At 54.8% G+C, this 57,671-nt stretch carries 53 protein-coding genes, 2 pseudogenes and 3 riboswitches (1 of these 58 running past the window's edge); of the genes and pseudogenes, 49 read left to right on the forward strand and 6 right to left on the reverse strand.

The window, feature by feature from the left end; genetic code table 11:
• Nucleotides 1–32 precede the first annotated feature (32 nt).
• Nucleotides 33–154, forward strand: a riboswitch (glycine riboswitch).
• A gap of 162 nt (nt 155–316) precedes the next feature.
• The 26 genes and pseudogenes from gcvT (at nt 317) to TAMC210_RS03405 (ending at nt 27,248) form a co-directional block, all read left to right on the forward strand.
• Entirely contained in the window at nt 317–1,438 is a 1,122-nt protein-coding gene (gcvT, locus tag TAMC210_RS03285; RefSeq protein WP_254388482.1) for a glycine cleavage system aminomethyltransferase GcvT, read from the forward strand.
• Nucleotides 1,439–1,685: 247 nt separating this feature from the next.
• Entirely contained in the window at nt 1,686–2,069 is a 384-nt protein-coding gene (gene gcvH / locus TAMC210_RS03290; RefSeq protein WP_173297354.1) for a glycine cleavage system protein GcvH, read from the forward strand.
• Nucleotides 2,070–2,073: 4 nt separating this feature from the next.
• Nucleotides 2,074–3,405 carry an aminomethyl-transferring glycine dehydrogenase subunit GcvPA gene (gene gcvPA, locus TAMC210_RS03295; RefSeq protein ID WP_173297355.1) on the forward strand — a complete coding sequence of 444 codons (1,332 nt, stop codon included), beginning with the start codon at nt 2,074–2,076 and terminating at the stop codon, nt 3,403–3,405.
• A 3-nt stretch (nt 3,406–3,408) separates the two neighbouring features.
• Nucleotides 3,409–4,869 (forward strand): aminomethyl-transferring glycine dehydrogenase subunit GcvPB, encoded by a 1,461-nt coding sequence (gene gcvPB / locus TAMC210_RS03300; RefSeq protein WP_173297356.1) that lies wholly within the window; start codon nt 3,409–3,411, stop codon nt 4,867–4,869.
• 73 nt (nt 4,870–4,942) lie between these two features.
• Entirely contained in the window at nt 4,943–5,758 is an 816-nt protein-coding gene (locus tag TAMC210_RS03305; protein WP_173297357.1) for a lipoate--protein ligase family protein, read from the forward strand.
• Nucleotides 5,759–5,866: 108 nt separating this feature from the next.
• Nucleotides 5,867–6,253 carry a carbohydrate-binding protein gene (locus TAMC210_RS03310; protein ID WP_173297358.1) on the forward strand — a complete coding sequence of 129 codons (387 nt, stop codon included), beginning with the start codon at nt 5,867–5,869 and terminating at the stop codon, nt 6,251–6,253.
• A 1,081-nt stretch (nt 6,254–7,334) separates the two neighbouring features.
• Nucleotides 7,335–9,002: a PucR family transcriptional regulator gene (locus TAMC210_RS03315; RefSeq protein WP_173297359.1), complete on the forward strand. Its 1,668-nt coding sequence runs from the start codon at nt 7,335–7,337 to the stop codon at nt 9,000–9,002.
• Nucleotides 9,003–9,130: 128 nt separating this feature from the next.
• Nucleotides 9,131–9,280, forward strand: a pseudogene (locus TAMC210_RS13865) (4Fe-4S dicluster-binding protein); the annotation flags it as partial.
• A 114-nt stretch (nt 9,281–9,394) separates the two neighbouring features.
• On the forward strand, nt 9,395–9,871 hold the full coding sequence (locus TAMC210_RS13455; RefSeq protein WP_254388483.1) for a hypothetical protein: 477 nt from the start codon (nt 9,395–9,397) through the stop codon (nt 9,869–9,871).
• Nucleotides 9,868–10,497 carry a hypothetical protein gene (locus TAMC210_RS03325; RefSeq protein WP_173297361.1) on the forward strand — a complete coding sequence of 210 codons (630 nt, stop codon included), beginning with the start codon at nt 9,868–9,870 and terminating at the stop codon, nt 10,495–10,497. Before TAMC210_RS13455 ends, TAMC210_RS03325 begins: the two co-directional genes overlap by 4 nt.
• A 6-nt stretch (nt 10,498–10,503) precedes the next feature.
• Complete coding sequence (locus tag TAMC210_RS03330) at nt 10,504–11,580, forward strand: zinc-dependent alcohol dehydrogenase (RefSeq protein ID WP_173297362.1); 1,077 nt, start codon at nt 10,504–10,506, stop codon at nt 11,578–11,580.
• Nucleotides 11,581–11,673: 93 nt separating this feature from the next.
• The gene (locus TAMC210_RS03335) at nt 11,674–12,393 is read left to right on the forward strand and encodes a hypothetical protein (RefSeq protein ID WP_173297363.1); all 720 of its coding nucleotides are present in this window, start codon (nt 11,674–11,676) and stop codon (nt 12,391–12,393) included.
• Between the two features lie 47 nt (nt 12,394–12,440).
• Nucleotides 12,441–13,310 (forward strand): energy-coupling factor ABC transporter ATP-binding protein, encoded by an 870-nt coding sequence (locus TAMC210_RS03340; RefSeq protein ID WP_173297364.1) that lies wholly within the window; start codon nt 12,441–12,443, stop codon nt 13,308–13,310.
• A gap of 4 nt (nt 13,311–13,314) precedes the next feature.
• Nucleotides 13,315–14,148: an energy-coupling factor ABC transporter ATP-binding protein gene (locus TAMC210_RS03345; protein WP_173297365.1), complete on the forward strand. Its 834-nt coding sequence runs from the start codon at nt 13,315–13,317 to the stop codon at nt 14,146–14,148.
• Between the two features lie 19 nt (nt 14,149–14,167).
• A complete protein-coding gene (locus TAMC210_RS03350) occupies nt 14,168–14,971 on the forward strand; it encodes an energy-coupling factor transporter transmembrane component T family protein (RefSeq protein WP_173297366.1) in 804 nt (267 codons plus the stop codon).
• A 54-nt stretch (nt 14,972–15,025) separates the two neighbouring features.
• Nucleotides 15,026–15,997 carry a carbohydrate kinase family protein gene (locus TAMC210_RS03355; RefSeq protein WP_173297367.1) on the forward strand — a complete coding sequence of 324 codons (972 nt, stop codon included), beginning with the start codon at nt 15,026–15,028 and terminating at the stop codon, nt 15,995–15,997.
• A gap of 29 nt (nt 15,998–16,026) precedes the next feature.
• Nucleotides 16,027–17,154 (forward strand): SIS domain-containing protein, encoded by a 1,128-nt coding sequence (locus TAMC210_RS03360; RefSeq protein WP_173297368.1) that lies wholly within the window; start codon nt 16,027–16,029, stop codon nt 17,152–17,154.
• 25 nt (nt 17,155–17,179) lie between these two features.
• Nucleotides 17,180–17,983, forward strand: coding sequence for a BtpA/SgcQ family protein (locus tag TAMC210_RS03365; protein WP_173297369.1), 804 nt, complete (start codon nt 17,180–17,182; stop codon nt 17,981–17,983).
• 32 nt (nt 17,984–18,015) lie between these two features.
• Nucleotides 18,016–18,675 (forward strand): deoxyribose-phosphate aldolase, encoded by a 660-nt coding sequence (gene deoC / locus TAMC210_RS03370; protein ID WP_173297541.1) that lies wholly within the window; start codon nt 18,016–18,018, stop codon nt 18,673–18,675.
• A 13-nt stretch (nt 18,676–18,688) separates the two neighbouring features.
• Nucleotides 18,689–19,453 carry an SDR family NAD(P)-dependent oxidoreductase gene (locus TAMC210_RS03375; protein ID WP_173297370.1) on the forward strand — a complete coding sequence of 255 codons (765 nt, stop codon included), beginning with the start codon at nt 18,689–18,691 and terminating at the stop codon, nt 19,451–19,453.
• 13 nt (nt 19,454–19,466) lie between these two features.
• On the forward strand, nt 19,467–21,023 hold the full coding sequence (fdrA, locus tag TAMC210_RS03380) for an acyl-CoA synthetase FdrA (protein ID WP_173297371.1): 1,557 nt from the start codon (nt 19,467–19,469) through the stop codon (nt 21,021–21,023).
• Between the two features lie 128 nt (nt 21,024–21,151).
• Complete coding sequence (locus tag TAMC210_RS03385) at nt 21,152–22,465, forward strand: DUF1116 domain-containing protein (protein ID WP_254388484.1); 1,314 nt, start codon at nt 21,152–21,154, stop codon at nt 22,463–22,465.
• Between the two features lie 15 nt (nt 22,466–22,480).
• Entirely contained in the window at nt 22,481–23,560 is a 1,080-nt protein-coding gene (locus TAMC210_RS03390; RefSeq protein WP_173297373.1) for a M42 family metallopeptidase, read from the forward strand.
• Between the two features lie 514 nt (nt 23,561–24,074).
• Entirely contained in the window at nt 24,075–24,488 is a 414-nt protein-coding gene (locus tag TAMC210_RS03395; protein WP_173297374.1) for a DUF2877 domain-containing protein, read from the forward strand.
• Between the two features lie 28 nt (nt 24,489–24,516).
• The gene (locus tag TAMC210_RS03400; protein ID WP_173297375.1) at nt 24,517–25,908 is read left to right on the forward strand and encodes a dihydroorotase; all 1,392 of its coding nucleotides are present in this window, start codon (nt 24,517–24,519) and stop codon (nt 25,906–25,908) included.
• A gap of 629 nt (nt 25,909–26,537) precedes the next feature.
• Complete coding sequence (locus TAMC210_RS03405; protein ID WP_173297376.1) at nt 26,538–27,248, forward strand: DUF1638 domain-containing protein; 711 nt, start codon at nt 26,538–26,540, stop codon at nt 27,246–27,248.
• 31 nt (nt 27,249–27,279) lie between these two features.
• Here TAMC210_RS03405 and glgA read toward each other — a convergent pair whose 3' ends face one another.
• Together glgA and galT are read right to left on the reverse strand one after the other, a co-directional pair.
• On the reverse strand, nt 27,280–28,743 hold the full coding sequence (gene glgA, locus TAMC210_RS03410; protein WP_173297377.1) for a glycogen synthase GlgA: 1,464 nt from the start codon (nt 28,741–28,743) through the stop codon (nt 27,280–27,282).
• Complete coding sequence (gene galT / locus TAMC210_RS03415) at nt 28,727–29,767, reverse strand: galactose-1-phosphate uridylyltransferase (protein WP_173297378.1); 1,041 nt, start codon at nt 29,765–29,767, stop codon at nt 28,727–28,729. The genes glgA and galT overlap by 17 nt, the downstream gene beginning before the upstream one ends.
• Before the next feature lie 308 nt (nt 29,768–30,075).
• Between galT and TAMC210_RS03420 the strand changes: the two genes are divergently transcribed.
• The 22 genes from TAMC210_RS03420 (at nt 30,076) to grdD (ending at nt 52,473) form a co-directional block, all read left to right on the forward strand.
• Complete coding sequence (locus TAMC210_RS03420; RefSeq protein ID WP_173297379.1) at nt 30,076–30,804, forward strand: GntR family transcriptional regulator; 729 nt, start codon at nt 30,076–30,078, stop codon at nt 30,802–30,804.
• 31 nt (nt 30,805–30,835) lie between these two features.
• Nucleotides 30,836–31,501, forward strand: a complete 666-nt coding sequence (locus tag TAMC210_RS03425; protein ID WP_173297380.1) for a cobalamin B12-binding domain-containing protein — start codon at nt 30,836–30,838, stop codon at nt 31,499–31,501.
• A gap of 104 nt (nt 31,502–31,605) precedes the next feature.
• Nucleotides 31,606–32,922 carry a uroporphyrinogen decarboxylase family protein gene (locus TAMC210_RS03430; protein ID WP_173297381.1) on the forward strand — a complete coding sequence of 439 codons (1,317 nt, stop codon included), beginning with the start codon at nt 31,606–31,608 and terminating at the stop codon, nt 32,920–32,922.
• Nucleotides 32,923–33,080: 158 nt separating this feature from the next.
• Nucleotides 33,081–33,878, forward strand: coding sequence for a methyltetrahydrofolate cobalamin methyltransferase (locus tag TAMC210_RS03435; protein WP_173297382.1), 798 nt, complete (start codon nt 33,081–33,083; stop codon nt 33,876–33,878).
• Between the two features lie 133 nt (nt 33,879–34,011).
• Complete coding sequence (locus tag TAMC210_RS03440) at nt 34,012–35,184, forward strand: uroporphyrinogen decarboxylase family protein (RefSeq protein ID WP_173297383.1); 1,173 nt, start codon at nt 34,012–34,014, stop codon at nt 35,182–35,184.
• A 28-nt stretch (nt 35,185–35,212) separates the two neighbouring features.
• Nucleotides 35,213–35,386, forward strand: a complete 174-nt coding sequence (locus TAMC210_RS03445; RefSeq protein WP_173297384.1) for a hypothetical protein — start codon at nt 35,213–35,215, stop codon at nt 35,384–35,386.
• A gap of 53 nt (nt 35,387–35,439) precedes the next feature.
• The gene (locus tag TAMC210_RS03450; protein WP_173297385.1) at nt 35,440–36,063 is read left to right on the forward strand and encodes a cobalamin B12-binding domain-containing protein; all 624 of its coding nucleotides are present in this window, start codon (nt 35,440–35,442) and stop codon (nt 36,061–36,063) included.
• Nucleotides 36,064–36,249: 186 nt separating this feature from the next.
• Nucleotides 36,250–37,086, forward strand: coding sequence for an S-methyl-5'-thioadenosine phosphorylase (mtnP, locus tag TAMC210_RS03455; RefSeq protein ID WP_173297386.1), 837 nt, complete (start codon nt 36,250–36,252; stop codon nt 37,084–37,086).
• 25 nt (nt 37,087–37,111) lie between these two features.
• A complete protein-coding gene (locus tag TAMC210_RS03460; protein ID WP_173297387.1) occupies nt 37,112–38,365 on the forward strand; it encodes an adenosylhomocysteinase in 1,254 nt (417 codons plus the stop codon).
• A 30-nt stretch (nt 38,366–38,395) separates the two neighbouring features.
• Nucleotides 38,396–40,102 (forward strand): ABC transporter ATP-binding protein, encoded by a 1,707-nt coding sequence (locus tag TAMC210_RS03465; protein WP_173297388.1) that lies wholly within the window; start codon nt 38,396–38,398, stop codon nt 40,100–40,102.
• Nucleotides 40,099–40,878, forward strand: coding sequence for an energy-coupling factor transporter transmembrane component T family protein (locus TAMC210_RS03470; protein ID WP_173297389.1), 780 nt, complete (start codon nt 40,099–40,101; stop codon nt 40,876–40,878). The genes TAMC210_RS03465 and TAMC210_RS03470 overlap by 4 nt, the downstream gene beginning before the upstream one ends.
• A gap of 79 nt (nt 40,879–40,957) precedes the next feature.
• Complete coding sequence (locus TAMC210_RS03475; protein ID WP_173297390.1) at nt 40,958–41,752, forward strand: QueT transporter family protein; 795 nt, start codon at nt 40,958–40,960, stop codon at nt 41,750–41,752.
• Nucleotides 41,753–41,907: 155 nt separating this feature from the next.
• Nucleotides 41,908–43,074 carry a phosphopentomutase gene (locus TAMC210_RS03480; RefSeq protein WP_173297542.1) on the forward strand — a complete coding sequence of 389 codons (1,167 nt, stop codon included), beginning with the start codon at nt 41,908–41,910 and terminating at the stop codon, nt 43,072–43,074.
• Between the two features lie 117 nt (nt 43,075–43,191).
• Nucleotides 43,192–43,740, forward strand: a complete 549-nt coding sequence (locus tag TAMC210_RS03485) for a chromate transporter (protein ID WP_173297391.1) — start codon at nt 43,192–43,194, stop codon at nt 43,738–43,740.
• A gap of 375 nt (nt 43,741–44,115) precedes the next feature.
• A riboswitch (glycine riboswitch) is annotated at nt 44,116–44,223 on the forward strand.
• A 3-nt stretch (nt 44,224–44,226) separates the two neighbouring features.
• Nucleotides 44,227–44,324: riboswitch (glycine riboswitch) on the forward strand.
• Nucleotides 44,325–44,398: 74 nt separating this feature from the next.
• Complete coding sequence (locus TAMC210_RS03490; RefSeq protein WP_173297392.1) at nt 44,399–44,869, forward strand: GrdX family protein; 471 nt, start codon at nt 44,399–44,401, stop codon at nt 44,867–44,869.
• A gap of 38 nt (nt 44,870–44,907) precedes the next feature.
• A complete protein-coding gene (trxB, locus tag TAMC210_RS03495; RefSeq protein ID WP_173297393.1) occupies nt 44,908–46,131 on the forward strand; it encodes a thioredoxin-disulfide reductase in 1,224 nt (407 codons plus the stop codon).
• Nucleotides 46,132–46,194: 63 nt separating this feature from the next.
• Nucleotides 46,195–46,512: a thioredoxin family protein gene (locus TAMC210_RS03500; protein WP_173297394.1), complete on the forward strand. Its 318-nt coding sequence runs from the start codon at nt 46,195–46,197 to the stop codon at nt 46,510–46,512.
• A 30-nt stretch (nt 46,513–46,542) separates the two neighbouring features.
• Nucleotides 46,543–47,829 (forward strand): glycine/sarcosine/betaine reductase component B subunit, encoded by a 1,287-nt coding sequence (locus TAMC210_RS03505; RefSeq protein ID WP_173297395.1) that lies wholly within the window; start codon nt 46,543–46,545, stop codon nt 47,827–47,829.
• Between the two features lie 29 nt (nt 47,830–47,858).
• Complete coding sequence (grdA, locus tag TAMC210_RS03510) at nt 47,859–48,332, forward strand: glycine/sarcosine/betaine reductase complex selenoprotein A (RefSeq protein WP_173297396.1); 474 nt, start codon at nt 47,859–47,861, stop codon at nt 48,330–48,332.
• 23 nt (nt 48,333–48,355) lie between these two features.
• A complete protein-coding gene (gene grdB, locus TAMC210_RS03515) occupies nt 48,356–49,672 on the forward strand; it encodes a glycine reductase complex selenoprotein B (protein ID WP_254388485.1) in 1,317 nt (438 codons plus the stop codon).
• Nucleotides 49,673–49,739: 67 nt separating this feature from the next.
• The gene (gene grdC, locus TAMC210_RS03520) at nt 49,740–51,281 is read left to right on the forward strand and encodes a glycine/sarcosine/betaine reductase complex component C subunit beta (RefSeq protein WP_173297397.1); all 1,542 of its coding nucleotides are present in this window, start codon (nt 49,740–49,742) and stop codon (nt 51,279–51,281) included.
• Between the two features lie 10 nt (nt 51,282–51,291).
• On the forward strand, nt 51,292–52,473 hold the full coding sequence (grdD, locus tag TAMC210_RS03525) for a glycine/sarcosine/betaine reductase complex component C subunit alpha (protein WP_173297398.1): 1,182 nt from the start codon (nt 51,292–51,294) through the stop codon (nt 52,471–52,473).
• A gap of 338 nt (nt 52,474–52,811) precedes the next feature.
• Here grdD and TAMC210_RS03530 read toward each other — a convergent pair whose 3' ends face one another.
• The 3 genes from TAMC210_RS03530 to TAMC210_RS03540 are packed head-to-tail and all read right to left on the reverse strand — an operon-like array spanning nt 52,812 to nt 55,935.
• Entirely contained in the window at nt 52,812–53,816 is a 1,005-nt protein-coding gene (locus TAMC210_RS03530) for an ABC transporter permease (protein ID WP_173297399.1), read from the reverse strand.
• Complete coding sequence (locus TAMC210_RS03535; RefSeq protein ID WP_173297400.1) at nt 53,813–54,769, reverse strand: ABC transporter ATP-binding protein; 957 nt, start codon at nt 54,767–54,769, stop codon at nt 53,813–53,815. The genes TAMC210_RS03530 and TAMC210_RS03535 overlap by 4 nt, the downstream gene beginning before the upstream one ends.
• Nucleotides 54,770–54,771: 2 nt before the next feature.
• On the reverse strand, nt 54,772–55,935 hold the full coding sequence (locus TAMC210_RS03540; protein WP_173297401.1) for an NEW3 domain-containing protein: 1,164 nt from the start codon (nt 55,933–55,935) through the stop codon (nt 54,772–54,774).
• Nucleotides 55,936–56,042: 107 nt separating this feature from the next.
• Between TAMC210_RS03540 and TAMC210_RS03545 the strand changes: the two genes are divergently transcribed.
• Nucleotides 56,043–57,404 (forward strand): glycosyltransferase family 4 protein, encoded by a 1,362-nt coding sequence (locus tag TAMC210_RS03545; protein WP_173297402.1) that lies wholly within the window; start codon nt 56,043–56,045, stop codon nt 57,402–57,404.
• A gap of 207 nt (nt 57,405–57,611) precedes the next feature.
• On the opposite strand, the pseudogene TAMC210_RS03550 reads toward TAMC210_RS03545, so the two are convergent.
• Nucleotides 57,612–57,671 (reverse strand): annotated as a pseudogene (locus TAMC210_RS03550) (putative toxin-antitoxin system toxin component, PIN family) (it continues 362 nt past the right edge of the window).

The following is a 57,671-nucleotide window of genomic DNA, read 5'->3' on the forward strand; positions in this document are numbered from 1 at the left end:
CGAATTGATATGTACAACTTAATAGAGGGTGGATGAAAGGAGTAGAAGAGACCCCTTAGCGTTTTTCGCAGGAAAGGGGCGCCGAAGGAGCAACGCCGGGTAGAAAGGTGGCCGCCCGGAGGAAACTCTCAGGCAAAAGTACTACTCCCGGACCCGCCTCTGGAGAGACCTCCCTGGTGAGGCACCAAAGGGGTAAGGCTTTAATCTTAAAGCCTAATCTCTCAGGTCAGGAGACAGAGGCCCACACCGCCTTTCGAGGCGCTGTGGGCCTCTCGGTTTGCCTGGCCATACTACTACTATAAGTGAGGTGATGACGGTGAGCAACCAGGAAGGGAAAAGGACACCTCTGTATGAGGAGCACCTGGCTGCAGGGGCGCGAATGGTGGAGTTTGGCGGCTGGCTCATGCCTGTGCAGTATACGGGCATTCTGGAGGAGCACCAGGCCGTGCGTACCCAAGCGGGGCTCTTTGACGTATCCCACATGGGGGAGATTGAAATAAAGGGGCCCGATGCTTTTAGTCTGATCCAGCAGTTGATCACCAACGACGCCTCCCTGGCTAGAGGGGACAGGGTCATTTACAGCCCCATGTGTTACCCTGACGGCGGCACAGTCGACGACATTCTGGTATATCCCCAGGGGGAAGATAAATACCTTCTAGTGGTCAATGCCGCCAATACTGCCAAGGATCTGGAATGGATCCAGAAGCAGGCCGAGGAGGGGGGTGCCGACGCAGTCATCACGGACCTATCCTCCGCTACGGTTCAACTGGCCCTGCAAGGGCCGGAGGCAGCGGCTATTTTACAGCCGCTAACCGACGTCAACCTCCAGGATCTGGGGTATTATCGCTGGACCCGCGGCCGGGTCCAGGGGATCTACTGCCTTATCTCCCGTACCGGGTACACGGGAGAAGATGGCTTTGAACTTTACCTGGACCCTGCTGAAGGACCCCAAATGTGGCGGGGCCTGCTGGAGGCCGGCCGGGACCGGGGACTTAAACCCTGTGGCCTGGGGGCGCGGGACGTACTGCGCCTGGAGGCGGCGTTGCCCCTCTACGGCCATGAGCTGGGGCCTCACATAACTCCCGTGGAGGCGGGACTGGGCCGTTTTATACGGCCGGAGAAGGGGGAATTTAACGGCCGGGAAGTTCTTAAGCAGCAGAAGGAGGTCGGGCCCCCGCGCCGCCTGGTGGGTCTGGTCATGCAGGATCGGGGCATTCCCCGGCCGGATTATCCCGTGAGCCGGGGAGATAAGGTGGTGGGGCGCGTTACTTCCGGCTCCTTTGCTCCGGCCCTGGGCAAGAACATAGCCCTGGCCTTGGTCGAAAAGGGATACGCACTAGAGGGCGAGGAGCTTACGGTGAACATCAGGGGCCGGGAGCATCCCGCGCAGGTGGTGCCTCTGCCTTTCTACAGCCGTAAGAAGAAAGGTGTCTCCTGAGGAAGAGGGCGAGCCGGGCAGGCCGGCGCCTGGGGCACTGGCGATCCCGGCGAACCAGAGGCGGTACGAGTCCGCAGGCGGGTAGGAGGGCATGGGGCCAGAAACCGGCCACCGAGCCCCCAAAGTTTAGCCGGCCGGGAAAGGGGGCCTTGCGGACGGCCTCCAAGCCCGGAAGATACCGGCGCCCGGGCCCCGGCACGGGCAATACAAATACATGGTAAGCCACAAGAAAAGGAGGAGGACCAGAATGCATATTCCTGAGGACCTGTTTTACACCGCGGAGCATGAGTGGGTGAAGATAAGGGGCAACCGGGGCCGTATCGGCATCACCGATTATGCCCAGGAGTCCCTGGGTGACATTGTATTCGTAGAACTGCCGCAGGTAGGAGCTGAATTCAAGGCCGGGGATGCCTTTGGTGTAGTAGAGTCAGTGAAATCGGCTTCGGACGTTTACCTGCCGGTATCGGGCAAAGTGATGGCCGTGAACGAAGAACTTCTGGAAGCGCCTCAACTTATCAACCAGGACCCCTACGGCCAGGGCTGGATGATCGAGGTGGAGTTGACCGATCCCCAGGAAGTAGAAAAGCTGCTGGACGCTTCTGCCTACTCAAAACTGCTGGAGGAGGAATAGGGCCATGGGTTATATCCCCACCACACCGGCCGAAAGGGAAGAAATGCTTAAGGCCTGTGGCGTAACCCGTGTGGAAGAGCTCTTTGAGGATATTCCGGAAGAAGTAAAGCTGAAAGGCGACCTGGATCTGCCGGCTCCTTTAGCCGAACCTGACCTTTTGCGCCATCTTAAGGAGCTGGCCGGTAAGAACCGAACGGATTTGATTTCCTTTTTGGGAGCCGGGGCCTACGAACACTATATACCCTCGGTGGTATCCCATCTATTGTCGCGCTCCGAATTTTACACCGCTTATACCCCTTACCAGCCGGAGGTGAGTCAGGGCACCCTCCAGGCAATCTTTGAGTTTCAATCCCTTGTCTGCGCCCTGACCGGACTGGATGTAGCCAACGCTTCCCATTATGATGGCGCCACGGCTACGGCCGAAGCAGCCCTGGTGGCGTGCGGCGCTACCAGGCGCCAGAAGATCCTGTTCTCCCGAGGCCTTAACCCCCAGTACCGGGCCGTTCTTCGTACTTATACCCGGGGCCAGGGCATTGACCTGGTGGAGATACCCTGGGAGGACGGCCGGACTTCCTTGGAAGAACTGGCCAAAATGGCTGACCGGGACGTAGCCGGCGTCATCCTTCAACAACCGAACTTTGTAGGGCAGTTGGAACCCATGGCCGAAGCCGCGGAGCTGGCCCATAAAGTGGGGGCCCTTTTCATCGCTGTAGTCAATCCCATTTCCCTGGGCCTCCTGGCCCCGCCGGGGGAATACGATGCCGACCTGGCGGTGGGGGAAGGCCAGAGCTTGGGCAATCCCTTGAACTTCGGCGGTCCCTACTTAGGCTTTATGGCTGCTAAAGAAAAACTGGTGCGACGTCTGCCGGGGCGCATCGTTGGCCAGACGGTGGACGTGGACGGCCGACGGGCCTTTGTTCTTACCCTCCAGGCCAGGGAACAGCATATCCGGCGCGAAAAGGCTACCTCTAACATTTGCTCCAACGAGGCCCTCTGCGCCCTGGCGGCCACCATTTATCTGTCGTGTTTAGGTAAAGAGGGTCTTAAAGAAGTGGCCCGTCAGTGCCTGCTGAAGGCCCACTACACTTATAATGAACTCTTAAAGATAGAGGGCCTTAAGCCCGTCTTTTCCGGCCCCTTCTTCCACGAATTCGCCCTCCGGGCCCGGAAGGCTCCTTCGGAGGTGGCGGCCCGGCTGCGGGAAGCGGGTATAGCGGGAGGCCTGGACCTGGCGCCCTTTTACCCGGAATTGGAAGGAGCCATGCTCTTCTGTGTTACTGAAGTGCGCACGCAGTCGGAAATAGAACGTTTAATAGACGCTATGAGGGGGTTGTAAGCCGTGGCAGTAGAACCGCTTCTCTGGGAACTGGGTGCTCCCGGCCGCCGAGGCTGCACCTTACAGCCGGTGGATGTGCCGGGAGAAGTAGAAGACTACTTGCCGGAAGCCTATCGCCGGCGGGGGGACGCCGGGCTGCCCGAGCTCAGCGAAATAGAGGTCGTGCGCCATTTCACCCACCTATCTAGTCTTAACTATGGTGTGGATACCGGTTTTTACCCTCTCGGGTCTTGCACCATGAAATATAACCCCAAGGTGAACGAAGTAGCAGCCGGGTTGTCCGGGTTTACCGGCCTCCATCCCTACCTGCCGCCGGAAGCGGCCCAGGGGGCTTTAGAACTCATGTACCACCTGCAGCAGTACCTGGCCGAAATAACCGGTATGGATGCCGTAACCCTGCAGCCGGCGGCCGGTGCCCACGGCGAACTGGCGGGACTGCTCATTATTGCGGCGTACCACGCCAGCCGGGGTGAAACCCAACGGAAGAAAGTGTTGGTGCCCGATTCGGCCCACGGGACCAACCCGGCCAGCGCCGCCATGGCCGGTCTGGAAGTAGTCCAGATACCCTCCGACAAACGCGGACTGGTGGACTTGGAGGCCTTGGAGAAAGCCTTGAGTCCGGATACGGCGGCCTTGATGCTCACCAATCCCAATACCCTGGGCCTCTTTGAAAGCGACATTGTGACCATGGCCCGCATGGTCCATGAGGCGGGCGGCCTCCTATACTATGACGGCGCCAATCTCAATGCTATTATGGGCATCACCAGGCCGGGGGATATGGGCTTTGATGTGGTGCACCTCAACCTCCACAAGACCTTCTCCACCCCCCACGGCGGAGGCGGGCCCGGCAGCGGGCCGGTAGGGGTAAAGGAACACCTGGCCCCCTTCCTGCCCGTACCGGTAGTGAGTTACGATCAAGCTAAAGGGCAGTACTACCTGGACTACGAGCGTCCCCAGACCATAGGCCAGATGAAAGCCTTCTACGGTAATTTTTCCGTGATGGTCAAGGCTTATGCTTACATCCGGACCCTTGGTCCCCGGGGTTTAAAGGAGGTCAGCGAGCAGGCCGTCCTCAACGCCAACTACTTGTTGAGCCTCCTGCGCCCGCACTTTAACGTACCCTATGACCGTATCTGCAAGCATGAATTTGTGATCAACCCGGGAACCAAAATAAAAGAGGCGGGCGTGCGGACCCTGGACATAGCTAAGCGGCTCCTGGATTATGGCTTCCACGCACCCACCATCTATTTCCCCCTTATCGTGCCGGAAGCCTTAATGATTGAGCCAACGGAGACGGAACCTAAAGAAGTGTTGGACGCCTTTGCTGGGGCTTTAATTCGTATCGCCGAGGAAGCGGTTGCCCAGCCGGAGCTGCTGCGCAACGCACCCCATAATACCCCTGTGCGCCGTCTCGATGAAGCTGCCGCCGCTCGCAATCCGGTGTTAAAGTGGCAGAAGAAATAAAGCAAAAAAAACTAAGGATTAGGCAGGAAATTGCCCGTCATGGTTGAAAGGAACTTAGGGTGAAATTAGGGCTATGGCCGAGAACTGGCGCCTCCTCGACACCGGAATAGCCGATGGAGCCACCAATATGGCGGTGGATGAGGCCATCCTGCGGGCCCACCAGGTCGGCGCGGTACCCCCTACCGTACGCTTCTACGGGTGGGACCCGCCGACCATCTCCTTAGGCTACGGCCAGTCCCTGGAGAAGGAAATCGACGTGGCTGCCCTGGAGAAAAAGGGGTTGGGGCTGGTGCGGCGCCTGACGGGGGGCCGCGCGGTGCTCCACGACCGGGAAGTGACCTATAGTGTTGTGGTAAGGGAAGACCACCCTTTGGTCGCGGGGGGAATTTTGCCCTCTTACCTCCGCATCGCCAGGGTGTTAGCCCGGGGGCTCCAAAGCCTGGGGGCCCCCGTGGAGGTGGCTTCAGGCCGGAAAAACATGGGCGAACACAGCAGCGCGGCCTGCTTTGACGCCCCGTCCTGGTATGAAATCACCGTGGCCGGCCGGAAAATGGTGGGAAGCGCCCAGACCAGGAAGGGCGGGGTACTGCTCCAGCACGGCTCCATCGTACTGGAGCTTAACGTAGACGACTTGTTCGCCGTGTTGCGTTTTTCTTCTTCCGCAAGGCGGGAAAGGCTTAAGGAAAAGTTTGCGCTGCAGGCTTGCGGCCTTTGGGAGGTCCTGGGTCGCCCGGTTGACCCGGCAGAAGTGAAGGAGGCCATCACCAGAGCCTTTGCCGAAGTCTATGCCGTTCATCTGGTGTTAGGCGAGTTGACGCCGCGGGAAAAGTCCCGGGTGGAGGAATTGCGCCGGAAATACGCCAGCCGGGAATGGAACTGGCGGCGCTAGCTCCGACGTTGCCCCTGGCGCCCTTACAACCCAGCATAGGCTCAGCCTCCCCGGGAAATGCTATAGGACAGGAGAATTTCCTTATGTATTTCCAGGGAGGTAAAATAAATGGGCGACAGAGGTCGCAGCCGTTTCGTAAATGAAGATCGCACCAGGCTGGAGAGTATGCGGGCGGCCGAATATCCCGGCGGGGTAGTTGTGGACCCGGTGCCTATTACCGCCGGGAGCGAAGTGACCGTTCTGTACTACGGCCTGCTGTCACAGTGCGGGGCCGACCAAGTCTGGATGCGGACGGGGTACGGCGACCCCCACAATTGGGAGGGCATTTACGATTATCCCATGGAACGCACCGGCTACGGGTGGGTTAAAAACATCCGCATCTCGGAGGATTACGACCGCTTCCACCTTTGCTTCAAAGACAGCGCCAACAATTGGGACAACAACAACGGCCTTAACTGGAGCTTTATCATTCACAAAGGTGATCGGCAGGTATGAAGCATCCGTGCCGGTACGCTCGGGCAAGGGGGACCGCGGGGGCTGAGGAAGCGCAGCTCCCACGTTAGCCCTTGTGCACTTTTGATTTAGAAACTCGTAATATCAAGGCATTTTAGTCTTGGTCAGTCACTATCAGTCGTTTAACCTCGTCTTAGTTGGTTTTTGGGGGTACGCCAAGCTTAGCAGAAGGCTCTCCCAGCTCCGCTTCCCGCACTGTTCTCCAACCGAGGTGCACCCTTTTTGTGCGCGGTCTTCTCTATGGCCACCAGAAGATGATAGGCCAAAACGTAGAGGAATATGTGTTCCCACACCTAGTTCTTTAGCCGGTGGAATATGGCCTTCTCGGCAAATGGGCTTTTCAGAGTGCGAAAGGCGTTCACAGCCTGTGTCAAAAGGGACTAGATGTATCAAGTTTTTCGGCCTTGACCGTCCAGCTAAGTAAGGCATCCCTTCGCCTTGGGATGGTTCTCCTAAAGGAGGGCAAGGTTAGGGCAAGGTTATACTACATAGAGACTTCCACAAGACTAGAAAGGTTAGCTCCATGACATATTCTAGAGCCGTGGTATTCACCCAACTGGGCATGCCATGCTCCGAAGCCGCATTTGTTAACCTGTTCAGCACCATTACCTTAATCAAATCATCTGTCGTGATCTTTCATTAGTACCTACGTCGCCTAATAACTTTTCCAGCTCCAACCTTTCCCAGAGTTGGGTTCCCGTGTGCACCGACCAGGGTTACTTGGCCCCTTCCACCGCATCTTTATCCGCCTTTACTTCCCTCACTTCCTCTGTTCAGTTGCTACCTTCTTACCCTGCTTTTTGTTGTGTCCCGTGCTGAGACAAGGATAAACTGGAGTTACGTTGTGTAGATAAATATCACTCCAGGTAACTTAGTATGTATTAAGTTAGGCCTGATACCACTATATGTTATACCTTATTTGGCTGGACTTTCGAAGACTATAGCCTTATCATAAATCACAAGAAAGTTTACTGGCCAGGGGAGGAACTGGATATTTTCCGGCCCCACCCCAAAGTTAAAAGAAAGAAGCTAGCAAAAGATTAAGATGGGGGAGAATTACGATATGGATGCCCTTTATGGATTTTCTGTTGAATACGCTCTGACTCTCGATTGTTTTTATGGTGCGAAAGTAGTCGGTGGCCGGGAGGGCTTGAACCGGATCATAACAAGTGTAAACGTAATGGAGGTACCGGACGTTCTCCCTTGGGTGAAGGAAGGACAGTTGCTGCTTACGACCGGTTTCTCTATCAAAGATGACCCTGTTGCTCAAGAACAGCTGATACCAGAACTAGCCAAACGCGGCCTGGCTGCTTTGGCGGTTAAACCTAAGCGTTATCTGGACGTAATACCAGTGGCCATGATAGACGCAGCAAACGAACATGCAATTCCCCTAATTGAACTTCCGCCGGACGCTTCCCATCCCAAGCTACTGCAAGGTATCTATACTGAACTTGTAAATCGGCAGACCTCTCTCTTAAAGAAGACGGTGGAAGCTCACGAACAAATCATGGCCGTACTTCTTGAAGGGGGAGGATTAAGAGAAGTAGCTGGTGCTTTATCGCGGCTGGTGAGCAATCCTGCTATTATATTTGACGCCGACGGCAAAATACTTGCCACTTCGCCAAATGTCCCCCCGTTGATACACTCAAACCGCTGTTTGAAGCTTGCGGATAATAATTCCAAAAAATGGCGCATGAAGAGGGAAACGCTTATCACGGGCGATAAGAAGGTCTGTCAGGTTATATGCCCCGTAGTCCATGGCAGCACGTTATTTGGATACATTGCAGTATTAGAAGAAAACAGGCCACTACGCGAAATAGACCTCATTTCTATAGAGCAAGCAAGTACGTTGGCAGCCCTCGTTTTGCTTAACCGCGAAGCGGTCAAGGGCGTGGAGACAAAATATCGCAACGAACTTTTATATGACTGGATACAGGGTGACATTCAGAGCCTTGATGAACTTTTGGAACGAGCAGCGCCGGTTGGCTGGGATCTTGAAGATAGCTTTAATCTTCTGTTAATCGGGATTGATAAGTATGAACAGGTATTATCGGGATCATCCAAGGCGAACAATACGGCCCTTATTAAGCTCAAGGAACAACTACGGCGCACAATAGTGAATGTAATGGAGCAAAATCACGAGTTCTATATATTGGGGGAAAGGGGGCACCATTTTATATTGCTGGTTCGAGTCAAAGCTACCTGGAGCAACCGGGCTATTAAGGAAAAAATGCATAAGGTGGCCTCGAACTTACAACAGGGATTACGTCAATCAGCCCCTAAAATAACTTGTTCTATAGGAATAGGTAGATTTTACCCTAATCTCCTCGATATGAAACAAAGCTACTTGGAGGCTCGGAGGGCCATGGAGATTGGCCGCATTGTTAAGGGCGATGGACAAGTTACTCACTTTGATGATCTAGGTATTTACCGGCTGCTTTGTCAGGGCACCCAGGAAGAAATGCGCAGATTTCTAGAAGAAACTTTTCTCCCTTTACAAGACTACGACCGTGCTCACCACACGGAGTTGATACCTACACTTGAGATGTTCTTCAAATGCAATGGCAATATTAGCAAAGTGGCACGGGAGATGTTTGCCCACTACAATACCGTTGTATACCGGCTGGAGAAGATTCAGGAGATAACAGGAATAAACCTAGACGATCCCGAACAACGCTTAAATTTACAGGTGGCTTTAAAGATTGCGCAGATGGAGGCCTACAGTTCTTAAGCCGAGAACTTAGTAGAATTCCCTGAAAATTAGGCGCCACATTTATCAAATTTTCCTGAAGGAGACCAACCTTCGCTTAGAGAAAAATACATCGTACAAAGTTGTGAAATCGGGGAAGGATGATGTTGATGCGGGTAGATATCGAGACATGTATTGGATGCGGCGAATGCACTCATTACTGCCCCATGAATGCTTTGACATTGGAGAAAGATCATGTGACAGTAAACAAAGAAGAGTGTGTTGAGTGCAATATATGCTATTATTCAGGAGCTTGTCCCGTAGATGCGTTACAAAAAGAAGAGCTAACCTGGCCGCGTGCAGTACGTGGGGTATTCAGCGATCCCTTACAATCTCACAGCACTACCGGAGTTCCGGGGCGAGGCACTGAGGAAATGAAGACTAATGATGTGACCGGCCGCTTCAAGGAAGGATATGCGGGGATTGCCGTGGAATTGGGGCGTCCGGGCACAGGCGCCCGTTTCCGCGATGTGGAAAAGGTGGCCATGACCATGGCCAGACTGGGTGTAAAATTCGAAGAAAAGAATCCAGTTACCAGTCTTATGATCGACAAAACTAGTGGAAAGCTTCGCGACGACGTGCTCGACGAAAAGGTGCTATCGGCTATTGTTGAGTTTGAGGTGCCCTTGGACAAAATGCAGGAAGTCTTAAAAGCGTTGCGGGAAGTTTCCTTCGAGATCGATACTCTCTTCAGTCTTGACCTCATCTGCCGGATAGATAAGAATAATGTGGCGCCGGCAGCCGAATTAGCCAGGGCGGCGGGATTCGAGCCCAGCTTGAACGGTAAAACTAATGTTGGTCTGGGTAGACCTCTGGCGGAAACGGGTAGGAAAGGTAGTGAAGTTAAATGACTCATACATTACACCGGGTTGGTACTAAAGATAATTTAAGGCATGACTACGTTGTATTTGCTATGGCAGCGCAGGATATAAACCGGGAGGGAGCGGCCGAGAAACTGCGCAAGTTTCTTGAGATTCTCTTGAAATACAACCCTGTAAACTTTGGGGACATGAAGACGGGTAATGTTATTTCGGTGGGGCGCGATAAAGTGCTGGCCGGCATCCAGGATAACTCTATAGTCCATGGTGTCTTTACTGACGTAGAGACCGTTGCGAAGTTGTTGAATGAGCTCAGAGAAGCCGACCTGGGGATGTCGGTAGTGGTTTCGGGCCTTTTAGAAAGTGTAGATGATTGTTGCCGGAAGGCCGGTCTACAGCGTCATACTGTCGAATACTCGCTGGGGGTGTGGGGTAAGGTTGACCGGTTGCCAGAAAGGGAAGTACTGGAGATCAGTACTATGTGTGGTCATGGCATGGTCAGTTTCAACCTTGTAAAGTATATGGTGGAGCAGGTGGAAAAGGGTAAGTTGTCACCGAAGGCTGCGGCCCGGCAATTAGCGGCTAATTGTCATTGTGGGGTGTTGAATCCTGAGAGGGCTGCAGAACTACTAGCCAAGATGGCCAACAAGGAGGAGTAGTTTGGGATGGCCCTCAAGAGTAGGTCTATAGTATTAGAAGGACCTAAGAGAATGGTTCTTAAAGAATTCCCTCTACCTAAGATTGGACCAGATGAGTTTCTGTTGAAAGTGGAAATGGTGGGTATTTGTGGAGGCGATCCCATAGAGTACGAGGGTCGTAATAAAAAGACACGATTTCCTCTTATCCTGGGACACGAGGTTGTAGGCCGCATAGCTGAGATCGGTCACAAGGCAGCCGAGTATTATGGTGTTAAGGTAGGGGACAGGGTGACAGTAGAGCCCTATATAATTTGTGGGAAATGCTATTATTGCCTCAATGGTCTGTACCAGTTTTGCCAGAATTCGCGGGTTTATGGTGTGAACGTCAGTTGCGACACCCCTCCTCATTTATGGGGAGCATATAGTGAGTATCTGTACGGAGCCCCGGGAGCAAGAGTACACCTCATCAAACCCGAGATACCTGCAGAGGCGGCATGTATGTCTGCGGTTTTGGGCAATGGTGTCCGCTGGGTTCGCAGGCTGGGAGGAGTTCGTTTCGGAGAAGCGGTGGTGATTCTGGGCCCCGGCGCGCAAGGTCTGGCTTCAGTCATTGCTGCTAAAGAGGCTGGTGCCCATCCCATTATTGTGGTCGGGAAAACGCGAAATCCGCGCAAATGGGAACTGGCACGGGAATACGGCGCGGACTATAACATTGATATTACGGTTCAAGACCCCATTGCGGCAGTTAGTAATATAACTAACAAAGGGATGGCCGAAGTGGTAATAGAGACAACGGGTGCGGCTCATATGATGGAGCTAGCTCTAGAGTTGGCCCGACCTGCTGGGAGGGTAATAATGGTTGGAACTTGTGGTTTTGAACAAAATCCCCTCACAACGGATCTAATTGTCTTTAAAGAATTACGGGTCATAGGCGGCTTGGGACAGTCCTGGGACACAGAAACAGCTGTTAGTATTATCAACTCGAGGAAATACGCCGTTGAAAAGATGGTAACGCACGTTTATCCACTTAATCAGGCAGAAGAAGCTTTGAAGTTCTATATGAACAACACAGGTGAAGCCATAAGAGTAGCGATAAAACCATGAAGAAAGGAGGGCAATATTCACTCATGGCATATTTCCTCGCTATGCCTAGCCTAAAAATTTACAAGTAGACCCAGTATTGAAAGGGGGAGCAAAATGCAGTTTTCGTTTCTCGGGAATCTTGTGACAGGCAGTGGTCCGGTTCATACTCTTATGATAACCTTAGCACTAGTGGGCATGATTATAGCCGTTATCATTTGGGTTATGGAACTGAGTGGACGCACTATTACTTCTAAGGGAATTGTGAAGAACAATGTAAAATGGGATGCAACTACAGTGGCAACTATAGCAATCTGCGCTGCTTTATACATCGTAGGTAGGCCTATACAGTTTCAGTTTGTGCCAGGTATAGGAGGCTTCAATCCCACTCTTGCTCTGGCTCCAATACTTTCGGTCCTTTTTGGTCTTCCAGGCGCAATTGGGGTTACTTTTTCAATGCCAGTAGGTGATGCCATATCCGGAGCCTTGACAGTAGGATCGGTGGCTGGCTTCCTAAGCCATACGTTTGTAACATGGCTGCCTTACAAGATGGTTAAGAATGCAGATTTCAAAAAGGCTAGTAATGTGATTAGCTTTTATGTTTGGGGTATTATAATTGGACCTATTATTCACGCTATAGTAATACCTGGTTGGCTCGACTTTACCCATACTGTTCCACCGGCGGTGGCCTGGGCGGGTGTTACCGCGAGTATAATCATTAACCACATGCTAACTGCTGCTGTGGTATCAGCGATCTTAATGCCTATTCTTTATCCGATTGTTAAGAGCCGCGGCATGTATTGGCAAGACAGGTACCAAGTAGGCGAGGAAGAATAAAAACTGAGAATTAGCATTCACTACCACTAGGCAGCGGGGGATATGCCATGAGTGATACAATCGTTGAGGTCAGGAATTTATCCTTTCGTTATATGGCTAGCGATGAATGGGTGTTAAAGGATATTAATTTAACTATAAATCGGGGAGAATTTGTGGGAATTATAGGACCTTCTGGGGCAGGCAAGACTACTCTTTGTTACTGTTTAAAAGGGCTCATTCCGCATACAATTAGCGGTAAAATGCGAGGAGAAATAAACATATGCGGTATGAATACCAAGAAATGCACACCCGCACAACTATCCGAAAGGGTAGCTATGGTATTGCAAGATCCTGAGGCGCAAATAATTGGGTTGACAGTAATTGAAGATCTAGCCTTCGGACCGGAGAACCTGGAGTGGCCGCGCGAACGAATACTGGCTAAAGCAAGTCCTTTGTTACAAAAAGTGCGGCTGACCGGACTGGAGAATCGCGAAACTTATAGCCTATCTGGTGGTCAAAAACAGCGTCTGGCAATAGCAGGCGCTCTCATGATGGAACCTGAGCTTTTAATCTTGGATGAACCTACGTCAGAATTGGACCCTGTGGGGAGAGAAGAAGTATTTGCTACTATCAGACGTTTGCGAGACGAAAAAAGCATAACGGTCATAGTAGTCGAGCAGGCCGTAGAGGAGCTCGTTGAGGTGTGTGACCGTCTGATCATTATGAGGGCTGGTGAAGTGATTGGCGACGATACGCCTGGGCAACTATTCCAAAGGAAGGATATTTTTGCTCGTGATAACGAAGGCGAAATTCCGGTGCCTCAGGTAGTAGAGCTGTTGCATATGTTGGAGGAAGCAGGCCATATAGCTTTGAATTCAGTGACACCTTACGAGAAAGAAGCTCTTGGGGTACTCAGTACCCTTCTTGAGAGGTGCTAAGTTAATGGAAAGCACGGTTATTAAGACCGAAAAACTTTTTTTTAAGTATCCCAACTCCAGAGATTATGCACTAATAGATGTTAACCTAACAGTTAAGCAGGGAGATTTCCTCGCCATTATCGGGCAAAACGGTGCTGGTAAAACCACACTAACCAAGCACTTTAACGGCTTGTATAAGCCAACAGAAGGCAATGTGTTCATAATGGGTAAAGACATACGTGGAATGCCTACTACCGAGATCATTAAGTTGGTGGGTTATTGCTACCAAAATCCTGATCACCAACTATTCTGTCGCACCGTATACGAGGAGGTAGCTTACGGACCTCGAAACTTGGGCTTGGCACCAGACAAAATTGACCGGAATGTGTCTGAAGCGTTAAAGGTTACTGAGCTAGAGGATAAGAAAGATCGCTATCCTTTTACTCTCGGTAGAGGCGAACGCCAAAGGTTGGCCATAGCCTCAGTTATTGCCATGGGTTCTCCAATCTTGATAGTAGACGAGCCTACGACGGGATTGGATAAACGGGGTGCCAGAAAAATAATGGATCTCCTTAAAAGTTGGAATCAGCAGGGTCATACGGTAATAGTGATTACCCATGATATGGCTATAGTAGCCGCGTACGTTCCCCGAACTGTAGTAATGTCCAATGGTAGAGTGATAGCTGACGGACCGACAAGGGAAATCTTAAGAGAGAAGGCTCTTCTAGATGCAGCCTTTATCAAGCAGCCCCAGATATTGCGTTTGGCTCGTGAGCTTGCTCCGTGGGGCGTACCAGATGACGTTCTGACCTCGCAAGAAATGTATGAGGCGCTCCTAACACTGTGTAAAACATGTTGAGCATAAAGGGGAGACCAAGATGCCTGTAGGGTACAGCATTTATATCGAAAAGGATTCCTACATCCATAATAATCTAGATCCGCGTACCAAGTTGGTTTGGCTAGTAAGTATGTTTCTTTTGAGCCTGCTTTTTAATCACCCTGTACCCCTGGCTATATTTTTGCTCCTAGTCATAGGAATGGGGTTGCTGGCCCGTTTAGAGCTAAGAGCTCTAGTTCCCTTTTTGCTAGCGTCGGTATGGTTTCTTCTACTGGGGGTACTTATCTGGCCCTTTTATATCAAACAAGGTGCCGTTGCCTTTCACGTATTTGAGTATGAAATTACATGGGACGGAATTCTCTTCGGCCTTGCTATGGGCCTAAGGGTGGCCCTTATGGTGACGGCGGCGGCTGTTTGGATGATGACGACTTCTCCACAAAAAATGATGCTAGGGCTGTTAAGGATGGGTTTGCCTTATAAAGCGGGGATGGCCTTATCATCGGCGATACGGTTTGTACCCCTGATTAATGCTGAAAGGTTAACCATTAGTGAGGCCCAAAGAGCAAGAGGACTTGATCTGGAAAGGGGTTCATCCTTCTCAAAGGCAATTAAGTATGTAGGTGTCATAGGCCCACTCCTACTTCGTAGTTTTGGTCTGACCCAATCCCTGGCCGTTGCTATGGATTGCCGAGGATTTGGTGCAAGACCAAGGAGGACAAGTATCTTTGAAATAGGTTTTCAGGAGGTTGATAAATGGGTTATGTTTATTTGCTTATTAGCACTGGTAGGGGGAATTATATGCAGGATATTAGGCATCGGTATACTGGTAAAGGGTTACCTGTAACAAAAATAGAGGTTCGATGTAGGGGATTGGACAGGGACATGGAGGGATCGTGATTTGGACACGAATCTTTTTCGGGGGAGGACGGTTTTTATCGGGCATCTCACCCTGGACGACGTCGTCCTGCCGGATGGACGCACGTACTTTGATAGCCCTGGTGGTGCGGCGCTTTATGCAGCCGCAGGCGCTATTCTATGGTGCAGTGAGACTCGAGGGGTGGGACTCGTAGCACGGATCGGCCACGATTATAATAATGCCATTATTAGTAGACTCAAAGATCTTGGTCTGGACCTTACCGGCATAGTTAGAACAGATGATGCAACTATTCATATCTGGGCTCTATATGACCGAAAAGGGTACCGCTACTTCATACCCCAAATAGGTGGAGGAAGATATGAACAATTGGCTCCAAGACCAGAAGATATACCGGTTACATTTTTGAAAGAAGCGGTTGGTTTCCATGTGGCTCCGATGCCCCTGCCATCCCAGGAACAAATAATAGAAAAACTAGGCAGCACTGGTAAGGTGATTTTACTTGATCCTCACCACGAATGGGTTGAGCCTAGGCACTGGGAGCGCTGGCGAAGAATATTGCGCACCATTGATGTCTTTTTGCCCAGTGAGGATGAATTAGCGGGCCTTATGGGGCTTGACGGGCGACTCGAATCCATTGAGCACTATAAGGTGCACTTGCAAGAGTTGGCTGGTATGGGACCTCGGATTGTTGCATTGAAACTGGGGGAAAGAGGTGTGCTACTTTATGATGCAGATAAAGGCGCGTTCTGCCACGTCCCCAGCGCTGCTGAAAAAGTGGTGGATGTTACAGGTGCAGGAGATGCTTTTTGCGGGGGGTTTTTAGAAGGGCTGGTTGAAACAAATGATCCCATAACGGCGGCACTTTATGGAACTGTTTCGGCATCTGTGGCATTGGAGGATTTTGGAGCAATTTCGATATTACAGTATGATCGAGAAATTATTCGCAAGCGTCTAGCAAAGTTGAAAGAGATGTTGGCCGCTGCAGGCTGTTAGCTAAGAATTATGCAATAGGAGGTTCAGGTATGGTTAATTCCGCCCTGGAGCTTATGCTAAAAGAAATTAGAGAGCAAACAGAACTCCTGGTGTCCGGAGTGGCGGACTTGGAGCAACAAATTAATAAAATTTTGGAGGCACCTGATTGGGTTAGACCTGAAAAAATCTATATTGTGGGGTGTGGCGACTCGTTTTATGCTGGACTGGCGTGCCAACAGGTTTTTGTAAGGTATACTGGAGTCGAAACGCAGGTTTGGCAAGCCTTGGAGTTCTCGCGTTATATCTACTCCAGTGTCAATCCTAGAAGCGTAGTGCTAGCAGTGTCCAATTCCGGCGAAGTGGCACGGACGGTGGAGTGTGTTGTTCGCGCAAATAGGCAAGGGGCGAGGACGATTGGCATAACACGAAACACACGAAGCAGGCTGGCTGAACAATCGAAAAGCGTAGTGGAGGTTAAGATACCGTCGGTTGTAGGGGTGCTGCCTGGCACTCGTTCGTACCTGGGCTCACTGGTGGCTCTCGCAGCCTTTGCTTTGACCCTTGGAGAAAGGTTGGGTGCAATCACTCCAACAGAAAAACATGAGCTGAAAGCTTACCTTAAAGACTTAGCTGCTCCGATGCGGGCTACAATCGAGGCCAATTACATTACAATAGGTGAATATATACACAGCGAGGAAGTGGATATTTACCATATTCTCGGTAGCGGACCCAACTACGGTACAGCACAATTTGGAACAATGAAGCTTCTGGAGGCGGCTGGATTTGTAAGTATACCCCAGGGTATAGAGGAGTGGGCTCATGCGCAGTATTTTGTAACGCGGCCAGGTACGCACGTTATCGTCCTCGCTCCTAAGGGCTGCTCACACGACCGCTCGCTAGAGATCATGCCGGCGGTTAAGACCGTTGGAGGGAAAGTGATCGCTGTGGCCGAAGAGGATGATGAAGAGGTTAAACAGCATGCGGATTTTGTCTGGGGTATTACCGGAATCCGGAATATTAGAGAGGAATTCAGCCCGTTCCTCTATTCAGTGCCCCTGGAGCTCTTGGCCTACCATATTGCTGTTAAGTATAACACTGTGCCCTTAGACTTTGAGGGGAAGCCGTGGAAACGCGAAGAGAATTTTAGACAGATCTTCCATTCGCGCATTGTTGAATAGTTGAAGGGAGAGAGGAAGGTTCATAATGGCAAACACCGGTGGGAGACGTAAAACTGTTATAGGAATGGTAGGTCTTAAAGCGCTTCCCGGTACCTATATGTACCAAGGTGAAAGTGTTGAGGAGATCAAGAAGCTTGCTGTAGAGGATGCAATAAAGCTGTGCTCTGCCGGCTTTGATGGCATAATTATTCAAAACGTGAATGATCTACCTGGAAAGCGGAAAGTTGGTCCAGAGATAGTGGCGTATATGGCGTCTATAGGCCAGGCAATACGCACAGAGGTGGGGCGCAATTGTCTTTTGGGTGTGAGCGTACTAAAAAACGACGGCGAAGCCGGCGTTGCCATAGCCCATGCTATAGAGGCGGATTTTGTAAGGCTTAAGGTTTATGTTGGAGCTATGGTTAGCGCAGAAGGGCTCATCGAGGGATGCATGGAAGAAGTGCTTGAGATGAAAAAGCGCATAGGAGCGCAGGTTGAACTATGGGCAGATGTACTTGATCGTACTGGCCGGCCATTAACCCAGGTTACGGTTGAGGAGATGGCAGAGCAAGCCTTTACCAAGGGGGGAGCCGATGCAGTGATTGTGACAGGTCGAAGTTTTGAGGAGACCTTGAAGTGGATCGAAACGACGCGCAGGAGCGTACCGGGTCGGCGGATACTAGTGGGAGGAGGGTGTACGCCGAATAATGTTGGAGCGGCATTGGAGTACGCCGATGGGATAATTGTGGGAACCTATTTGAAGAGAGATGGTTGCATATATAACAGCGTGGATGACAGTCGGGTGCTAAGGTTCATGAAAGCTGTTACTGCTGCCAGGGATGCCAAATAAGGTATATGATTGAAGGGGGAAGGCAAGCCGTGCTGACTAGGAATGAGCTGGCAGCTCTAATAGACCACACCTTGCTGAAACCTACCGCTACGCTACCAGACATTAAGCGCCTTTGCGAGGAAGCACGGCAATTCCATTTTGCCGCTGTTTGTGTGAATCCTTGCTATGTGCGGATAGCCTCACAGGAATTAGCAGATACGCCTGTGAAAGTTTGCACAGTCATCGGTTTTCCGTTAGGAGCAACAAGTTCATTAATGAAGGCAATGGAGGCGGAAGTCGCTATTGCTGACGGTGCTCAAGAACTTGATATGGTCATGAATATAGGTGCTTTTAAGCATGGTGATCTTAAGATAGTTGAGAAAGAAATAAGGCAGGTAACGGAGGTGAGTGAAGGCCGCGCTTTAGTCAAAGTGATCTTGGAGACGGGATATCTGAGCCGAGAGGAGATTGTCACTGCATGCCGCGTGGCGCAGGAAGCTGGTGCACAATTTGTGAAGACCTCAACAGGTTTTGGCCCCAGGGGAGCTACAGTAGAGGATATTGTTATTATGCGGGAGGCAGTTGGTCAATCTTTGGGGATCAAGGCTTCCGGTGGAATTCGGGAATATGAAGTTGCTATCAGAATGGTTGAGGCCGGTGCGAACCGTTTGGGTACGAGCGCAGGGGTAGCGTTAGTATCATGGGAAGGGTGAGGTGAGGTAAATTATGCGGCTCAAGAACAAAGTGGCGGTTGTGACTGGCGGGAGTTCAGGGATTGGCAGGGCCATTGCGATCAAATTCGCTGAAGAGGGGGCTAAAGTTGCAATTTTTGATGTTCAACGGGAATCCCGCCTTGAAAGCGAAAAACCCTGCACAGTAGAGGCAATCGAAACTATGGGTGGTGAGGCACTATACGTAAAAACCGACGTGAGCCGGACGGAAGAAGTAGAACGTGCGGTAGACCAGGTGTTGTCGGAATACCAACGGATTGATATACTTGTAAACTCAGCAGGCATTTTCATTCGGGATCCTATTACTGAGGTTTCAGATGATGAGTGGGACCAAGTGATAAGAGTAAATCTATACGGGTGCTTTTATATGTGCCGCACCGTAATTCCGCATATGGTTAAGTCTGGATATGGCAAAATTGTCAATATTGCGTCTATACACGGCCTCCTTGGCACTGGGAATGCAACGGCCTATTGTGCCTCGAAAGGAGCCCTAATAAATTTGACGAGGCAGTTGGCTGTCGATTACGCCAAGAAAGGCATAAGAGTAAATACAATAGCACCAGGAACAATTGTAACCGCAATGTCCAAGCCCTTCAGGGAGACGCCTGAGATTATGAAGGAGTACTTGACGCGCACGTTGCTTCCCCGTTTGGGGACACCCGAGGATGTAGCGTATGCTGCCTTGTACCTTGCTTCCTCGGAGTCGGACTGGGTTACGGGTCACTGCTTAGTGGTGGACGGTGGTTGGACTGCTTGGTAAGGGGTGAGGAGGTTTGATTATTAAGGCTTTGGTAAAACCGGCATACTATCAAGATTCGGTGGCGTTAATGTGGATTTCGAGACGGGTCCATGCTTGCGCGGGTGTGCACAAGGCAGCGGTCATGATGGCGACACCACAGAATAAGGATATAATGCGGGAAGCCGGACTATTTACTGAGGCGGTCGCAAGAGCGGGGCCGGGCGACATGGTTATAGTGGTCAGCGCAGAAACTGAGGAGGCGGCTGCTGGGGCGCTGAGGGAGGCGGAGCAATGGCTGGCAAAGCCGGTAGGAGAGGAGAAAAACAGTACCACGTCCTCTCAGTACCGTCACTTAGCTGCCGGCATCCGTAGCTTGCCTGGTGCTGACGTAGCTGTAATTTCCGTACCTGGTGTTTATGCAGCAGCTGAATCTCTAAAGGCTTTGAAAAACGGACTCCATGTGTTCCTGTTCAGTGATAATGTTTCGCTGGAAGATGAAATCCAACTAAAAAGGCTGGCCCATCAGCGAGGACTGCTGCTTATGGGACCCGATTGTGGCACGGCGTTTATTGGCGGGGTGCCCCTGGGTTTTGCCAATGCGGTACGGCGGGGGGGCATAGGTATAGTGGGCGCTTCGGGTACCGGCATGCAGGAGATAATGTGTCTGGTTGACAGGTGGGGCGGTGGCATATCCCACGCCTTTGGTACTGGAAGCCGCGATCTGTCCATGGGGGTCGGCGGGATAACCACCCTAGACGCCCTGGAAATTCTAGCCAGAGATGAACAGACAAAGGTCGTAGTCCTGGTGTCCAAACCCCCGGCGCCACAAGTTGCCGAAAAGATACTCCGCCGGGTCGGCGGCATGGGCAAGCCGGTAGTCCTATGCCTGCTTGGCAATAATAATACAACTTCCCGGCGGGGGGTGTATATGGCCAGAACACTCGAGGATGCTGCTCGCCTAGCAGTAGTCCTTGAACGAGGAGAGGCGCCTGGGACTGATACCGTTGAAGGGAGTGTTCCGACCTTATCCCTGGACATAACGGGGGGCTATTTGCGAGGTCTTTTCTCGGGTGGTACCCTTGCAGAAGAGGCCTTACTCATCCTTCGCGCTTGCATCGGACGCGTTTACTCTAACCTTCCTGAAGGGGAGACGCTGGCAGACCCAAACTTCAGCAAGGAAAACACTATTGTTGATATGGGAAGTGATGAGTTTACCGTAGGCAGGCCGCATCCCATGATTGACTTTTCCTACCGCCTGGAGAGATTCCAGCGGGAGGTAGCTGACCCCAGAGTAAGCGTTATCCTAATGGATGTGGTATTGGGATTCGGTTCCCACCCGGACCCGGCAGCCGAACTTGTTCCCCCCATTAGTGAAGCGATCAAGGAGGCACGACGCACTAACCGTGACCTTAATATCGTGCTCAATGTGGTGGGTACTGATGCCGATCCTCAGGACTATACCGCGCAGGTGACCAGACTGAAGACGGCCGGAGCTCTGGTGGCGCCTACTAACGCTCAAGCAGCCCTCATGGCGGCGAAATTGCTTAGTTCAGGTAGAGGTAAGCTGGAGTTGGAGGTTAACAAACAATGAACGCAGGAATATTGAAACAAGGGCCCAAGGTGATAAATATTGGACTTGATTGGTTCTATTCTAGCGTCGTTCCCTTTACCAGTGCAGTTCATTTGGAGTGGCAACCTCCTGGCTGGGGAGACCCAGAGTTGGCGCGCATAGTGGCACAGCTTTCCGATGATATCGATCCGGCCAGTCTTGGTGGCAAAATAGCGTCTGCCAACCAGGAGGCTTTAATCCGGATCACTTCAGCACGACCAGTTGTCGTAGACATGCTCCCGGCCAGGAAAGTAATTCCTGGCATGAGCAGCAATACTATTCTGCATGCAGGCCCACCTATAGAATGGGATAGGATGTGCGGGCCCATGCGCGGCGCTGTTATCGGTGCCCTTCTGTACGAGGGGATGGCTTCTTCACCTGATGAAGCAGAAAAACTTGCGGTAAGCGGTGAAATCGAATTTGCCCCTTGCCATTCGCGGAACGCTGTGGGGCCGATGGCTGGCATAATTTCACCTTCAATGCCTGTATGGGTAGTGGTTAACGAAACCTTTGGCAACCTTGCGTTTTCAACGATGAACGAAGGCTGGGGCAGAACCCTCCGGTTCGGCGCTTACGATGATAAGGTTATTGAGCGGTTAAAATGGATGGAGTACAGGTTGGCCCCCGCGATGAAATATCTCATCGAGAGGCTCCAGGGAATTGATTTGAAAAGTATTATTGCCCAGGCGTTGCAGATGGGTGACGAATGCCACAACCGGGATATTGCTGCTACTAACTTATTTTTCAAAAAGGCTGCTCCCGTGTTAGTAGACAGCGACCTGGACAGCAGCATGGTACGGGAAGTGATTTCTTTCTTAGGTAACCACGAGCACTTCTTTCTCAACCTCGCCATGGCCGCCTGTAAGGCCACTCTGGATGCGGCGGAGAATATTCCCTACTGCAGCGTCGTAACTGCTATCGCGCGAAACGGCGTAGAGGTGGGGATCAGGGTCAGCGGTTTAGGTGATAGATGGTTTACAGAAGAGGCCACCATACCACAAGGCCTTTACTTTCCTGGCTATTCCGAAAGCGATGCAAATCCGGATATCGGGGACAGCGCCATTACGGAAACTGCCGGCATAGGTGCTTTCGTAATGGGTACGGCTCCGGCTATAGTCCAGTTTGTGGGAGGTACTCCGGAGGATGCTGTGAGGCTCACCAGGGAGATGTACGAGATCACGGTTGGGACCAACGACAGCTACCGCTTGCCCAATATGTCCTTTATCGGAGCACCGACTGCAATTGATGTGCGCAAAGTGGTGGAAACTGGTATCCTGCCGATTATTAATACCGGTATAGCACATAAGGAACCGGGGCACGGGCTGGTGGGCGCCGGTATAGTAAGGGTTCCGCGGGGTGCTTTTGAGAAGGCGCTGCGCGCTCTGGCTGAAAAATATGCGCCGGAGGGACGAGTGCTGACTTAGAGGAGGTGAGGATTGATGAAAGAGGACCTAAAACGGATTCTGACGGAACTGGTTGCTCTTAGTGGGGTATCGGGGTTTGAACAAGACGTGATTCGAACTGTGGCCAAGAAAATAAAGCCGTTTGCAGATAATGTTGAGATCGATAATTTCGGCAACGTGTATGCGGTGAAGGAAGGACTTCGGCCGGGGCCTACTCTTATGGTGGCGGCCCATGCTGATGAGGTGGGGGGCATTGTCAGCGAAATTCTACCCAACGGCTTACTTAGATTCCAAACGATTGGTATTGTGAGCGAGGCAGTACTCCCGGCAACCAGGGTGATAGTAAACGGTATCAATGGTGTTATCGGCTCCGAGCCAGCACACTTAGAACGAAAGGCTGCTAGTGGTGAGGGGGGGTCCTATAGTCAGCTCTACATAGATATCGGCGCTAACAGTGATGTGGAGGTTAGGGAGTGGGGCATAGAGGTTGGGTGCCCTGTTTCCTACGCTGGGGCACTTATGGAGTTAGGAACTCCAGACCGGATCTGCGGTCATGCTATCGACAACAGGATAGGCTGTGCCATCGTAATTCGCCTGTTCCAAGAGCTTGGCACCCTGAGATTTGCCGGAAAAGTATACGGAGTAATTACAGTGCAGGAAGAAACCACCATGAGTGGAGCCAGGATAGCAGCCGCTCGCCTTCAGCCCGACTGTGCCATTGTTCTGGACACAGTACCGGCTGCCGATACTTCAGCGGAGGGTGCCGGCAAGTTCGGGATTGGTCGTGGCCCCGTAATCCAGCTGGCCGAGGGTGTACAGAGAGCTTATGTAGGCACGATAGCTCACCCGGCGGTAAAGGGTGCAATCCTGAGGGCGGCAGCGGAAAGGGGTATTCGAGTACAGCTGGCCGCGGAAGTCGGACACTGGACAACCGATGCAGCTGGACTTCACATAGCCGGTAAAGGAGTACCTACCGGATTTATCTCCATTCCCCGTCGTTACGCCCACTCCCCGGCTGAAGTTATGGACATAAATGATGCGGTAGGGGCAGTAGAACTACTGAAAGGGGTAATCAGCGGCCTTGGTACCCTTGACCTCCGATTCGTTTCCCTGTAGTTCAGCCGGGTGGCAGCAGACCGCCGCCTTCAGTGTAGGATGGAAGGTGAAAGCAATACTAAGGCTGCGTTCACACGTAGGCCGGGTCCATAGTGTGTTCTCCAGGGCCTTCAATGTGGAAACCCCTGAGGGGGAGGTATTTAGTGTTCTAGTTGGCGGGACGCGTTATTGGCTGGCCATAAACGTTCAACCCTGGCCAGGGCAGCTTAGGGTAAGAAAAGGGATGGTTGTCACTTACGGGGATAGCAAAATGGCTATACCTGATGCGGGGATAAGTATTTTACTGAAAGGCTCACCGGTGTGGAGGACTACAACCCTCGAGGTAAGGCTTGGTGCACGGCATGATGTTCTTCAGGCGCTTCGCATTGCCGCAGCCATTGGGTGCCGTTTCGGTAACTTGCAAGGGTTCGGCGGATTGCTAAGACATTTTTGCAGTGAGGGAAGCACACCTTCCGCAGGGGCCGAAGTACCATTTTGGTTGGGCCGGGGGTACAGAGCGGCAGAGGATTTGTTGATGGCACTTAGACGGAGAGATCCCTGGTGCGCAGAAAAGGCTGCCAGGGAGCTGGTGGGTCTGGGGCCGGGTCTCACGCCGGCCGGCGATGATCTGCTGGCGGGGCTCATAGGTGGCTGGTGGTGGCGGAAGAAAGCCTACGGTGGGCATGGGGGCCTCCCACAGCACTGTCTGAGAACAGTGGCGGCGGTTGCACGCGAATGCACTAACGTTTTTGGCTATCGGGAGATTTACGGTGCTACGGTGGGAGAGCTGCCTGAGGCTGCCCTGGAAGTTGTTACTGCTATATTAAGAGGCAACATAGAGTTGGCTTCTCGAGTTTTGGAGCTTTTGGCGTTGGGATCTTCGTCAGGAACCGATATGCTAGCTGGCATTTGCCTGGCCCTGGCATCGGTGGAGGATTTAGTCAGCTAGCCTATGGTAAGTGCTGGGAGGGGGAGCCATGCTAGATCTAATAATTAAAAATGGTAAAATAGTCGACGGGAACAACATTGTCGAGGGAGACATTTTGGTGGCTGGCGGGAAAGTAGTGGGGGTGACACGGAGAGGGGAAATTGATAGAGCCCGGAGGGTATTAGATGCTGAAGGTCGTTACGTTTTACCAGGGGCTATCGACAGCCATTCGCATCTCGGCCAGATGCCCGGAGCAGGGCAGCCTAAAGTGCAGGGTCAAGAGGAAAACTTTATGACCGAAAGTTCGTCCGCTCTGTACGGTGGTGTAACCAGTGCCCTGAATTATATCTTTACCCAGGAATCATTGGAAAAGGTGTTTCCTCGCTTTATTGAACTGGTTAAGAGACACAGTCTAATTGATATAAAGTTCCACGGAGCCTTGATGAATCAGGTTCACCTGGACAATATCGAGAGATATATTCACGATCTGGGCATTACCTCTTTTAAAATTTTTTTACCTTATAAGGGTGCAGAGGCCGCGAACTTAGGTGGATTGAGCAGTCTCAATGATGGTCAGATATTGGAGGCATTTGTCAAACTAAAGGAGTATGGCGGCTTGCCCATGATCCATGCAGAGAATCCTGAACTCATTGATTACTATTCAAGGCGGTTAACCGATCCAACTAGACAGGATATGGCCTCTTGGGAGGCGACCAGGCCGGGGATCTGTGAAGGTGAAGCTGTGGCCAAGGTTCTCTACCTTGCGCGAAAGGTCGGATGTAGAATTGGCATCGCCCATGTGAGCTCGAAGGAAGCTGTAGAGTGCATTCAAGAAGCCAGGGACCAGGAGGTCGTGTTGGAGACATGTCCGCATTATCTAGCCCTTACCGTTGAGGCAGGCCTTGGCAGTTTGGGTAAGGTAAGCCCCCCGATCAGACACCATGATGACAGGGAAAAAATTTGGGAGGCGGTTGAAAAACAGGTTCCGGTTATCATCGGATCGGATCACAATTCCTGGGTCACGGCCCACAAGCAAGAATTGTGGAGTGGGCTGGCCGGACTCCCGGGCAACGCTGTGATAATGGCGGTGCTGTTTACGGAAGGCGTAAACAAGAGGGGCCTTTCTCCTCTTGATGTGGTTCGGGTTAGCAGCTATAATGCGGCCAAATTATTTGGGTTGTTCCCAGCCAAAGGGACTCTGGCGGTGGGCAGCGACGCCGATATTACCATCATGGAAACCGGAATTAAGAAATACCTTGACCCTAGCGAGACCGGCTCTATAGTTGATTATACTCCCTACCAGAACTATCTCTTTACAGCTTGGCCTTATGCGGTTATAGCACGCGGAGAGGTCATGGTCTTGGATGGAAGAAGGGAGAATAGTGAGCACCGGGGAAACTGCCTCAACACCTTTTGCCTTAACACTGTTTGTTCCACGTAGATTGTCTCTGTATGAATAGCAAGGTTGGAGGGATGCCCACGTAAGGGGTAGGGTTGCTTATATTGAATCTTCATCACATAACTATCACATAACCCCATTAATCCCTAACTGGTCTTTTCCAAACTTAATACCTCTTTTACCGATATAGCTGACCAGTTTTCTCGTTGAGGAAGTACTTTTCCAGGTACCTTCCCCAAGCTTAGGGGATAATCTTCTCCTATCCTCGACCGTTGCCCGGATATAGACTAAATCGGGTGGTAAGCTTGGGAAATTCAATGTCTCTTGCCAGGAAGCACTTCCTTTCGGGAACAATCATCTTCCGCGCTGCATTGCAGCCCGTCTGGAAAACCGGGTTAGCCTGCAACGACCAGGAAACCTGTAAGCTTTAGAGTACCCTCCACAGCTACCACCGCCGGTGCACACCATAGATGAACCATGCTTGCAATAAGGAAGCTCCCGGACTCGTGGAAAGACGTCTTCGGGGGCCGAAGCCGGTGGTCATAATAGGGGACCTGGTAAGCGAACAGGTGAGTAGGGTATTTAAAGCGCAGGACCTAGGCAGGAAGTCCTAGCCGTGGGGGCGTAATAAATACCGCAGATGATGAAGCCCCCTGCGGGGAGTGAGAGATATGGCCAGGATTATTGTGGCGTGCCAGACTATAAGCGACGAGGTAAAGAAGGTCCTGAAGGAGGAACAGATAGACTATCCGGTCCTTTGGATAGAGTCGGGCTTGCACAACCATCCCGAGAGGTTAAGGGAAAGGCTTACCGACGCGATAAGCCGCCTCGATAATGTGGACACCATTATCCTGGCCTTCGGCTACTGCGGCAACTCTCTCCTGGGGCTTTCTGCGCCGGAAGCCCAGATGGTGATACCCCGGGTGGACGACTGCATCTCCTTGCTCCTGGGCTCGGTGGAGCGCAGGCTGGAGCTCACCCGCGGGGCAGGCACGTATTTTCTCACGCGGGGATGGCTGGTGTACGAGAACAACATCATGCGGGAGTACGAGCGGTGCGTGGCCAAGTACGGGGAGGAGCGGGCTTCCCGCATTATGCACGCTATAATGAAACACTACCGGCGGCTTACCCTCATCGATACGGGAGCCTTTCCCCTGAACGAGTACGTAGATATATCTTCGGCCTTTGCCCGCAGGATGGGCTTGGAATATGAAATAGTCCCGGGCTCCCTGGTCTATATCAGGAAACTGCTGTGCGGTCCCTGGAATGACGATTTTGTAGTGCTGCCGCCGGGGAGGCCGGTGACCTTGGGGGATTTTGGGCTGGAGTTCGCCGGCGCGGTGGCCCAGCCGTCATCCTTCCCGGGCCTGGGGCAGCCATAGATGCGGCCGGGATTCACTCGGCCGTATCTTGCTATCCGACTTTAATCTGAGCGTTGCGGCGTTTTTCTAAGGCCTCCCGGTACATGTTTTCATACTGGGCGGCAGAAGCCGACCAGGAGAAGTCGGCCCGCATGCCCCGTTCCATTAGCCGGCGCCATTCCTGCGGCTGGGTGCGGTAAACATTTAAGGCGCGGTTTACCGCCTGCAGCAAGGCCTGGGGCGTATACTCTAGGAAGGAAAATCCGTTGGCCCGATCCGGATGCCGGTGGAAGTCTACGATGGTATCCTCCAGGCCGCCGGTAGAGCGCACGACGGGCACGGTGCCGTAGCGCAGGCTTATCATCTGGCTCAGGCCGCAGGGCTCGAAGCGGGAGGGCATGAGAAAGATATCCGCCCCGGCGTAGATGCGCTGGGCCAGGTCCGGGTCGAACCCGATCTTCACCGCCATCTTGTGGCGGTATTTTAATTTGTACTCGGAAAAAAGCCGCTGATAATAGTCTTCGCCGCTCCCCAGGAGAACAAACTGCACATCTTGCTGAAGCAGGGGGTCCATGATGGCGGCCAGGAGATCGAGGCCCTTCTGCCCCACCAGGCGGGAAATTAAAGCCAAGAGGGGCACATCCGCCGCTGGCAGATCCATCTCCTGCTGCAGGGCCCGTTTGTTTTCCTTTTTTCGTTCCAGGGTGGAAACATCGTAGTTGACCGGTATGCGGGGATCGGTGGCCGGGTTGAATTCCTCGTAGTCGATACCGTTCAAGATCCCGCGCAGGTCGGCGGCCCGCTTCCGTAAGAGCCCGTCCAGGCCTTCACCCAGTTCGGGCGTCTGGATTTCCAGGGCATATTTTTTGCTAACGGTGTTGATCAGATCGGCGTAAAGGAGGCCGGCCTTCATGAAATTGACTTTGCCGTAAAATTCCAGGCGATCGGGGATGAAGAATTCATCCCCCAGGGCCATGAGCCTCAGGGTTTCCCGGGGGAAATGGCCCTGGTACTGCAAGTTGTGAATGGTAAATACAGTAGCCGTATGCCGGTAAAAGGGGTTGTCCTCATGTTTCACTTTAAGGAAAAGGGCGATGGGTCCCGTCTGCCAATCGTTCAAGTGGATTACATCCGGGCGGAAATCTATCCCGGGCATCAGGGACAGGACCGCCTTGCAAAAAAAGTTGAAGCGGGCATCGTCATCAGGATAGCCGTACATGCCGTCCCGGTAAAAGTACTTGTAGTTATCGATGAGGTAAACAGGTACCGGGGTGGTACCGGGAAGGCTAGCCCGGCGAATTATGGCTGTCTCCAAGCTGCCGTCCATCTCCACCGGGAGGTCGGTGAGATAGTCCACCTCCGTGATCTGGCGATAACGGGGCATTACTATCCGCACCTCGTGCCCCCTCATGGCCAGGGCTTTAGGGAGGCTCCCGGCCACGTCGGCCAGACCCCCGGTCTTGGCCAGGGGCGCTACTTCAGGAGAAACGAAGAGAATTTTAAGCGAGCCCGTCATTTTGCTCCTCCTTGTTAACGTCGTTTAAAGAGCGGGCGGCATGCTCGGGAGGGGTAGGGTTGATGTATATGTTAGTACCCCATTCAAAACCGGCGACTGTGGTGAGGCGCGGCAGGAGCTGTAGGTGCCAGTGATAGGCCGGCGCCTCCTGGTGCAAAGGAGCCGTACGCAGGACCAGGTTAAAGGGAGGATCGGCCAAGGCGCGGGCGAGACGATCGAGCACGTCCTGGAGAAGGGAAACCAGATCTTCTATTTGTTCATCCTTAAGGTCACCAAAACTGGGCTGGTGCTGCCGGGGGAATATCCAGGTTTCAAAGGGAAACCGCGAAGCGAAGGGGCAAAAGGCCAGGAAAAGCTTATTAAAGGCCACCACCCGCGCTCCTTGCCTTAACTCGGTTTCCACCATGTCACAGTAAAGGCAGCTTTCTTCCCGCTCCATGTACTGCTCCGCCTTCCGAATTTCTTCCTGGACATCGGGCGGGATTACCGGCGTGGCGATGAGCTGGCTATGGGGATGCTGAAGGGAGGCCCCTGCTTCGGTGCCGTAGTTCTTAAAGATCTGCACGTAAGCCAGGCGTTCGTCCTGGGCATGCTGAAGGTACCGCTGGCGCCAGGTCTTTAGTACCCGGACGGCGTGGTCGGGCTCGTACCCTCTAAGTTCGACGTCATGGTCGGGGCCTTCGATAATGACTTCGTGAAGTCCCATTCCCTCCTGGCGGCGGTATAACCCGGCTGCTTCTTCACCCCCTCCGCCGTCGGGGACGAGGGCGGGAAATCTGTTAGGTACTACCCGTACCTGCCAGCCGGGCGTATCGGCGGCTGTCCCAGGCAGGCGGAGGGCAAAGACTTCGGGAGGTGTTTCCTTCTCGTTACCGGGACAAAAAGGGCAGTTATCCCTTCTTTTGGGGATCCTTCTGTGGCTTTCTCGGCCCTCACGGCGTGCAAAGTCCGAGGGACGCTTGGCCCGTTCGGTGGAAATAATTACCCATCTCCCGGTGACCGGGTCCTGACGCAGTTCGGGCATAAAACCGGAACCTCCGCGGAAAATACAGTCTGGGTCTAGGTTACTTCTTTCAGGGTCCCTTTATACAGAAAAAAGGTTAAAAAATGTGGCAGGAATCATCAAGGAAAAGTAGAATAGCTGAATAAACTATTCTTAACTTTCGTCCGCAAGGCATCCGGTACCGAGTATTAACAGTAGGGATTATCTCAACGCCGTGCTTCCGAAGGAAACATCAAACGGCCAGGAGGCCGGCGGACCACCGGCAGCGGGTTTCCCCGCCCGGGGTATGCTTCGGAAGCACCTGGGCGCCCGTGAGGGGGATTGAGTCAATGATAGATAAGAGCTCCTTTGTGCCTCCTTATTATCAACTAGCCCAAATCCTGGAGCGCCAGATTAAATCAGGACAGTACCGCCCGGGCGATGCATTGCCTTCGGAAGCGGAACTGAGCGAGAAATATGGGTTAAGTCGAATGACGGTACGCCGCAGTCTGAACGAGCTTGCCAGGGCGGGGCTTATAAGGACGGAAAGGGGTAAGGGTACCTTTGTGTCCCGGCCGGAACTGGACCGGGCGGTTTTTGTTATGGATGTTTTCCCCAAAGACATGGCCTCCCGCGGCATGGCTTCCAGTGTCCGGCTGCTGGAAGCGAGGCTGGTGCCGGCGCCGGATAAGGCGGCCCGGAAGCTACAACTTCCCGTAGGCACCAAAGTGCTGTACATACGGCGATCCCTCTTGGCCGACGGGGAGCCCATGGCGTACGATCGCAAGTATCTCCGGTACGACCGGGGCCGCCCGATACTGGAGAACGAGCTCCAGTACCAGGCCCTGCCTGAGATGGTGGAAAAGCACGCCGAGGCCCTGCCGGTAAACAGCCGCATGGTTTTGCAGGTAACCCTCCTCAACGAAGAAGAGGCCCGGGCCCTGCGGACGTCGCCGGGATCGCCGGCGTTCTTGCTGGAGCAGATACTCGTAGCGGGGGACGGCCGGCCGGTGGGGTGGGGGTGGTGCATATACCGCGGGGACCGATATGAGTTGATTTCGGTGCCCACCGCCATCTAAGGAAGCCGCCTGGGAGAGAGGGTGAAAGGACATGACTCCCTTGGCTATGGCCATGGCTGAATTGGATGAAAAGAAAGTCCTGGAACTAGTTAGACGGGAACTGTTCGCCCGGAGGGTTCCCTTGGAAATAGTCGAGGAGTGCAGGATGGGGCTTAACATCGTAGGGGAACGTTACGGCCGGGGGGAATATTTTCTCAGCGATCTCGTGATGTCAGCAGAAATATTCCAGGAAGTGCTCCGCGTGCTCGAGCCCTTCCTGGCGGGTGTGTCCGTCTCCGAGGAGCAGGGAGGAAAGGCGGATATTCTTTTTGGGACAGTGGAGGGTGATATTCACGACATCGGCAAGAACATAACCATTTCCCTCCTTCGGTGTGAAGGCTTCCGCGTCTACGACGCCGGGGTGGACGTTCCGCCCGATATGTTTTTGACTTTGCTGCGGGAAACGGGCGCGCGGGTGCTGGGGCTCTCTGCCCTCCTCACTTCTTCCTTTGAAGCCATGCGGCGGACTATCCAGCTGGTGCGCATGGTTATCCCCAAATCGGAGGTCCGGGTGATTATCGGAGGACTGGTGAACGAGCGGGTGGGTCGCTATGTGGGTGCCGATGCCTGGGTGCGGGAAGCAGGTGAAGGGGTCGCCATTTGCCGGCGGTGGCTCGGCGTGAGGGTGGTAAGGAGCACCATGATTAGACAAAATTAAGTTGAGTTAAAGAAAATTGGCGAAAGATCCATGGGCGACTATCCTCCCCGGCAAGCCTGGATTCATGTGACGGGCAGAGTTTAAGACCCTACGGGGGTGATCGGTTGACGCCGGAGGAGAAGCAGGAACAGTTATTTTCTTCCTGGCTTGCGGCTCAGGGTACTTCCTTTACCGACTGGGAGGCCGAAGAAGGATACCGGCAACGGGTGATGCGTATAAAGCAGGCTGTTCAGCTAAACCAGCCGCCGGACCGCGTCCCGGCGTGCCCCATGACGGGTCTCTTTCCGGTTTATTACGCAGGTATAACCGTCCGGGAGGCCATGTACGACTACCAGAAAGCGGCGGGGGCGTGGATAAAGTATGTTTTAGATTTTCAGCCCGATGCCTATGTGGGAATGTTTGTGGTACCCCCTGGCAGGTTTTTTGACCTGCTGGATTATAAATTATACAAGTGGCCGGGTCGCGGCGTTCCACCCGACATATCGTACCAGTGTGTGGACGCCGAGTACATGAAGGCCGACGAATACGATGGTCTAATCCACGACCCCTCCGATTTCTGGCTGAGAACCTACTTTCCCCGCATCTTTGGTGCCCTTAAGCCTTGGGAAAGGTTGACCCCCCTTACCCACGTGCTAGAGATGGTGATTACCTGTGGAAGCTTCGTTCCCTTCGGCAGGCCCGATGTCCAGGGAGCTTTCCGGGTCCTCCTGGAGGCGGGCAACGAAGCTGCACGGTGGGCCGAGGCGGTGGACTACGTGGACCGTTTCCTCCGCGGGCGCGGGTTTCCTACCCTATTGGGAGGCATCAGCAAGGCTCCCTTCGACATCCTCGGGGACACCCTGCGGGGGACCCGCGGCATAATAGTGGACATGTACAGGCGGCCCGAAAAACTGCTGAAGGGCCTGGAGGCCGTGACTCCCCTGGCCATAAGGATGGGGATATCCTCTGCCCGGGCCGCGGGCAATCCCCTGGTGTTCATACCCCTGCACAAGGGAGCCGACGGCTTCCTGTCAGATACGCAGTTCAGGACTTTCTACTGGCCGACCCTGCGCAAGGTAATCATGGGCCTCATCGAGGAGGGGCTGGTGCCCTTTTTGTTCGCGGAAGGTGGCTACAATTCCCGGTTAGAGATTATCCGCGACCTGCCTCCGGGAAAAACGGTTTGGCTTTTTGATGATATCGACATGGCCCGGGCCAAGGAGGTGCTGGAAGGAGTGGCCTGTATAGCGGGAAACGTGCCCATTTCCCTGCTGGCCTTCGGCTCTCCCGAGGAAGTAGAGGATTGTTGCCGGAAACTAATAAAAGTAGCCGGCCGGGGTGGAGGGTTTATTTTGAGCTCCGGGGCTGTGATCGACGACATAAGGCCGGAAAACATGCAGGCCCTCATAGAGGCGGCCCGGAGGTTTGGCACTTATTCTTAAAAGGGATTAACGGAGGAATAACGACTAAAATTAAAGATTAATGAAGCAGGAATTTTACAGCAAAAGTAGAATATATGTATAGACAGGACTTGGGCCGAGTGGGCTAGCGGCTGGTCCCCTTAGATGCAATACTAAAGGTTTGACGGAGGGTGCCCCAAATGCTAATAATCGGCGAAAAGCTCAATAGCGCCATTCCCAGTGTACGACAGATCATCCAGGAGAAGGACGCGGCGGCGGTCCAGGATTTGGCTGTAAAACAGGTGCAGGCCGGTGCCCATTACCTGGATGTTAATACTGCCCACTGTAATGAGATAGAGGATATGGAGTGGCTCGTCCGGACCGTGCAAGAGGTCACCGATGCACCTTTATGTGTGGACAGCACTTCAGGGGAAGTAATTAAGAAGGCTTTAAAAAATATCAAAGGAGAGAAAAGTAAGGTTATCATTAACTCTATTTCTATGGAAAAGAACCGCCTGGAGGAGGTCCTGCCCCTGGTTTTAGAGTACCAGTGTCCGGCCATCGGGCTCACGGCGGACGACAACGGCATTCCCAAGACCGTGGAGGACAGGCTTAAGATTACGGAGCGCCTCGTCGAGCTCCTTTCCAAGCACGGCTATAATCTCGAGAACTTATACATCGACCCCCTGGTCCTGCCCCTGGCCGTCAGCCACACCCATGCGGCAACGTTTTTTCAATGCTTAACGGAAATTAAACGGTTGTTTAACGTTAAGACGGTCTCCGGTTTGAGCAATATCTCTTTCAATATGCCCAAGAGAAAGCTTATCAACCGGTATTTCCTGGCCATATGTATGGCCCACGGCATGGACGCGGCGATACTCGACCCCCTGGATTCCAAGATTATGACGGCCGTTACGACGGTGGAGCTGTTAATGGGCCAAGACGCCTTTGGCAAGAATTTCCTAAAGGCTTATCGTAAAGGCCTGCTGGCCGACTGAGGAGAGGCACGGTGTGGAGGGGGTGAAGGAGAAAGGGAGGATAAGAAGGGGTTGTCCCGAGACAGGTAGAGGCGCCTAGAACAGGGGAAGTTGGTGGATTTTATTACTATGCGCAAGGGGAGGGAATAAAAGGATGGGTGGCAAGGAGCAGCTTTTTCAGGAAAGGTTCAAACGCTACAGCGTAGCCATGGAGTGCGGCAAGCCGGACAAAGTGCCGGTAGTTTTTCCCCTGGGCGAATGGGTCATTAAATATAGCGACATCACCCTGCAAGAAGCTTACTACGATGTAGACAAAGCCACGGCCGTCATCGACGGGGTGCTTAAAGACCTGGACTTCGATGTAATGTTCGGATCCATCAACTTGTGGTGGCCGCCCATGTTCGATGCGGTGGGCTGCAGGCAGTATAAATTCCCCGGGATCTATTTTGAAGCGGATGCAGGCTTCCAGTACGTAGAAGAGGAATTCATGAAGGCCGAGGACTACGACGATTTCATTGCCAACCCCACCCAATGGTTGGTGGAAAATTATTTACCCCGGGTAAATGAGGAGTTTTCCGAGCCGGGTTCTTACCGCGCTACTGTAGCCCTCATCAAGGGCGCTGCCGGCTTTGCCATGCATAACGGCAAGACGGCCCAGGTGGCGCAGAAGTGGAGCCAGGAATTCGGTATAGTGCCGTATGGAACGGGGATGACCAAGGCTCCTTTTGACACCCTGGGCGATTCCCTGCGGGGAACGAGGGGCATTCTTCTGGACCTGCGGCGTCGCCCGGATAAGGTAGCGGCCGCCTGCGAGGCCATTGTGCCCCATAATATTGCCTTCGGCATGATTACCTCGGCGGGGGATACTTCCTTACCGTGCTTTGCTCCCCTCCACAAGGGAGCCTATCCCTTCTTGAGCCTCGAACAGTGGGATAAATTCTACTGGCCGACCTGGAAGAAGGTTATCGAAGGACTCTGGGCCCTGGGGAAGAGAGTTTTCTTCTTCGCCGAAGGGGATTGGACGCCCTACCTGGAAAGGATCGCGCAGCTTCCCGACAAGAGCATAGTCTTCTGCATTGATCTGACCGATGCCCAGAAGGCCAAGAAGGTTCTGGGCGGGAGGTTCTGCCTTTACGGCGGCGTTCCCACCACCCTTTTGACCTACGGCACGCCCCAGGAAGTCAAGGATTGTGTCAAGCGGGCTATTGACGAACTGGCCGGTGATGGTGGCTTTGTCCTGGCGGCCGGCGGGGTGGTCATGGGCGACGCGAAGCGAGAAAACATTGAGGCTATGCTGGAAGCCGCCCGGCAATACGGCGCTTACTAATTGAGCCCGGAGGGAGGAGGGGAAAAGGATGGCCGAGAACAAAGTCCAGGCCTTTGTACCCGAAGCGGGTACCTGTGTGCCCTGGAAGGTGAAGAAGGAAGAGCTGGGGCAGCTGGCCGGGAACGAGGAAATCGTTAAGCAGGAATGGGATAAGCTTGACGCCTTTGCCTACGCCTTTATCTGGTTCTGGGTACAGCGTTAAAGGCCGGCGGCAAGGGGTAACTAAATCTCTTCGAGGGGATGGTGGTAGTAGCTATGTCTAAGGAAGCCCTGGCCAAAGCCATGGCCGAATTAGAGGAGGAACGGGTAATCGCCCTGGTTAAGGAATTATTGGGAAGCGGTACGGCTCCCCTGGATATAGTCAAATCCCTGCAAGAAGGAATGACGGAAGTAGGCAAGCGGTTTGAGCGGGGGGACTATTTCCTCAGTGAGCTGGTCATGGCCGGCGAGGTCATGAAGGGGGCCATGGATATCTTAGAACCCCATTTAAGCGGCGAAAGTGCAGAGAATAAGGGCACGGTTGTGATCGGGACCGTTAAAGGGGATATCCACGACCTGGGAAAAAATATCGTAATCATGCTGCTGAAGGGTGCTGGATACAACGTGGTTGACCTCGGGGTTGACGTGCCCAAAGAGAAGTTTGTGGCCGCCGTCAAAGAAACCGGCGCTCCTCTGGTGGGTATGAGCGTTCTCTTGACCAGCTGCCAGGGAGCGTTAAAAGAAACCATCGACGCCCTGCGGGCGGAAGGTTTGACTCCTAAAGTGGTTATCGGGGGCAACTACGTCGACGAAACCGTCAGGAAACACGTCGGGGCCGATTACTTTGCGGCCACGGCGGGGGACGGCCTCAAAGTGGCCTCCGAAGTCTTCGGAGGATAGGACCGGTAGAGGACTAGGACATGTTACCTCCCCTAAAATAGCCTCTGCACCTACCCCCTTGCGTTGGCAAGGGGGCTTTTTATGCTCACCGGAATTGGGGAAGGATAACCTGGGGGCGTGCCTCCTCGGGAGGTACGCGGAGTAAAGTGAAAAACTTCCCGATTTGGGGAGGAAAAACTCTGGCCCATGAAGAAAGAATATATCAAAAAGGATACGGCGACCTCAGGGGAGGCATGGCAGGTGCGCATAGCCATCATCGGAGGCTCAGGAGTTTATGATCCGGGAATTTTGACGAACCTGCAGGAGGAGAGTGTCGAGACCCCGTATGGCAAGGTTACGGTAAAGGTGGGTACTTACCGGGGCGAGGAAATATGTTTCATGAACCGCCACGGCCAGAAGCATTCCTTGCCCCCCCACAAAGTCAACTACCGGGCCAATGTGTGGGCCCTCAAAATGCTGGGAGTAGAGCGGGTTATAGCCACGGCGGCGGTGGGGTCCACCAATCCCGAGTTTAAGCCGGGAGAATTTGTGCTGGTGGATGATTTCCTGGACTTCACCAAGACCCGCGTCTACACTTTTTTTGAAGGCGGTGAGATGGGGGTAGTACACACCGATTTTACCGAGCCCTATTGCCCGGAACTGCGCCGGATACTGGCTGAGACGGCCGCCGAAGAGGGTATTAAGGCCCATAGCGGGGGTGTTTACGCCTGCACTGAGGGGCCGCGCTTTGAAACGCCGGCGGAAATCCGGATGATCCGCCAGCTGGGTGGGGACCTAGTGGGTATGACCAATGTACCGGAAGTCGTGCTGGCCCATGAGCTGGGACTGTGCTACAGCCTCATCGCCATGGTCACCAACATGGCGGCCGGTATTGCGGAGACCACCCTAACCCATGAAGAAGTGCTGGAAGTCATGGCCCAGAACGGCAAAAAGTTACGGAGCCTCATCATGGAGGCTATACCCCGCATACCGCAGGAAAGAAATTGCCGGTGCTGGCAGACGCCCGGTAAATTAAACATTTAAATCCTGAAGAAAGGGGTCGCGCATCATGCCGGAATCCATCATCCGTGACTACGGATGGGCCGAAGAAGGGGTACTGAAAATCCAGTGGGTTCAAGACCACATGCCCATCTTGAAGGAAATACGCCGGGATTTTGAGACGCGTCAGCCCTTCAAAGGGAAAAGGGTGGGCATCTGCCTCCACCTGGAGGCCAAAACGGCTTACCTGGCCACGGTCATCAAGGCCGGAGGCGCCGAGGTGGCCGTGTGCGGCTCCAACCCCCTTTCTACGCAGGATGATGTCTGTGCCGGTCTGGTCAGCCTGGGGGTAACGGTCTATGCCCGGCACGGTTGTCCGCCGGAAGAGTATACTTCTTTTCTCCACAAGGTGCTGGATACCAGGCCCCACCTCATCATTGATGACGGCGGCGACCTGGTCCACCTGCTGCATACCGAGAGGAAAGAGCTTCTACCGGACATTATAGGTGGCGCCGAGGAAACCACTACCGGCATTTTGCGTCTGAAGGCCATGGAAAGGGACGGTGTCCTGGCCTTCCCCATGGTAGCGGTGAATGACGGGTACTGCAAACACCTTTTTGACAACCGTTACGGAACCGGACAATCCACCTGGGACGGAATCATGCGCACCACCAACCTCACCATCTGCGGCAAAACCGTAGTGGTGGCCGGTTACGGGTGGTGCGGGAAGGGTATTGCCGCACGGGCCAAGGGTCTGGGGGCCCGGGTCATCGTGACGGAAGTCAATCCCATTCACGCTAACGAAGCCCTCATGGACGGTTTTGAGGTCATGCCCATGGTGGAGGCTGCCAAGTACGGCGACATCTTTGTTACCGCCACCGGGTGCGCCAACGTAATTAGGGGCGAACATTTTAAGGTTATGAAAGACGGGGCCATACTAGCCAATGCCGGCCACTTTGACGTAGAGATCAACAAGAAGGACCTTCAGGCCATGGCCCAGACCCGGCGGGTGGCACGTCGGAATGTAGAGGAATTCAGGCTGCCGGACGGCCGGCGCCTTTACCTGCTGGCGGAAGGCCGCCTGGTCAACATTGCGGCGGCCGACGGCCATCCTGCGGAAATAATGGACCTCACCTTTGCCCTCCAGGCCCTCTCTCTGGATTACGTGCTGAAGAACAAGGGCCAACTGCCTCCTAAGGTCATCTCCGTACCCTGGGAGATAGACCGGGAGGTGGCTTCCTTGCGTCTGCGCTCCCTGGGGGTCAAAATCGATACCCTTACTCCTGAACAAGAAAAGTACCTGGCCAGCTGGCGACACGACTAGTCTTGCCCAGGGCAAAGGGGTTGGACGGGAATGAGCTTTATAACCATTCGCGACCTCCACTTTACCTATAAAGGCGGCTCAAACCCGGCCCTGCGCGGCATCAACCTGGATATTGAGCCGGGGGAATTCACCGTCATCATGGGGCCCAGCGGAGCGGGCAAATCTACCCTCTGCCTTGCCTTAAACGGCCTGATCCCCAACGTAAAGAAGGGAGACTTCCGGGGCGAGGTTAAGATCAAGGGTGTACCTACTGCGGGCCGGAAGGTCAGCAATTTTGCCGAAACAGTAGTCCTGGTCTTTCAGGATTTCGAGTCCCAGCTCTTTTGTACCAATGTGGAATTGGAAGTTGCCTTTGGGCCGGAAAATTTCAATGTTCCGCCGGAAGAAATTAGAGAGCGGATCAAGGAAGCCCTGCGCAAAGTACGGCTGGAAGGCTTTGAAAAGCGCCAGCCGGCCACCCTTTCGGGTGGCCAGAAACAGCGCCTGGCCATTGCGTCGGTGCTATCCATACAACCGGAAATGATATGTATGGATGAACCGACTACGGACCTCGATCCCGTGGGCAAATACGAAGTCTTTGCCATAGCCAAGGCTTTGCGGGAAGAAAAGAAAATGACCATGCTCTTAGTAGAGCATGAAACCGAGGAGTGCCTGAACGCCGATAGAATTGTCCTCCTGCGGGAGGGTTCCGTGGTGGCCCAGGGACCGGCGCAGGAGATCCTGCGCCAGAGCCGGCTCCTGGAGGAATGCTCTATAAAACCTCTGGACATGGCCCAACTTTTTGCCCGGCTGGGCGTGGAAGAGGTTCCCCTTACAGTAGAAGAAGGTTTGGCCAAGTGGCGGTCTCTGGGATGGACGGTGGATCAGCAACGCTACCGGCAGATGGTTAGAGAGCAACAGGAAGCTCAAAGGAGGGGTTACGGCCAACCCATTATCGAAGTAAAGGGCCTGGTTCACCGTTACGACAACGGTGTAGAGGCCGTCAAGGGTGTGGACCTCACCATAAGGCAGGGAGAGTTCGTAGCCGTTTTGGGCCAAAACGGCAGCGGCAAGACCACCCTGGTAAAACACTTTAACGCCTTGCTCCGCCCTTCATCGGGTGAGGTACGGGTGGCGGGACTGGACACCCGGCAGGAGAGTATCGACAAGTTCGGCCGCTTAGTGGGCTACGTCTTTCAAAATCCTGATCACCAGATCTTTGCCGGCACGGTGAGGGAAGAAGTAGCCTACGGCCCCAAGTTACACGGAGTGCCGCCCGAGGAGATTGAGGAGCGGGTGAGGGATGCCCTGAGGGCAGTGGAGCTGGTCGGCTACGAGGAAGAGGATCCCTTTTCTTTAACCAAGGGACAGCGCCAGCGGGTGGCGGTAGCCTCCGTCCTGGCCACCAAACCCCAGATTATTATCCTGGATGAGCCCACTACCGGCCTGGACTATAAAGAGCAGCGGGGCATGATGGAACTGGTGAAAAGACTCAACGAAATGGGCCATACCATTATCATGGTTACCCACAGCATGTGGGTGACGGCCGAATATGCCCACCGGGCCATCGTTATGAAGGAAGGCCGGATAGTCATGGACGGTCCGGTACGGGAAGTCTTCGCCAGGGAGAAGGAGCTCGAAGAAGCTTACCTCAGACCGCCCCAGATCGTCCGGTTCAGCAACCGCTTGGGAGCTACCTGCCTCAGCGTGGAGGAAATGCTGGCGTGCCTGGACCGCGCTAAGGAGGGGGAGCAATGAATTTATACCTCTATCTGGATAAAGATACCATCATCCACCGCCTGGATCCCCGGGCCAAAATCATGATTCTTATTTGCAGTTTTGCCATCCCCCTTTTAAATGACCATCCTTTATGGTCGTTGGGGGCTGCCGCTTTAATCCTCCTTTACGGTTTTTTGGCCCAATCCCTCTCAAACATTAAGCGCATCAAGACCATTTTGATCTTGATCTTTATTTTCTCTTCCCTCGTATGGTTTGTTTTCGCCCGGGGTAGTACTCCCCTATTCTGGCGCCTGACCCGGGAATCGGTGATGTACGGCATAGCCACCGGTATAAAGATCGATGCCATGATTATTGCCGGTCTGATCTTCCTTTCCACCACCAAGAACGAGGAAATCACCGTGGGCTTAATCAGGCTCGGCCTGCCCTTCCCCGTGGCCTTTGCCTTTTCCACTGCCCTGCGGCTCGTGCCCACTTTTGTAGGAGCCGGGGCCACGGTATCTCAGGCCCAGCGCTCCCGCGGGCTGGATCTCGATTCCGGCTCCTTCCTGGAAAAGATACAGAAGTATGTGCCCCTGCTGGTGCCCATTTTCCTCTCTTCCATCCGCAACAGCGATGGTCTAGCCATGGCCCTAGAAAGTAAAGGCTTTGGGGCATATCCCCACCGGACCTTTTACCTCCAGCTACAGTGGAAAAAGGTGGACACCCTATTCCTGGCCGTCTTTCTCCTCTTAACCGTCCTCAATGCCTGGGCCAAAATCCAAGGCCTTACAGGCATTCCGGGGTTAATAAAGTAATTAGGGGAGGTGAGCTGCCTGGGCTAACTACAAGGGAGTGCCTGCTGGCCACAACTTTTGAATGAAGGGGGAGAGAAGTATGAAAGAGATGTGGACCATGTGGAAGAACACCAGGATGGTGATCCTCACGGCCCTGACGGCCGGCATCTTCGCCGCGCTCTTAATTCCTTTTAAGAGCATCCCTATAATTCCCGGGATCACCGAGTTCCGTCCGGCCCAGATCATTACTACGACCTTTCCTCTTTTCTTCGGCCCGGCCGGCGCCTGGGGCGTAGCCATCGGGAACCTCATAGGGGATTTCTTCGGTACCCTTGGCCCGGGAAGCTTTTTCGGTTTCTTCGGCAATCTCTTTGAAGGGTATGTAATTTATAAGATATGGCAGGCCCTCAAGAAAGAACCGACCCTTAAGAGCGGTCAGGACTTCTTACAATACGCTTTAGCAGTGATTTTAAGCGGTGCTGTTTGTGCTATGATCATAGCTTGGGGCCTGGAGATCCTGGGCATGTATCCCTTCGCCGTTCTGGGCACCATCATTAGCCTTAATAATACCATAGTACCCATAGTTCTGGGACCACCTCTGATCTTGCTCCTCTATCCCCGGATAAAGAAATGGGACCTGATCTGGACGGAGATAATGGACGAAGAGGATATCAGCACCGTAAAATCCCCGGGCCTCGGTTTAGCTCTGATGTGGATCGGCGGCCTGGGGGGGTTGGTGGTGGGTCTCCTTCTCTCCACCGGCATGTATGGCGCTAAACTGGCCGGCTTCGGCGTCGGCAGCACGGGCCCGGCCGTGATTCTGGGCGTTTTGCCTTTTATCGTCATATTCCTGGCCTCTGCTGTGGCCTTCCCCTCGAGGTCCTCGAAGGAATAAACGTAAAAGACTGACCTCGGCGCATCACCTACCCCGCCGAAGAAAAGGCAACGGCGGGGGAGGTGGTGCCCTTTTTATTCTCTTTTTTGGTAGAAACGCCGTCCGAAATGGGTATTATCTTATATAGAAAGGCATAGGGGTGACACACACCAATGATCGCAAAACGCGTCGTTCTCATCGTTTTGGATAGCGTCGGTGTCGGGGCCCTGCCTGACGCCGACCAGTACGGCGACGAAGGCAGCAATACATTGGGCCACATTGCCGAAAGCGTACCTCTAAGACTGCCCAACTTGGCCCGGATGGGCATAGGAAACATTATTCCCCTCCGGGGGATTGAGGCGGTGGACCGTCCCCTAGCAGCCTACGGCAAAATGGGAGCCCGGGCCCCGGGCAAAGACACCACTACGGGCCACTGGGAGTTGGCCGGCCTAATTTTAGAGCGGCCTTTTCCCGTATACCCGGAGGGTTTCCCCGAAGAAGTCATTCGGGCCTTCGAAGAGGCCATCGGCCGCAAAGTATTGGGCAACAAACCGGCTTCCGGGACGGCCATTATCGAAGAGCTGGGCGAGGAACACATGCGGACCGGGTACCCTATTGTTTACACTTCAGCGGACAGCGTCTTCCAGATTGCGGCCCACGAAGAAGTGATTCCCGTGGAGGAACTGTACCGTTACTGCCGCTTGGCCCGGGAATTGCTTAAAGGAGAACACAGCGTAGGGCGCGTCATCGCCCGTCCCTTTGTGGGAGAGCCGGGGCACTTTATCCGGACCGACCGGCGGCAGGATTTTTCCTTGGAGCCGCCCGGCCCCACCCTTTTAGATATTTTGAGTGAAAACGGCCTCCCGGTTTTAGCCGTGGGTAAAATAAAAGACATTTTTGCCGGCAGGGGAATAACCCGGTGGATCCATACCCACGACAATATGGACGGTATTGACAAAACCTGTAAATTCTTACGGGAAAGCAGCCATGGCCTTATATTTACTAATTTGGTAGACTTTGATATGCTCTACGGGCACCGGAATGATGTGGAGGGCTATGCGGCCGCCTTGGAAGCCGTCGACCGCAGGCTGCCGGAAGTCATGGAGGGGCTGGATGAGAAGGACGTACTGGTGATCACCGCCGACCACGGCTGCGACCCCACCACGCCCAGTACGGATCACTCCAGGGAATACGTCCCCCTATTAATATACGGCCGGAGGATTCGGCCGGTGAACGTAGGCCTCCGTTTCACCCTGGCCGACCTGGCGGCGACGGTGGCTGATCTTTTGGGGGTAAACTATACCCTGGCGGGGGAGAGCTTTGCTGAACTTTTGAAGGGGTAATGTATTAGCGTATTGACGGGTCGAAGTGCCGCCGCAGAAAGAAGGAAAGTACCACTTTAAGTAGAAATTATGTCGTACTAGAACAAATGACGGCGTAGATGATGGTGGAAAGTCCCTATGCTAAAGACCCTTCTGGACCTTATGATCGGCTTCGGGCGGGCGACCTTGTTGGGCTACGGCGGCGGCCCTTCGATCGTACCCCTTTACGAACATGAAGCGGTTAACGTTTATGGGTGGGTTACTAAGGAAGAATTCGGCCAGGCTTTAGCCTTCGGCAATGCCCTGCCGGGTCCCATTGCTACTAAGCTCACCATGTATATTGGCTACAAAGTGGCGGGCTGGCCGGGAGCGTTGGTTTCTTTGTTGGCCGTGACTCTTCCCACGGGCATCATGCTAATCGCCTTTTTCGCCCTCCTGGGGAAATTCAAAGACAGTACCTTTTTTAAAGGTATGGTTGCCGGCGTAAGGCCGGTGGTATTTGTAATGCTGGCCATGCTGGCCTGGGACTTTGCCAAGTATACCTTTGAGCCTGCCGGAACCGGTCCCTTTAGCTGGCTGCCCTTCGGTATCGCTGCCGCTTTCTTTGTGTCCGTTCACTATCTCCACCTTAACCCCCTCTGGGGAGTCCTTGCCTCTCTGATTTTAGGAGGGCTTTTCTTACGGTGAGGTCCGTCACGGGGGCTTCGGCTGCAGGCGCGCCGTCCCCGAGCAATGCCTCGCGGAGCCCCTCCCTTTGTTGGTTGGCCTTTTGGGTAAGGAGCTCTGTTACCGCCTTGCTGCCCAGAACTTGGGGAACCGTTCCGGCTATTCCAGGCCGGACGGCCTGATTTAACCAGGGCGGCGTAGGTGTAATCGTCCTTCTGAAGTAAGGAGTTAACATGGCGTCGGGTGGAACCTTTGACGGCAATACTGGCACTTCGTGGGGAGTCTCCCGCGAGGAAATAATTTTTTGTTAGTGAGAAGGAGAATTTAAGAATGCGGCGAATATATAGTACTAGTGAAAACCCGAACAATAAAGTCTAACTGAATATCGAAGGGCGGTTGAAGAGAGTAGGAGAGACCCGGTGAGGCCGGGCGCCGAAGGAGCAATGCGGGGTCTGCGGTGGAGTCCCCGCAGAAACTCTCAGGCAAAAGTACTACTCTCGGACGCGGCTCTGGAGAGCGTCCCCCCTGGGAGCCGGGCGGCCCGGCAGGGGGGAACACCAACGGGGTAAGGCGTAAAGCCTATTCTCTCAGGTGGAAGGACAGAGGCTATTCACCCTTAAGAAGGGCGAATAGCCTTTTTGTCGTCTTGGTGCGAGGTGTGGGGAAGAATAAATTTAACATGAATGTACAGGAACGGGTCTTAATAATCACCAACAACCCCGATATAAAGCCGGTCCGAGGACGGGTCCTATTCGTACCAGAGGGGCCCCTGAGTGTTTTGCGGGAGGCTCAAAAGCTCATCTTCCGCGGCTATACCCTGCTGAGCCATCCCCTCATGGGGAGCTTGAAGCCCTGGCAAAACCCCTACCGCAGTGTGGTACTGCTGAAGCCCCCAGGCCGTCCCGCGGGTCTGGATACCCGTTCTATTATCCTTATGGGAAACGCCATAGCCATGATGGAAGCCAGGGAAAGGGAGGTCGGTAGCCAGCGCGACTACGACGGCGAAACCCTGGAGGATTTCCGGCGTCTGGATCGGGAACTGCTCGGCCAGGCGGAGGGAGTTTGGGCCGGGGAGCACCCAGGCCTAGAGGTGGACTTGGGAAGCACGGACTCCGGAAGCTTCGGTGGGGGACGTCCGGAGGGAGGTTAATCTGGGTAGTCTAAGTTGCGAGAAGGGAGTGGTTTGAGATGGGCACCAAAGAAGTGGATGTACTTATAATCGGGGGCGGCCCGGCCGGTTTGACGGCCGGTCTGTACGCCTCCCGGGCCAGGTTGAATACCGTTATTTTGGAAAAAGGGCGCCACGGCGGCCAGATTGCCACCACGCAAGTCATTGAAAACTGGCCCGGCACCCTGAAGGCCGGCGGCGCCGAACTGACGGACCAGATGGCGGAACACGCCCGGCGTTTCGGCTGCCAGATTATCAAGGACGAAGTAGTCGAGGTGGATTTTAGCGGCTACGAAAAGGTAGTAAAGACCAAGAAACAGGATACTTATGTGGCCAAGGCCGTCATTATCGCTTCCGGCGCCGAGCCCAGGGTACTGGGTATCAAGGGAGAAAGGGAGTTCCGCGGCCGCGGGGTCTCCTACTGCGCCACCTGCGACGCCGATTTCTATACCGATGCCAGTGTAGTGGTAGTAGGCAACGGCGATGCGGCCGTGGAAGAGGCCATCTACCTCACCAATTTCGCGGCCGAGGTCACCTTGATCGTCATCCACGATGAGGGAATTCTGGACGCCACGAAAGTGATACAGGAGAGGGCCTTTGCCAATCCCAAACTCAAATTCAAATGGAACTCGGTGGTAGAAGAGATCAAGGGCGATGAGGCGGTCACCGGGGTAGTTATCCGGAATATCAAGACCGGGCAGTTGGAGGAACTACCTACCGAGGGCGTGTTCTTCTTCGTAGGGACCCTTCCCAACACCTCCTTCCTGCAGGGCAAGATAGAAATGGATGCCCGGGGGTATATTAAGGCCAACGATATGATGGAAACTTCGGTGGAGGGGGTTTACGCTTGCGGCGATTGCCGGGAGAAATTCCTGCGCCAGGTGGTTACGGCAGCGGCCGATGGGGCCATCGCCGCCATGGCGGCGGAGAAATACATCCGCGAAGAGGAATTCTTCCGCCAGGAAGTGCTGCAGCAGGAGAAGCCAGTTCTCTTGGTCTTCTGGAGCCCCATGGTGGAAGCCAGCCTCCCGGTGGTGGCCGATGCCGAGAAACTGCAGGAAAAGTGGGGAGATAAGATTAAGGTGACCAAGATCGATACCTATCGCAATACCAAGGTGGCCAGGCGCTACGGCATTGAGCGAGTCCCGGCCGTCCTGCTCCTGCGGCAAGGCCAGGTGGTGGCGCAAATCCGGGAGTTAGAAGGCGAAGAGATGGAGAAGGCCTTGTCCTCCTTGATCTCTTAAAACTGCTAGCCTGAAAGCCTAGGTTAAATAAACTTCATGGCCTACGAAGAAAGGAGGTGTACTATGCTGGAGGTCCACAAGGACAACTTTGAGGCCGAGGTGCTGGGAGCTTCCGGGCTAGTGGTGGTGGATTTCTGGAGCCCGAATTGCGAGAAGTGCCTGGCCCTCATGCCGGACATGGAAGCCCTGGAAGGTAAATACCAAGGCCAGGTTAAATTCGCCAAACTGAACATCCAGGGAAACCGCCGGCTGGCCCTTTCCCTGGGAGTGAGGGGACTGCCGGCCATGGGCTTCTTTAAGGGAGGCCAGAAGGTCGCCCTTCTCACTCCCGAGGAGGTATCTCCGGAAGCAGTGGAGGCCAAGATCCGGGAACTCTTATAGTGACCAGGCCAAGATAAGGAGGTGCAACTTGTGAAGCTAACCCTGGGGTACATTCACATAAGGGACGTCCAGTTCGGCCCGGCAACAAAGGTCAAAGGAGGCGTGCTGTATGTAAACGCCGAGGAACTGATAGCCAAGATCAAGGAAGACGAGCGCATTGCCGGGGTTAAAGTGGAGCTGGCCCGGCCGGGAGAGAAGGTAAGGATCTTACCGGTCAAAGATGTGATCGAGCCGAGGGTAAAAGTGGAAGGGCCGGGCGGGGTATTTCCCGGCATGGTCAGCAAGGTGGAAACTGTGGGCAGCGGCCGTACCCATGTCCTGAAAGGGGCCGCGGTGGTGACCTGCGGCAAAATCGTCGGTTTCCAGGAAGGCATTATCGATATGAGCGGCCCCGGAGCCGAGTACACTCCCTTCTCCCAGACCTACAACGTTGTCCTGGTCATCGACCCGGTTAAAGGATTGCCCCAGCACGAACATGAGGCTGCAGTGCGCATGGCGGGGCTCAAGGCGGCCGCCTTCCTGGGTGAGGCCGGCCGGGAGGTGGAGCCGGATGAGGTGAAGGAATACGAATGCCTCCCGCTCCCCCAGGCAGTGGCCCGCTATCCGGACCTGCCCAAAGTTGTCTATGTTTACATGCTCCAGAGCCAGGGGCTCCTCCACGACACGTGGGTGTACGGCGTGGATGCCAAGCGGATTTTGCCTACCCTGATCTCCCCTACGGAGGTTATGGACGGGGCCATTGTCAGCGGGAACTGTGTGTCGGCCTGCGACAAGAACACCACTTATCATCACCAGAACAACCCGGTTATCGAGGATTTGTATGAGCGCCACGGCAAGGACCTGAACTTCATAGGCGTGGTCATCACCAACGAAAACGTCACCCTGGCCGACAAGGAGCGTTCGTCCAATTATACGGCCAAGCTGGTGGAGTTCTTGGGCGCGGAGGGCGCCATTATTACCGAAGAAGGCTTCGGGAACCCCGACACCGACCTGATTATGAACTGTGTAAAGATCTCCCGCAAGGGCATCAAGACCGTGCTCATCACCGACGAGTATGCCGGCCGGGACGGCGCTTCCCAGTCCCTGGCGGACGCCGCTCCGGAGGCGGATGCCGTAGTAACGGCAGGGAACGCCAACGAGACCATCACCCTGCCGCCCATGGAGAAGGTCATCGGGTACCCCGAAACTGCCGACGTTATGGCAGGCGGCTTTGCCGGCAGCTTGCAGGCGGACGGCAGCATTAAAGTAGAAATCCAGGCCATAACCGGCTCGACTAACGAGCTGGGCTTTAGCCGGTTATCGGCCCGGCAGTATTAAACAGTTCAGGGAAAGGAGCGTGATTGAGTATGGCCGTTGATTTCAAAGGCAAAAAGGTCATCGTCCTGGGGGACCGGGACGGTGTACCGGGTCCGGCCATAGAGGAATGCGTTAAGAGCGCCGGCGGGGAAGTCGTTTTCAATACCACCGAATGCTTCGTCTGAACGGCGGCCGGCGCAATGGACCTGGAAAATCAGGCGCGGGTAAAGGAACTGGCGGAGAAGTATAATCCCGCCGACTTAATCGTCGTTTTGGGCGGCGCGGAGGCCGAAGCTTCCGGCCTCACGGCCGAAACGGTGACTAACGGCGACCCCGCCTTTGCCGGTCCATTGACGGGAGTCCAGTTAGGACTCAGGGTGTACCATATTCTGGAGCCGGAGGTCAAAGAGGCCGTTGACCCCGAGGTATATGAAAAGCAGGTCGGCATGATGGAAATGGTGCTGGATGTGGAAGCCATAACCAATGAGGTCCGGACCATCCGGGAGCAATACAGCAAATACTAGGGAGCCGGAAAGGGGGATGAAGGGTGGAAAAAAAGAAGGTCCGCATCGTCCATTATCTGAACCAGTTTTTCGGCCAGATAGGCGGCGAGGAGAAAGCGGACGTCCCTCCTATGGCCAAAGAGGGCACTGTAGGGCCGGGACTGGCCCTGCAGCAGGCCCTGGCTCAGGAGGGGGAAGTCGTCGCCACCGTTATATGCGGGGATACCTATTTTGCCGAACACCTGGAAGAGGCTAAGGCCGAAGTAGTCAGGCTCATTGCCCAATACGATCCGGATGTAGTCGTCGCCGGCCCGGCCTTTAATGCCGGCCGCTACGGGACCGCCTGCGGCGCCGTGGCCCAGGGCGTCTGGGAAACCCTGAAGAAGCCGGTGGTTTCCGGTATGTACCCCGAGAATCCCGGCGTGGAGCTCTACAGCCGTTATGCCTATATTATTAAGACTGGTAATTCCGCGGCGGCCATGCGGCAGGCTGTTGGTCCTATGGCGCGGTTGGCCGTCAAACTGGGCCGCGGGGAGCCGGTGGGAGCGCCGGAAGAGGAAGGCTACCTTCCCCGGGGTATCCGCAGGAACGTCTTCTGCTCCGAACGCGGTTCCAGGCGCGCCGTAGAGATGCTGGTAAAGAAACTCCGCGGCGAGCCCTTTACGACCGAATATCCCATGCCGGTCTTCGACCGGGTGCCCCCCAATCCGGCGGTCAAGGACTTAGCGCGTGCCAAGGTCGCCCTAGTAACTTCCGGAGGTATAGTGCCCAAGGGCAACCCCGACAAGATCGAGTCCTCCAGCGCCTCCAAGTTCGGGAAATACGATATTGCCGGCATAACGGATTTGACCAGCGAAACCCATCAGACGGCCCACGGCGGCTATGATCCGGTCTACGCCAACGAGGACCCGGACCGCGTGCTGCCGGTAGATGTTATGCGGGAACTGGAAAAAGAGGGGGTCATCGGCGAGCTCCACCGCTACTACTATGCCACGGTAGGCAACGGGACCTCGGTGGCCAACGCCCGTAGGTACGCCCAGGCTATTGCCGCCGAACTCAAACAGGACGGGGTGCAGGCAGTTATCCTCACCTCCACCTGAGGAACCTGCACTCGTTGCGGCGCAACGATGGTAAAGGAAATCGAAAGAGCCGGGATCCCTGTAGTTCACGTCTGCACCATTGTACCCATTTCCCTCACCGTAGGGGCCAACCGCATAGTGCCGGCCGTGGCCATACCGCACCCCCTGGGCAATCCCGCCCTTTCGCGGGAAGAAGAGAGAAACTTGCGGCGCAGGCTGGTCATGAAGGCCCTGCGGGCCCTGCAGACGGAAGTGGAGGAGCAGAGGGTCTTTGCCGACTAAAGCCGGAACCGAGGTGGGCAAGGAACCCTTGCCCACCTTTCCTTAAGCCTTTGCGGGAGGTGAGAAGATGAGCTTTCCGGTTCTCAAAGGAGCCGCCTACGCCCTTTTCCATTCTCCGGACATTCTCCTCACCGGAGGCTCCACTCAGAAGGTAGAACGCCTGAAAAATCCGGAGGGGGAGTACCTCCAGCAACTGCCCTCCCACCTCAGGTCTTATGAAGAAGTGGTACAGTATCCCCCCAATCAGGTTTTCATCGGCAACCTGCGGCCCGAAGAGCTGGAAAACATATCCCGGCCCTGGTACTCCAACTTGCTTACAGGTGCTTCCGCCCAAGGAAAGTTTGGGGATATCGTTTCCGAGGACTTGCTCTACGGGCTGCTGAAGCTGGCGGACAGCTTCGACCTCGTCTACCTGGAAAAGGATTTTCAGGCCCGCATTAAAGCAAAGCTGCTCCAGACGGGGCTTTTTGAGGATGGGGACTTTGCCAAATGGAAGGAAGGCAGCGAGCGAGAGGAAATCGAGAAGTATGTCCGCGAAACAGGAGCCGAAGAGCTCCTGCTAGACGGCCAGATGGTGGGCTGTGTGCGCCGGGCCCATGATGTGGATGAAAACCTACAGGCCCATGTGATGCTGGAGAACCTGGTCACCAAGGCCACGTCCATCTGGGCCGTGCGGCGCCTCCTCAAACTGCTGGGTTCTACCGGGGAGGAAGTGGAATACATTATCGAGACCTCTGAAGAAGCGTGCGGCGACATGAACCAGCGGGGCGGGGGGAATTTTGCCAAAGCCATCGGTGAGATGTGCGGACTGCGCAATGCTACAGGGGCGGATATGCGTTCCTTCTGCGCCGGCCCGGCCCACGGGTTGGTGACGGCGGCGGCCTTAGTCCAGGCGGGTATTTACAGGAACGTCCTGGTTGTCGGCGGGGGTGCCGTGGCCAAACTGGGGATGAACGGCCGGGACCACGTGAAAAAGGGCATGCCGGTGCTGGAGGACGTCCTGGGAGCCTTTGCCGTCCTGGTGGGCGAGAACGACGGGGCGAATCCGGTCATCCGCACCGACATCATTGGCCGCCATAAGATAGGGTCTGGGGCTACCCCCCAGGCAGTAATGGAGGCCCTGGTTACCGAGCCCCTGGGCAGGGGCAATTTAAGGATCGGCGACATCGACAAATACGCGCCTGAAATGCAGAACCCCGAAATTACGGAGCCGGCCGGCGCCGGGAACGTCCCCAAGGCCAACTATAAGATGATCGGTGCCCTGGCCGTAATGAAGGGCGAGATCCAGCGGGGTGAGCTGGAGGACTTTATCAAACGGCACGGTATGCCCGGTTATGCCCCGACCCAGGGTCACATACCCTCAGGGGTGCCCTTCCTCGCTTTCGCCCGGGAGGGGATTATGAACGGCCGGTATAATCGCGTCATGATCATCGGTAAAGGCAGCCTCTTTCTGGGAAGGATGACCGGCCTCTTCGACGGCGTGTCCTTGGTGTTAGAGAAAAACTCCGGAGACGTGCCGGGTAAAGGGGATGTCCTACCCAAAGATGAAGTTCGCCGCCTGGTGGCCGAAGCCCTGCGCAGAGTAGCCGGGGAGATTATGGGAGAGTGAGGTGGGGAGTATGTCCGGCTCGGCTCTTAAGCAGGCGATAGGGGAGGTCTTCCTGGAGCTGGGCGATGCCCTGGAGGGCAGGGCTCCGGTAGTACCCCGCGTACGGGTGGGCCTTACCCTGTCCCCCAACGAGGTGGGCCGGGAAGAGCTGGTCCGGGGGGCCGTGGAAGCGGTCCTCAGTCACAGCGATATCGAGGTAGTACTCATAGGGCCGGAGGTGGAAGGCCTGGAGGAAGCCCTCCGCCTGGGAATCTCCCATGTCCCGGCCGGTGACTGCGAGAGGGACCTGCACCAGGCCATGGAAACACTTCTGAAAACCGGTGAGATCCAGGCGGCGGTGACCATGCATTTTAATTTCCCCCTGGGCACGGCCACCGTAGGCCGGGTGGTTACCCCCGGCAAGGGGCGGGAGATGTTCATAGCCACTACTACGGGTACCTCCGATGCCGACCGGGTAAAGGCCATGGTAAAAAACGCCCTGGCGGGCATCGCCTGTGCCAAAGCTTGCGGCATCGCCCGGCCCAAGCTGGGCATTTTAAACGTTGAAGGCGCCCGCATGGTGGAGCGGATCTTGAGGAAACTGCAGAGTCAGGGGTACGACCTGGAGTTCGCAACTTCCGTGCGTTCCGACGGTGGAGCGGTCATGCGGGGGAACGATCTCCTGGCCGGCGCCTGCGACGTCATGGTGACCGACAGCCTTACCGGGAACATCCTCATGAAGGTCTTTTCCTCCTTTACCACCGGCGGGGAATACGAGGCCCTGGGCTACGGCTACGGGCCGGGAATAGGGGAAACTTATGGTCACCTCGTTTTCATCTTGTCCCGGGCCTCCGGAGCGCCGGTAGTAGCCGGTGCCATCCGTTATGCGGCGCAGGCGGCCCAGGGTAAGGTCCTTGCCCTTTATAAAGAAGAGCTGGCCAGGGCCAAAGGGGCCGGTCTGGAGGGCCTCTGGGACGCTGAAGAGGTTAAAGGCGAACAGACGGCTGCTCCTGTGCCGGAACCGCCCAGAAAGCCCGTGAGCGAGGAGATCCCCGGTATCGATATCTTAGAATTGGAGGCGGCCGTCCGGGCCCTGTGGAAGGCCGGGATTTACGCCGCCAGCGGGATGGGCTGCACCGGCCCTGTAATCCTGGTAGCCCCCGAGGACGCCGAGACGGCTAGAAACCTGCTGAGGCAGGAGGGCTATATTTAGATTGGCCACCCGGGACCTGCCTCGGGGGTGGACGCGTAAAGCCGCGGGTTAAGATTGGCTTACCCGCGGCTTTGCTTTCTGCAGGCGCGATGGCTACTCCTAGTTGCGGGCGGTCAGGAGGAAATGCAAGAACTTTTAGCTGCTCCCGGCTTTGGTTAAAAAGGCCTGCTCGGGGTCGAAGATGTCCGGGCAGGCCTTCGCGCGAGACACGGCTTAATAAGGCAGCTGGCGCAGCCGAGGATGGGAATTCGGGGAACCGGCCTATCGACATTGACGCCGGCTCACGGGGGAATTGCCAGGACCTTTGGGGGTGCAATAGTTGGGCCGGGTAACGGGGATTAATTCGTGCGTATCTCCTGGCGCATGAAGAAATAGTAGGCCGCCGCGAAAATGAGCATGGTGGCGGCGATAAGGCCCACCAAATGCGGCCAGATGAGGAGCAGGCTCTGTCCCAGGGGCAAGAACCCGGGAACGGCTCCTATGAGCTGCTGGATCAGAACGGGGCCCAAAGTGCGTACATCGGGGTTCAGCAGGGTTATGGTCGCTTCATCGTAAAGGGTGGTCGGCGAAAGACGGCTGAGCCCCTGCTTCCAGGCAGCGTTGCGAAGCACCAGGTCGGCAGGAGAATCCTGGGCCACGGGGAACAGCCCATCGGCAATAATTCCGGCCAGCATAGGTGCAAAGATGGCAAAGAAAAGCCACACGGCTATACCGGCCAGGGCCGAAGTGGCCGTCTGGCGGAAGACCAGGGAAAATAGCAAGGACAGGCTTAGCCAGAAGGCTATATAAATGACGGTTACCAAAAGATAAGCAACCATCCGCAATAATTCTTCCCCCCGGGGTGGAACGCCGAAGAGGGCGAGGCCCAGCCCGGCCACCAGCAGCCCCAAGACGGCAACCATAAGGGTCAGCACCGCAATGCCGGCAAGAAATTTGCCGTTTATCACGTCGTCGCGGTAAATAGGCTGGGCCAGCAGGCGGCTCAGGGTACGCTTATGGTATTCGCCGTTTATGGCGTCGAAGCCCATGGCCAGCCCCAAAAGGGGCCCCAGAAAGGACATGAAGGCGATGAAAGGGGGCAAAGAGCCGCCGCTCGTGGTGAAAAGACGCAGAAACACGAAGGCCGAGGTTTCGTCGCTCACCGCCTGGCGGATGTTTTGACCCGCGACGTAAAGGGACGAGAGGCAGGCCACGGCGACCAGGGAAAAGATAATGGTCATCCTCGTACTGCTTAGGTGGTCGCCGAGCTCTTTGAGGAAGATAACCTTCAAGCCACCGCTACTGCGGAAGGCCTCACGCCACCAACGGACAAAGTCCCGGAGTGCTTGGCGCCAATCCCTCATGGTCTTCCCTCTCCTTGGAAGTATTGCAGGTAGATATCATCCAAGTCGTAACCCCGGGCCCGCATGTGGAGCAGGGTTATTCCCCTCCCCGCCAGAAGCCCGGCCAGTGGGGGACGGACGTCCTGGCCCTTGGCACAGCGTACACGGATGTAGGGTCCCTGGCTCGACACTTCCTCGACGCCCTCCAGGGAGGCCAGGAGAGACAGGACTTCGTCGTTCTGCGGCTGGACCTGCAGCTCAATTTCCAGGGGCTTTCCGGACATCACTTGGCGGCCAAGAGTCTCCAGGGGGCCCATCGCGAGGAGCCGGCCGCCCACAAAAATGCCGACCCTGTCGCAGATCTGTTGAATCTGGTGGAGGAGGTGGGAGGAGATAAGGATGGTTTTCCCCTTTTCGCGGGAAAGGCGGACGATCAAGTCCAGTAATTCCCGGACGCCCTCCGGGTCGATACCCAGGGTGGGTTCGTCCAGGATGATGATGCGCGGATCTTTTATGAGAACATCGGCAATGCCCAGGCGCTGCCTCATGCCACGGGAAAACTCCCTTACCCTGCGGTCGCCGTGCTCGGTTAGGCCGACCTGCTCCAGGGCGGAATCAATGCGCCTCCCGCTCTCCTCCGGGGGAATGTGGTTCAGGCGGGCCGTGTAGAGGAGGTTTTCCCTGGCCGTCATATCGTCGTAGAACCCTACGTTATCGGGAAGGTACCCTACTATCCTTTTAACGGCCAGGGGTTGACGGATGGCATCCAGGCCCGCCACCAGGGCCCGCCCGGACGTAGGCTCGGTTAGGCCCAGCAGCATCAGGATAGTGGTAGTCTTGCCCGCACCGTTGGGTCCCAAAAGGCCGAAAATCTCGCCCTCATAGATTTCCAGGTTCAGTCCTTCGACGGCCGTTACCGGTCCATAACGCTTAGTTAAATTCTCCGTAACGATTATAGCCGTACCGGTACCCATGGCTATCGCCGCCCGTATTTATGGAAAATCCACGCCACCCCGCCGATAACACCCACAACAAGCAGGATGGCCACGATGCCCCATAAAGTGGAGGTCTTAACGGTCACCCGGAAGGTAGCCGTAGTGCTGGCCGCAGGCGACTCGGCCGTAATGTTGACCACATAATCCCCGGCAATGGCCTCTTTAGGCGGCTTAAGATAAGCCACCACCTGCCGGGCTTCTCCGGCCGGCAGGACGTCGATGGTGTCCGGTTCAAAGGTCACGGACCACTGGGAAGGGGGGGAAGCGGTGAAGGTAATGTTCTGGATGTCGGAGCTGCCCGTGTTCTTAACCAGCAGAGTAACCGGGCTTTCTCCCCCTGCGGTGGCCTCGGCGTTAAGCCTTTCCGTAGGCGTGGTAATTTCCAGGGTATAGGTACCCGTGATTACCACTTTGAGCACTACCCCGGCCTTGCTGTTGCTGGAAACGGCCTCAATGGGGATTTCATAGGTGCCGGCCTTAACCCCTTGGGGCGGCTTAACGGTCACATCCAGTCCCTGGCTTTCTCCCGGCTTCAAGCTTAAGCTGGCGATTTGCTTGCTGTCGTAGGCCGGGCTAAAGGTTACCTGCCAGCCGGGGGGAGCCTGGGCGTTCAAGCTGTACGAGCGCTCCCGGGCTCCATTGTTGGTGAGGTCGACCCGGAACTGGAAGGTAGTGGTGCTCGTACCGCTCAGCACTGGATACTGGGTGGCCATTTTATCGCTGCCGCTGGGGGCGTCTTTAATAACCATCTGTAGGGAAAGGGTTGCACTGCTCCCTCCACCGGTAGCCCTGACCACGCAATTGTAAGTGCCGGGTTTCACGTCCTGAGGGATTTCCACCTGCAGATCTACTTTAGCCGGCTCCTGGGGGGCGACCAGGATCTGATTAATGATCATGCCTCCGCCTTTAAAGCTGGACGACCAGCCTTTAGGAGCGGAAACTACCTGTAGCTCGACGGTTTTAGATACCCCTGTGGTGCGCAATTCCAGGGGGAAGGTTACGGTTTCTCCGGGGCGAACTTCGATCCCGGGAAAGGCGGTGGAGAGGGATAGCCCGTTACTGGCCAGAACGGGCGGGAGTATGACGAAAAAGTTAAGCCAGAAAAGGGAACAAAGGAGAATAAGCAATCCTAATCTTCTGGCCATTATCCTGCACCTCCGAATAAATTTTTGTTCGACAACATGCTTCAAAATCCTCCCGTACGGTATGAAATAATGCCTTCCTGGAGCAAACTAAAAGCTGGTGATGCAGGATGCGTCTACTTCACCTTTCCTGGGAATACCCTCCCCACAGCGTAGGCGGCCTGGCCCGGCATGTTGAAGACCTGACCCACGCCCTGGCCGCTCAAGGTCAGGACGTACACGTCATAACTATAGGCCGGCCGGAGGCCAGCGGTATGCAACGGCAGGAAAAAGGTGTATTTGTACACAGGGTGGAAGCCTACCCCGTCCATGCCCCGGACTTCGTTACCTGGGTCCTGCAGCTCAACATACGGTTCCTGGAGGAGGCCATATTCTTGTGGCGGCACTACGGTCCCTTTCACTTGATTCACGCCCACGACTGGCTCGTGGCCTTTGCCGGCCGTGCCCTTAAGCATGCCTATCGCCTCCCCCTGGTCGCCACCATCCATGCTACCGAGGCCGGGCGCAATCGCGGGATACATAACGACCTGCAGCGCTACATCCACAGCGTAGAGTGGTGGCTTACTTACGAGGCCTGGCGCGTAGTAGTTTGCAGCCAGCACATGCGGGAAGAGGTTCAGGGGCTGTTCCAGGTCCCCCTGGATAAAATTACCGTCATCCCCAACGGCGTCATGCCCTCCAAGTTCCGTGAGGCCGATCCCCCTCCTGAAGTGCGCCGGCGGTATGCCCTGCCCCAGGAAAGGATAATTTTCTTCGTCGGCCGCCTGGTGGTGGAAAAAGGAGTTCAGGTGCTATTGGAAGCCATGCCCCAGGTGCTGGCCAGGTGCCCGGAGGCCAAACTGGTAGTGGCCGGACAGGGCCCCATGGAAGGGGAACTGAAGAGCCGGGCCTGGGAGCTGGGAATCGCCCACAAGGTATGCTTCACGGGATACGTCGACGACAGCACCCGCAACCAGCTTTACCGCCTCGCGGAAGTGGCGGTGTTTCCCAGCCTTTATGAGCCCTTCGGCATAGTAGCCCTGGAAGCCATGGCCGCCGGAGTACCGGTGGTGGTCAGCGAAACCGGGGGCTTGAAAGAGATCGTTACCCACGGGATTAACGGCATGCGGGCCTTTCCCGGAAATACCCATTCCCTGGCCGACAACATTGTTGCCCTTCTGCAAGATCCTGCCCTGGCGGCCCGGGTGAAGGAGGGGGGCAGGCGCCTGGTGAAGGAGGTCTATGATTGGCGGCAGATAGCCCGGCGCACCTGGGAACTTTACACCTCGGTCTACGAGGAATACCGCCGCACCCCCTGGCCGGAAAGGCCATCCCTCAGGGAGAAGATCCGGCGCTACGCCCTGGCCCTGGGCAGCAATAGGGAGCAAAAGGAGCCACAGAGACATATGCCCCCCTTCAGCGGACGCTACGACCTGGTGGGCCACCGGGCGGCCCTGGTCAATCAAGACCGGGGAAGGGATCGCCTGCTCTAGGCCGTATCCGGCCGCGCGGGCCCATTAGTAAAGGCTAAGGGTGGCCGCCCCGCAGAATTTTCCCGGAACCGCGCCGTAAAGAGGCTGGGGACCAACTCCTGCGGCAGTGCAAGACTTTGCCTCGTGTTTGCTCCATGAATCATCGGTCTTTGGAGCCTTCACCAAGGATGTGAGGTGGGGGTTGTTTTGGCCCTGTTTGGCGGGCGTTTAGTGCTTCCATAGAGTTTCCAAAAACTCACGTGGAGTAATAATGGGAATTCCCTCATA

It is taken from the genome of Thermanaeromonas sp. C210 (assembly GCF_013167955.1).
Classification (GTDB): domain Bacteria; phylum Bacillota; class DSM-521; order Neomoorellales; family Neomoorellaceae; genus UBA12545.

Bases quoted from the DNA above. Each gene is read 5' to 3' on its own strand.
- TAMC210_RS03470 (WP_173297389.1), top strand. From the start codon at position 40,099: ATGAATTTATACCTCTATCTGGATAAAGATACCATCATCCACCGCCTG.
- TAMC210_RS03535 (WP_173297400.1), bottom strand. From the start codon at position 54,769: ATGGGTACCGGTACGGCTATAATCGTTACGGAGAATTTAACTAAGCGT.
- TAMC210_RS03420 (WP_173297379.1), top strand. From the start codon at position 30,076: ATGATAGATAAGAGCTCCTTTGTGCCTCCTTATTATCAACTAGCCCAA.
- TAMC210_RS03435 (WP_173297382.1), top strand. From the start codon at position 33,081: ATGCTAATAATCGGCGAAAAGCTCAATAGCGCCATTCCCAGTGTACGA.
- mtnP (WP_173297386.1), top strand. From the start codon at position 36,250: ATGAAGAAAGAATATATCAAAAAGGATACGGCGACCTCAGGGGAGGCA.
- TAMC210_RS03365 (WP_173297369.1), top strand. From the start codon at position 17,180: ATGGCAAACACCGGTGGGAGACGTAAAACTGTTATAGGAATGGTAGGT.
- grdC (WP_173297397.1), top strand. From the start codon at position 49,740: ATGAGCTTTCCGGTTCTCAAAGGAGCCGCCTACGCCCTTTTCCATTCT.
- TAMC210_RS03465 (WP_173297388.1), top strand. From the start codon at position 38,396: ATGAGCTTTATAACCATTCGCGACCTCCACTTTACCTATAAAGGCGGC.
- TAMC210_RS03375 (WP_173297370.1), top strand. From the start codon at position 18,689: ATGCGGCTCAAGAACAAAGTGGCGGTTGTGACTGGCGGGAGTTCAGGG.
- TAMC210_RS03335 (WP_173297363.1), top strand. From the start codon at position 11,674: ATGCAGTTTTCGTTTCTCGGGAATCTTGTGACAGGCAGTGGTCCGGTT.
- TAMC210_RS03350 (WP_173297366.1), top strand. From the start codon at position 14,168: ATGCCTGTAGGGTACAGCATTTATATCGAAAAGGATTCCTACATCCAT.
- TAMC210_RS03440 (WP_173297383.1), top strand. From the start codon at position 34,012: ATGGGTGGCAAGGAGCAGCTTTTTCAGGAAAGGTTCAAACGCTACAGC.
- TAMC210_RS03310 (WP_173297358.1), top strand. From the start codon at position 5,867: ATGGGCGACAGAGGTCGCAGCCGTTTCGTAAATGAAGATCGCACCAGG.
- galT (WP_173297378.1), bottom strand. From the start codon at position 29,767: ATGCCCGAACTGCGTCAGGACCCGGTCACCGGGAGATGGGTAATTATT.
- TAMC210_RS03490 (WP_173297392.1), top strand. From the start codon at position 44,399: ATGAATGTACAGGAACGGGTCTTAATAATCACCAACAACCCCGATATA.
- gcvH (WP_173297354.1), top strand. From the start codon at position 1,686: ATGCATATTCCTGAGGACCTGTTTTACACCGCGGAGCATGAGTGGGTG.
- TAMC210_RS03500 (WP_173297394.1), top strand. From the start codon at position 46,195: ATGCTGGAGGTCCACAAGGACAACTTTGAGGCCGAGGTGCTGGGAGCT.
- TAMC210_RS03475 (WP_173297390.1), top strand. From the start codon at position 40,958: ATGAAAGAGATGTGGACCATGTGGAAGAACACCAGGATGGTGATCCTC.
- TAMC210_RS03330 (WP_173297362.1), top strand. From the start codon at position 10,504: ATGGCCCTCAAGAGTAGGTCTATAGTATTAGAAGGACCTAAGAGAATG.
- TAMC210_RS03445 (WP_173297384.1), top strand. From the start codon at position 35,213: ATGGCCGAGAACAAAGTCCAGGCCTTTGTACCCGAAGCGGGTACCTGT.
- TAMC210_RS03545 (WP_173297402.1), top strand. From the start codon at position 56,043: ATGCGTCTACTTCACCTTTCCTGGGAATACCCTCCCCACAGCGTAGGC.
- TAMC210_RS03400 (WP_173297375.1), top strand. From the start codon at position 24,517: ATGCTAGATCTAATAATTAAAAATGGTAAAATAGTCGACGGGAACAAC.
- TAMC210_RS03425 (WP_173297380.1), top strand. From the start codon at position 30,836: ATGACTCCCTTGGCTATGGCCATGGCTGAATTGGATGAAAAGAAAGTC.
- glgA (WP_173297377.1), bottom strand. From the start codon at position 28,743: ATGACGGGCTCGCTTAAAATTCTCTTCGTTTCTCCTGAAGTAGCGCCC.
- TAMC210_RS03540 (WP_173297401.1), bottom strand. From the start codon at position 55,935: ATGGCCAGAAGATTAGGATTGCTTATTCTCCTTTGTTCCCTTTTCTGG.
- TAMC210_RS03315 (WP_173297359.1), top strand. From the start codon at position 7,335: ATGGATGCCCTTTATGGATTTTCTGTTGAATACGCTCTGACTCTCGAT.
- TAMC210_RS03390 (WP_173297373.1), top strand. From the start codon at position 22,481: ATGAAAGAGGACCTAAAACGGATTCTGACGGAACTGGTTGCTCTTAGT.
- TAMC210_RS03360 (WP_173297368.1), top strand. From the start codon at position 16,027: ATGGTTAATTCCGCCCTGGAGCTTATGCTAAAAGAAATTAGAGAGCAA.
- TAMC210_RS03450 (WP_173297385.1), top strand. From the start codon at position 35,440: ATGTCTAAGGAAGCCCTGGCCAAAGCCATGGCCGAATTAGAGGAGGAA.
- gcvPA (WP_173297355.1), top strand. From the start codon at position 2,074: ATGGGTTATATCCCCACCACACCGGCCGAAAGGGAAGAAATGCTTAAG.
- TAMC210_RS03345 (WP_173297365.1), top strand. From the start codon at position 13,315: ATGGAAAGCACGGTTATTAAGACCGAAAAACTTTTTTTTAAGTATCCC.
- TAMC210_RS03325 (WP_173297361.1), top strand. From the start codon at position 9,868: ATGACTCATACATTACACCGGGTTGGTACTAAAGATAATTTAAGGCAT.
- TAMC210_RS03405 (WP_173297376.1), top strand. From the start codon at position 26,538: ATGGCCAGGATTATTGTGGCGTGCCAGACTATAAGCGACGAGGTAAAG.
- TAMC210_RS03395 (WP_173297374.1), top strand. From the start codon at position 24,075: ATGGCACTTAGACGGAGAGATCCCTGGTGCGCAGAAAAGGCTGCCAGG.
- TAMC210_RS03340 (WP_173297364.1), top strand. From the start codon at position 12,441: ATGAGTGATACAATCGTTGAGGTCAGGAATTTATCCTTTCGTTATATG.
- grdD (WP_173297398.1), top strand. From the start codon at position 51,292: ATGTCCGGCTCGGCTCTTAAGCAGGCGATAGGGGAGGTCTTCCTGGAG.
- TAMC210_RS13455 (WP_254388483.1), top strand. From the start codon at position 9,395: ATGAAGACTAATGATGTGACCGGCCGCTTCAAGGAAGGATATGCGGGG.
- TAMC210_RS03460 (WP_173297387.1), top strand. From the start codon at position 37,112: ATGCCGGAATCCATCATCCGTGACTACGGATGGGCCGAAGAAGGGGTA.
- TAMC210_RS03530 (WP_173297399.1), bottom strand. From the start codon at position 53,816: ATGAGGGATTGGCGCCAAGCACTCCGGGACTTTGTCCGTTGGTGGCGT.
- TAMC210_RS03485 (WP_173297391.1), top strand. From the start codon at position 43,192: ATGCTAAAGACCCTTCTGGACCTTATGATCGGCTTCGGGCGGGCGACC.
- trxB (WP_173297393.1), top strand. From the start codon at position 44,908: ATGGGCACCAAAGAAGTGGATGTACTTATAATCGGGGGCGGCCCGGCC.
- TAMC210_RS03305 (WP_173297357.1), top strand. From the start codon at position 4,943: ATGGCCGAGAACTGGCGCCTCCTCGACACCGGAATAGCCGATGGAGCC.